Here is a 45,203-nt window from a genome sequence, read left to right as displayed (position 1 = left end):
CCCCGCCCGTTTCCAGACGAAGCCGCCAGCCTGCTACCGGGCCTCCTGGCAGCTACCCGGACCGGACTCCCACCGGCAAGCGACGACGAGCTTACAAACAGACGATCAGCCGCTACGTCACGGCTTCACCTCCGTTCTGCTGGGCGCACGAAAGATCGAGGCTAGATGCCACGGGTCTGGTACGTGCAGCCCGGGTCGGAGGAGGCGCTCGTGTCGAACCGGGCACCGAACCTCACGAACACCTTGTGCGGCTTCGGCCTGGTCACCCAGATGTTCCGCGAGCCCGTCTTGCCGCCCGTGTACTTGAAGGCTTTGAACACGATGTCCGGCTGGGCGTCCTGCATGAAGTAGAAGCGGACGGTGTTCTTGCTGCCGACATTGCCGGCGATCCGCCAGGACAGCTGATTGAACACGTGCTGTGTCCCGGACGTCCGGTAGCGGGTGGTGATCTCGATGCCGAAGTTGCCGTCCTTGCAGCGTGCGATGAGGTACTGGTCGGCGGATGCCATGGCGGGCGCCGCCGTGATCGATGTGGCCAGGCCCATGGCGGCGACGACAGCCACGTTACGCAGGATCTTCATGGTTCCCTCCCGTAGGTCGTGATCACCATTCTTGCCAGCGGCGGTATGTCGGAGGTATGTCGCACCCGCGTGCCATGCTGTGCCCGTTGAAGGTCGTCTTCGATGCCGAGCTATGGATCTGGGATGCTCGGCGGGCTGACAGCTGGACCTTCGTTATCTTGCCCGTCGAGGAATCCGCGGCGCTTCAGGACATGACCGGCGGGTCGCGGCGTGGGTTCGGTTCGCTGCGGGTGCGGGTCACGATCGGAGGGAGCGGCTGGAAGACCTCCGTCTTCCCGGGCAAGGGGCGCGGTTGCTACGCGCTGCCGATCAAGCGGACCGTACGCGAGGCCGAAGGGCTCGGCGCGGTTCTCCTCGGGGTGCGCCTCGGTGGAGCTCTCGCGTGCCGTCGACAGATCTTTCGACCCGCTCAAGACGGCCAGCCGGCTGCGCTGCTCGGCGGTCGCCGGGCGACCGCGATCGTGCAGCAGTTCAACCGTCCGCCGGTGGCGGCGGACCAGCAACCAACGCCGGCCTGGATGCGGGGAGGCGAAGGTGATCAGTGCCCAGCCGTAGAAGTGCCTTCCGTAGCGGCTCGACCGGCGACTCCAGACGTTGTCCCCATAATCACGAAATTTTGGGCTCTGGAAGGCCCACACCAGCGTCCCTCTCCCTCCCGGTATGTCGGCGGTATGTTTGCGGGTCGTCGCGCTCATGATCAGTTGTCCTGCCGCGTCACGTGCCGCCAATCTGATGGCCGACTCAACTCAGAGAAAGGGACGGCAGTGAAAAGGACGAGGATCATCGCGAGCGGGCTCGTGGGCACCGCGGCGGCGCTAACCCTGATCAGCGCTCCGGCAGTGGCGAACGCGGAGCCGAGTAAGGCGAAGAAGCTGGCCGTGGCAGTCCAGCTCACGTTGCCGACGGAGGACAGCTTCTGGGCGTGGGCAAAGTTCCGAGCGAACAGGAACAAGGACTCCGTCAAGCAGTACAACTTCAGCTGGAACAACGACGGTTGCACAGTGAAGGACGCGGGGAAAATACCGGGCGTCAAATCCTGGGCGAAGATCTTCGCGATCCCGTGCGTGCGACACGACTTCGGCTACCGCAACCTCAAGGATCTGGTCAGCACCAAGAGGTGGACCGATGTCTATCGCAAGGGCGTCGATCGGGCGCTCTTGCAGGACATGCTCAGGACGTGTAGCGGCATGAAGGCGCACCTGAAGCCAAGCTGCAATTCTGCGGCGGCGCAGTTTTACGCGGCTGTCCGGTGGAAGGGGAAGTAACGCCACCACCGCAGCTGGCTCGGCCGCACTGCCACCGACCCCGGCGCCTCGAGGAACGTCATCCTCGACACCCTCAACCTAGTGATCCAGTCGTGGATCGTGATCTTCATGCTTCGTGCACAGCTTCTCGTTTGTAGTGGCTGTCTCGGGCACGGGCTTGATGACGCCGTCGCCGGCGAGACCAGCCAACGACGAACGTGACACTGCGGATGGGCGCGGCGATCAGAAATGTGAACAGGCGCCGGATCTCGGCCATGGTCATCGCCACCAGGCCGGGTTCGGCATTGTGGTCGCTGCGTTCGCGGGCGGGACGGCTCAGCTTGACCGTCCCGCGACTGGAGCGAGAGCGCCCGGCGCCATTCCCGTGCTGTCAGTTCAACAGCAGGGCGCTGTCCCACGACGTCATCGGGATGTCCTCCATGGCGTACGTGTGGAGGGCGAGGGCGATGCCCGCGGCGCCTTCCAGGAAGCCGGGGCGGTCGAGGTCGCGTGCCGCGAGCGAGTGTCGGTACCGGAAACCGAACGGCGCCTGCGGGTCGTACCCGTCTATCACCCGTATCGCCAACTCGTCGGCGACGGCGTGGTAGCCCGGGTCGGCACTGTCGTGGGCCATGCGCAGCACGATCTGTAGCAGCCCCGCCCACCCGTGGCACAGAGCGGAGTCGTAAATCAGCTCGTCGCTCGCCGCGCTCAGCGCACCACGAAGGGCGGCATGCGCGTCGGCGCGCCAGTCCGCGCGGTCCAGCGCGGCGCCGGCCAGATACACGGCACGGGCCGTACCTGCGGCGCCGTAGCACCACGAGTCCCGCCCGCGTTCCGGCGGTTCCCCGCTCTCGATGTGTGCCAGCGAGATCAGGTGCGGCCAGCGAGGGCCGGCCTCGTCGGTCGTGCGCCAGCGGGACAGCAACGCCATGATCTGCTCGATGGCCTCGTCCTGACGCTCCACCCGCAATCCTGCCCGCCAGGCGACGGAGAGGAGCGCGAGCGGTCCGCAGACACCGTGTGCGAGACCGAAGTTGACGTGCTCGGCCAGACCGTGCTCGAGTCCTTCGGTGATCCACCACGCGGGCAGGCGGGTGCCGTGTCGCGCGATGTCGTCGGCGGTCGCCGCGGCCACCAGCGACTCGAGCACGTCGGTCAGGGCGAGCCCCGCTGCCTGCCGCGCTGCCGGCTCGGCGGCCGACTCGTACCGCGCCAGCAGGTAGCGGCCGATTCCGCCGGTGCCGCCGAGGACGTCGTAGCAGTTCCACGTGCCGACCGGCTCTCTGGCACGCAGCCGCTCCCGGTCGGCTCGAACGCGTTGCCGGACCTGGTCGGTGATGTGCCGGTCCAGTCCTTCCAGCATCGTGGCGTAGCCGCCGAATGCGGTGGCCGCGTTGTGCCCGGCCAGCGCGAGCGCCACCATGCCGTTGAACAGCGACTGCGGCAGCAACCGGATCCCGCGGCCGAGCGCCGCGGACAGGTGCGCGTGCGCTCGGTCGCGCAATTCCGGCACCTGCGCGGCCAGCTCCGCGAACAGCAGCGCGACTCCGGGGTGACCGTCGGAAAGCAGCAGTGGATCCCACACCGGTTGCGAGTTGCCCGGATAACGCATGAGGTTGTCGGGCGCGCCCGCGATCTCGGCCACCCGGTCCGGCTCTGCCAGCCGGTCCGCGATCTCGGCGACGATATCAGCGGCCGCCTGCTGGTGGGCCGGTACGTGGTCAGTCGGTGTCGACGCGGGTGACGGCACGGAAGCTCTCCAATTCCTGAAGCAGGTGGCGGACCTCACCGCGCTGCGGCACGGGCAGTTCACCGACGCGTACCACCTCGCCGCCGTTCAGCCGGTCCAGCACCGCGAGGGCTTTGGCGGTGGCCGCTCCGGACGAGACGTTGCCGTTCGCGGCGCATCCGCGGGCGCCGTCGCCGGGCGCGGCCAGCAGGGGAGCGCACCCGCGGACGGGGGTGTCGTCGTCGAGCGGGCGAAGCTCGGCGGGCCGCTGGGTCGGCCAGAACCCGCCCGCCGTTCTTACCCGCAGGGCCAGATCGGTGGCCCGAGTGGCGAACCAGTCCTGGCTCAGAAGCTCCATGAAGGCGTCCACGGAGTCGGCCAGGGCCGTGGGCAACTGACCGGCCAACTGCCCGCCCGGACCGGCATCCGGGGAGAACAACGGGGCCGACGCCGCCGGCACGGTGCCCCGGAACAGATCCTTGATCTCGTAGTACGGCCGGTGCTCGCGGCGGGGAATGCCCACGTTGACACTCGTCGCCGGTGCTTCGCCGGCGCTCTCCCCGACGTGGTAGTACCGCGACGGCCAGTACAGCAGATCTCCCGGCTCGACCTCTGCGACGAACGAGGAGGCCAGGTACGGCTGGTAGTCCAGCACCGTGTGCACCGGATCCGACCACGGGCGCTCGTCCCAGAACCGCATGCGCTTGGTGCCACGCACACAGAACATGAAGGTGGCGAAGCGATCCTGGTGCACGCCGACGGGGCTGTGCTCGTAGGAGCCGTGGAACATCGTGGAGCCCGCGGTGTGCGTCGGCTGGCCGACCCGCTCCCAGAGACCGGCGTAGAACCGCTGCGCGCGCGTCCACAGAGGGTGGGAGAAGGAGTGGAAGCGGTGCACCACGAGGGCGTAACGCTGCCCCCGCAACCGGTCGGACACGCGCCGCTCGTAGCCGCCGAGCGAGCGGTCCGACAGCTCCGGCAGGTATTCGCCCGGCCGTGTCTGCTGCCGCCGCTCCACGAGGATTTGCACATTTCCCGGCACGGCGAGCGGATGTGGCGGCCGACTGCCGAGCACAGCGGCCTCGAACACCTCCGCCTCGGCGAACGGCACGTCGCCGATCTGCTTGTACAGCACGGGTTTCCGGTCCCAGTACCCCTCTACGAAGACGTCCCAGTCGAACGACTTCTCGATCGTCAGCGTCATCGCGTGGGCACCTCGTTCATCTCGACCACCTCTATGCCGCGCAGCCGGTACAGTCTGTTCAGCAACGCGAGCACGTTCTCGTCGTCATCAGCGACGCCGATGGCGCGGCACACCTCGGCAACGCTCGTCTCCTCGCCGTCGCGAAGCGCGGCGAACACTCGGTCACTCGCGGCTCTCGGCAGGGTGAAAACGTTCCCGTTGATCGCCCACACCTCGTGTCCGGGCCCGTGAGGCATCCGGACGATCTCGCCCGAGCGGTAGATCCGGCTCCGCGGCGTCATCGGGACGCCGTCGCGCGGCACCGGAATCGGTTCGAGACCGGCCGCGGAACGCAGCGCCGCCCAGCGGACCCGCAGTATCCTGCGCAGTTGCTCGCCGTCCGCGACCGTGCGCAGCTCGTCGCCGAGCGCGGACAGATGAGGCAGCACCCCGCCCTGTCCGTCGACGCGGGAGCCGGGGCCGAACGGGAAGTACGGCACGGTCTCGTCGTTGCCCTGCTGGCCGTGCACCAGGTCGGCGAGCAAATCCCGCAACTCGGTGAACGGCAGCCGCCGGTCGGTCGGAATCCGCAGGCGCAGCGCCACGCACCGCTCGTGGTAGGTGTCCACGTGCCGCTGGTCGCCCGGCCAGTACAGCAACTCCCCGGCATCGGCGCTCACGGCTCGCACACCGTCCAGGTCCCGGTCCGGGTCGGCGATCGCAACCGGTGGGGAACCGCGGCGCTCGTCCCACAGCCGTACGCCCATCCGCCCGCGCAGCACCCAGGTCAGCGCAGCGTGAGTCGGCGCCTCGGTCGCGCCGACGTGCTGGGTGAACCGGTCGCCGATTAGCACCTCGGCGACGACCGGGAGGTTCGGCCAGCCGACCGCCTGCCACAGCCCGCGGATCGCGTCGCGTACCGCGGACCACAGCGTGTAGTCCAGGAGCAACGGCTGCCGGACGGTGAGCAAGTAACCCTGCCCGGACAGGTCGGCGTCCAGCCGGTCGAGGTAGTCGTCCAGGGTTCGGTCGGTGGTGTCCGGCAGCCGTTCGCCCGGCGCGCGCAGCCAGCCGTCGCCGGCCAGGAACCGGACGTCGGGCATCACTCCGAACCGGGTGCCGGCGCGGAACGGGGCGCACGACTGAACGGTCAGAGCGTGGATCTGGTCGAGGCCGACCGGCGGCCGTACACACAGCCGGGCGGGCTGCCTCGCCCAGTACCGCTGCCCGAACAGCGCCCAGTCGACGTTGCCAGACGCCTGTGACACCTCGTGGATCAGTGTGGTCATGATGCTTCCTTCCCCGTCAGGGGGAACCGCTGCCGGATCCGGTCCGTGTAGTCCGCCAGCGGCTCCATGCCCATCGCGGCGCGTCGGTGGTCCACGTCGTCCGGCTCCTCGATCGGGCACGGCACCAGCGTTCCGGCCACGGGCTCGAACTTCGTGCCGTACACCTGAGGGAGTCCGTCGGCGAGGCGCAACTCGTCGGTCAGGTACGCGACCTCCCGCCATGGGAGATCGCCGCCCGCTGCCGCCTGCCGCATCAGCTCGAGGCAGTGCCGGCGAAAGTCCAGGTGCCCTCTCGTGTGCTGCACGAGGCGACTCGCCGCGGCGGCCGCCGCGGCACCGACCATCGTGTGCCCCGGCCACCCATGGTCGGTCACGACCTTGGACAGCCAGGCGATGCTGGCGTCGGTCAGGGTCCGCAAGCGGCACTCGGCGGTGCCATCGACCATGCCGCCGTCCGCCCACGGCATCCGGATGGCACCGTCGAGCCGGTCCAGCCGCAGCAGCCGGCGCCGGACCTCACCGGCCGGCGCCGGCTCGACCGGGACCTCCGGCGCGTCCACCGCGTCGATGCGCAGGCGTACCTTCTCTCGGTTCCAGATGTAGGTGACCCGCCTGCCAACCTCCGGCCAGTCGAAGCCGACCTGGCCCTCGGCAGGACTCTGCAGGTGCAGCCGGACGCCCAGCGACTCGTCCGTGACGACGTGCTCTGTCACATCGTCGAACACGTGCTCCACCGCGTCCCGAAGTGCCACTCCGAGACCGGCCAGCTCCAGGTTCGCGCCGTTGAGCAGCTCCGGCAGCGGGGGCCAGCCGCCTTCGGGCTCCGGCCGGGCCGCGACCGCAGCCGTCGCGAACGAGGCCGTCTCGAACGGCCGCGGCGGCGGCTCGATCCGCAGCACCGGGCCACCGTCGAGCGAACGAACGAAGTAGGGCACGTCCATACGCCGGAGCTGGTCGAGTTCCGCCCGGTCGAAGTGGACGTCCGGCTCGGCGGGCACCGGTGCGGCGCCGCCGCCGGACAGCCATCGCGGCACCAGCGCGTCGAAGTACCGGTACGTGGGTTGCCGCAGCACCCGGACGTAGTGGCCGGAGGCGGCGGTCGACAGGAACTGCCGGATGGCCGGCCGCTGCCGGCACATCAGGGTCCAGGCGTCGAACATGCCACGCAGCATGGCCGGCAGGTAGTGGCCGTACCCGGCCCTTCCTTCGGTGTCCGCGACGACGGTCCTGGTCTCTTCCCTGGTGTAGGACCGCCGGCGGCGGTACAGGCGCAGCGCCCCCGTCGTCTCCGCACGCCAGCACACCACCGGGCCCTCGGCGCTGCACCATCGCGGGGTGCTCTCGAAGCCGACGTGGTGCTGGTCGACCTCGGCGGTCCGGTCGTGCAGCAGACCCGTGTCGTAGAGCCGGGAAACCCGGCAGAAGTAGATCTCCAGATCGATCGGATACAGCAGCGGTTCATGCTCGCCGGGCCTGGTCCCGGTCACCACGTTGCTGCCGATCATGTCGGTGATCCCGAATGCGAACGTCGCGGCGGCCAGCGAGCCGGTCCGGTGCCAGAACCGCGCCGCCTCCTGCGGGGACAACCGGGTGCCGGTCAGCCGCCACTCCCCGGACGTGCGGATCGGTCCCCACTGCGCCGGCGGCTCGATCCATTCCTGCCACAGGTAACCAGGGCCGGCACCGGACCAGCACGAAAGCACCGGCAGCCGGACCTCACCGGACGCCGCGGGCGCGTCGTTGAGCATTTCGAACACCGACGCCGGCGAGCCGGCTCCTCCTTGCGCGGTGAACAGCAGTTCACCGGACGCCGGACGCGGTTTGTACGCGACCCGGCCACCACCTGCGCAGTCCAGCCGTAACACCCGTTGCCGGCCGTTGTGGGTTTCCTCACCATGTGCCCACAAACCGAGGACGGGTCCCTGAAAGGCCGGTTCCTCGGGCCAGCAGACGCGCATGTCCCGCAGTAACCGGTCGAGGAAGAGCGTCAGAAATGCCTGGCAACGCTCCGCCCACTCCGCCACCCGGTCGCGGGCGTAATGCGCTCGTCCGGTCGCGCACGCCACGAACGCCTCGGACACCACCGGTCCGAAGAGGTCTGCGTTGGTAACATCCAGCACTCCACCGGCTATGACCGTCGAATATTGCCGCGTGGCGCGAACACACCAGTCGTCCAGCCGTTCCAGCATCGCCAGCAGCGGCGTGAACCGCTGGTCCGCGAGCGCGTGCGCGAGCATCCGTGCGTCCGCCGCGCCACCGAGCAACCGGTCGAGCTTGACCGTGCCTTCAGGGCCAGCGGTGACGACAGGGGGGAATAGCCCCCCCGCCGTGCCTTCGCGGACCGCGCCGATCAATCGCCGTGCCACCGGCGGAAGTACGGCGGAAACGTCCTCATCGGCGTCGCCGGTCGGGGTGCAGGTCTCCCAGAGCGGCTCGACGTCCGCTGACGCATCCAGCAAAACTTCCCTCCCAACTCGTTGCTGCGGAGCGCAAGGCACAGCCGGGTGGTGCCGCCGTCAGCGGCACCACCCGGCATGTGTCAACAGCAGTAGATGCCTGCGCAGGTGCCGCAAGCGGTGCCGCTGCCCGAGTTCGTCGGTGATGCGAGCGGCGGAATCTCCAGTTCCAGATCGCCGATCACCAGGTCGAACACTTCATCGGTGGTCTGCTCCGACCAGACCACGGTCTTCTCGTTGACAGCCTGCATGAGTACCCCTTCTCTCGCAGTGGGTGACAACTGCTCCTGCCGAATTACCAGCGGAACGAAAGTCACGCTAGAGACGGGCGGTATGTCGCCGGTATGTCCATAAACGAGTTCACCCGCGCCACCAATATCCCCGTCTACTTCTGTGATGAGCCGGCCAGTCCCTGGCAGTGCGGCTCCAACGAGAACGGTCCAGGGCTCAGCTGGTTCCAGCTATGCGGAGGAGGGTCTGTCCACCTAACTAACTGCTCTGTCTCTCTTTCGGCTCTGTCTCTCTTTCGGTGGTGACGGAGCGTCAGGCCAGGAGGATGCGGTGGCGGAGCGGGGCGAAGCTGGACCTGGCTGTGCCGCCCCGGTAGTCGGTGGCGACCACGTAGTACGTACCCGGCTCGCAGGGCAGTCGCAGGGCGATGCGGCTCTTCCTGGTGGCGCCGCTCTTGACGACCGGATCGGCGCCGGGGACGGCGCGCTTGACCTGGATGCGCAGCAGTGCCGGGCGCACACAGCCACGGCGGGCGGCCGACGTCCGGATCCTGAGCGCGGAGATGTCCGGCCTGAGCACGCTCACGCGGCACTCGTCCGATTCAGGGGTCGACCGGGGTCGGCTCCCCGGTCTGTGTCGGCGTCGAGGCCGGTGCGGTCACTTCGGGCACCGCTCCCGCCGCTCCACCTGGCGGCTGGTCGGCGGACGGGGTGCAGGCGGCGAGGCTGGCGACGGCGGCGAGTACCCCCAGGGGTCTGCGCATGGGTTCCTCCGGTGGCGGGAGAGGCTGGTGGTCCCGCATTCTGTCGCCCCGTTACGGACTTGTCGCGCAAAACGGGACATTTCACCCTGTGATTAATGTCAACCAAGCGCCCGAGAGGCCTCCAGGGCGACGCGGCGGCGTCCTGCGTACGAGGTGGTGCAAGACGGCGGTCGCGTTCCACGCCACTCCGCACACCTCATCGACAGGACGGCGAACTCGAAGCGGGCTGACCTGTGGGGCTCAAGAACTCGAATCACGGTAAGTGGCCGCGAGCCTTCAGAGATATCTGGCCGCTCCACCAGGGCTGGGGGGTTCGACCCACGACTTGCTGTGGACATACCACTGCTATACCGCCGGTGTTTAGCATTCTTCGCGGTGCTCTGATCACAGGCGGAGCACCGCGAAGTTCTCGTTAACTGACAGACAAGGATCGAATTTCATGCGGAAGCTCTCCCCCTCGAAGATGCTTGCCACTGTTGTCGGGGTCTCTGCGGCCTTCGCCGTACTGACGCCGGCCACGACCGCCACGGCCTCCACCACCACCGCCTCCTCGAGCGTCTCTTCGGCCGGCTGCAAGGACAAGTGGAGCAAGCTGAACACGAAGGACGGCTTCGTCAGCTACGTCCTGAACCTCTGCAGCAACGGCTACGGCGAGGCGCGCGGGAGCGTGACGGACACCAAGAGCGACGCCTGGACGACCGTGGTCGAGGTCTCCTTCAAGAAGAGCAACGGCAACGAAATTTACGGCGAGTACAAGGAGGCCGGCCGGAACAAGGGCCACAAGAACTTCACATGGTCCACGACCCGCACCAACCTCGACCGGATTACGATCAGGGCCAAGCGCTGCCTCCCGGGCACGATCGTGTGCAACAACACCAAGACCTACACGCTCTACCCCTGATCTGAGGCGTGGCAGTCGGGTCGCCAATGGTTGTCAGTTTCGGCGAGAGATGGCCGAGAGCTTTCGGAGTTATCGGGCCGCGCGTACCTTCGTGCAGCCGAGTCGCCGCCGCAACCGCCGCAGTAAATAGGTCCTGCGGGAGTCGCGCCGCCGCGCCGAGGCGGGCGCCCCCCGGTCGAAGCTGCGCACCAGCAAGCACGCCAGGGCCACCAGCAGCGCCGTGGCCACCGCCTGGTGGGAGAACTGGGCCTCGAGGAAGTAGAACTGCGGGCTCGCGGCGTATAGCAGCACGGCGAGCCCGCCCGCTGTGCCGGAGCCAGCGCCGCGTCGCACCAGCGTGAACAGCGCCATGACCAGCACCGATCGCGCCAGCAGAACCACCAGGATCTGCGCGCCGACCAGCGGCAGCCCGGTCAGCCAGTGCACGCCGGTGGTGGCCAGCTCTAGGCCGGGGTAGAACGACGACACCGCCAGCAGGTCGTTGCCGGCGAAGAACTCGTCCCTCTCGACGAGGTCGAGCAGCGTGCTGAGGTGGAACGACTCCTCGGTGCGGGTGGCCATCAGCGGGTTGCTGAACAACCATGAGAAGTAGAGCAGGTGGGCGAAGGCCAGCGACAGCAGCAGCCGAGCCCGGTCGGAGGCGTGTGACTGCACCATCGTCCACGCTAAGGTGCCGATGATCACGATCAGCCCGCTGGTCCACAACAGCAGCGACCTGGCGGGCGCCTGCTGCCAGCCCTGCACGTAGCCCAGCGCCTGCATCGCCAGCCCGACAGTCGCGGCGGCCAGGGCGATCAGCAGCGGCCGAACGCGGGTGGTGACCTGCCCGGCGGCGGGTGCCTCGTCGGGGGCGTCAGCGTCGCGGTGGCGGCGTGCAAGGCATCGGGGCCGGTCTCGGTGGTCTCGATGGACGGCGCGGAGTCATCGACCGCGCGCCAGCGGTCAAAAGGGGCCCACCGGCCTCGTCGGATGGTTGCTCGGGGTCGGGGTGGCTCTTGTCGGCGAGGGCCGCGGTGCCCGCCGCTCCCGCGGCGCCCCCGAGGCCGACCGCGCCGAGCACGCGGCTCCAATGTCGACCACCTCGCTGACTGCGGAGCGGGCGGCGGCCTCGTCGACGAGGTTCTTGCCGGAGGCGAACGCGGCGACCAGGGACCGCAGCGCGAGGTTGATCATCACGACCAGTCACGTCGGCATCAACAAAGCGCACATGTTCGCGCGAACCTGTGCAAGGTGGTGCCGAAGGGTCGCGGGTTCAGTGATGCGGGCGCCACTTCGTTTGGGATCGCGCACGGGCGTACGGCCGCTGGCGCCTCGTGGGTACGCCCGCGCGGGGTCCGCCCCTGGTCGGTCAGGACCGTACATAGCGTCGGAACATGGTTCCGGAGGCGAAGGAACGGTGTTCGACCAGGCGCAGCCGCAGTTCTTTTCCCACGGGCAGGTACGGCTTGCCGCCCCCGACGATCACGGGGAACGCGTATACCCAGAACTCGTCGATCAGGTCCAGCAGGGAGGTGGCCAGCTCGGGGCCGCCGAGCTGGAGGGTGCCGTCGATCTCCTGCTTGAGGCGCGTCACCACGGACACGGCGTCCTTGCGACGGACGATCGTCACTCCTGCGGGGACGGTCTGGAGGGTGTCGGAGAAGACGTACCGCGGCGTCTCCTTGTAGAACTGGGCGAACTCCCGCTCGACGGCCGGGGCGCCTTCCTTGCCGAGGTCCTGCGTCCAGGGCTTTTCCATCGCCTCATACAGCCGCCGCCCGAACAGGAACGCCGCGGTCCGGCGCACATGGTCGTTCGCCGCCTGGCGAAAGTCCTCGGCCGGGTCCATGAAGTCCATGCCACCGTCGGGATCCTCGATGTAGCCGTCGATCGAGGTGTTCATCCAGTAGATGACCTTGCCCATGAAACTCCTCCTTGGTCGTAGCGGTCGTCCAGAGTGGAGACCCGATGGAGCGCCGGAACTCATCGCAGGCAGGGCGCCAAACTGTGCTTTTCCGGATGGACCAGGGCCGTAGGGGTGCCGGACGGCCAGGCCGCTCAGTACCGATTCCAGGCCGAAGGCGAAGCGGCCTTCCAGGATGTCGGTGTCGTCGTGGCCGCTCGCCGTCGCCCAGGGTCCAGATGTGGTCGGCGGTCAGCTCCAGAACCCCCGGCCAGCCGGGGGGCGAGAGCACTCCCGCCGTCACCGACGGGCGGGAGCGGATGTAGCTCGAGCAGCCGTTCCTTGGCCAGGGTGTAGTCAGCGCTCTGGACCGCCGCCTGCACCGGCGCAAGCCCCTCCGTACGCCCGTATGCCAGCCGTGGCTGAACCGTCCACCTCCCATCGCTCCACACATCGAAGAAAGCCGCGTCCGAAGCGGCCCGCGCACCTGACACCAGGAGGGAAGCGACAAGGATGAGTACGGTACAGCGAAGAGTCACGACACGGCGACAGCGTGCCAACACGCGGTATGTTCCGGATGTATTCGTCATCTGCCGCTCAGGAGATCGCGGAAGAGGCCCTCCAGCGGGTAACGGTCATGACCGATTAAACTCTGGTCCTGCCTACGGAGGGCTGTGCGATGGGACTGGGGATCAAGATCTTGGGGCCGTGGGAGCTGACGGCAGGCGGCGACGTGCTGCCGCTGACCGGCAGCCGGCGGATCGGCCTGCTGGCCCGGCTGGCGTTGAGCGCCGGCTGGGTGGTCACCACTGACCAGCTCCTCACCGATGTGTGGGGGGAGAGCCGGGCGGCGACGGCGCCGAAGCAGCTCCACATCGTGGTGTCGAAGCTTCGCGAGTTCCTTGCGCCCTGGGCGCTCGACGAGGTCATCGTAACCGCGCCGGGTGGATATTGCCTGGACGTGCCACCTGAACACGTCGATGCTCACCTGTTCATGCGGCTGGTGCGCGAAGCGCGCGCCGGCCGGGCCAGGGGAGAGATCGTTACGGCGGACAGGTCGTTCCGGCAGGCTCTGGCCCTGTGGCGGGGAGAGGCCCTGGCGGGCATGTCGGCGGAGTGGGCCCAGATCGAGGCCACCCGCCTGACGGAGGAACGTCTCACCGCTCTGGAGGATCACGTCGATCTGCGGATGGAGGCGGGCGATCACCACGCGGTGATACCGGATCTGAGCGTCCGCATCGAGGCGCACCCGCTGCGGGAGAGGCCGCATGCGCAGCTGATGCTGGCGCTGTATCGCGCTGGACGGTCGTCGGAAGCGCTCGCGGTCTACCAGGAGACTCGCCGCGTCATGATCCAGGAGCTCGGCATCGAGCCGGGTACCGTGCTGCGCCGGCTCCAGCAGGCGGTGCTCGCTCGCGACCCCGTCCTCGATCTGACCGCTCCGGTGCAGGACGCCACGCTCGGCGACGCCGTCGCCCCGACCGAGCTGCCCGCCGACACCCGCGCCTTCACCGCCCGCGATGTCGAGCTCGCTTGGCTCGACAAAGCGCTCACCGACTCGGGGGCCGGCACGCCGGCGATCGTCGCCATCGGCGGTCCCGGCGGGATCGGCAAATCCGCGCTGGCCGTACACCTGGCGCACGCCGTCGCCGACCGCTACACCGACGGCGTTCTCTACATCGACCTGCACGGCGCCACCGAGGGCCTCCGGCCTCTATCGCCGATCGAGGCGCTCGGCCAGCTTTTGCGCTCGCTCGGCCTGGACGGCTCTGCCGTACCGACCACGGTCGACGAGGCCGCGGCCCGCTACCGATCCCTCACGTCGGCACGGAACGTGCTGATCATCCTCGACAACGCCCTCGACACCCGCCAGGTCCGCCCGCTCATTCCCGCCGGGTCGGGGTGTGCGGTCGTCATCACGAGCCGGCAGGTTCTCACCTCGGTCGACGGGGCGAGCCATCTGAACCTGCCCGGGCTCGACCCGTCCGACTCCACCGCGCTGCTGGCCCGGATCGCCGGTCCCGGCCGGGTGCACGCCGAGGCGGAGGCCGCAGGGCGGATCATCCGGCTCTGCGGGGGCCTGCCCCTCGCCCTCCGCATCGCGGCGGCACGTCTGGCCGCCCGCCCCGACTGGACGCTGTCCTACCTCGCCGACAGGCTCGCCGACGCCACCCGCCGCCTGGACACGCTGGAGTATGCCGACCTGGCCGTCCGCGCCGGCATCGCCGTCAGCCTCCATCACCTCAAGGAGGAGCCCGCCGGCCAGGACGCCGCCCACCTGTTCGCCCTGCTCGGCCTCCTCGACACGCCCACCCACACCCCAGCAGCCACCGCCGCTCTCGCTGATCGGCCCGAGCGCACGGTGGAGGCCGCGCTGGACCGCCTCCTGGATGCCCGGCTGCTCGAATCGGCGGGGCTGGGCCGCTACCGGATGCACGACCTCGTCCGCCTCTACGCCCGCGAACAAGCGGACGACATCGTCCAGGAGAGCGATCGGGTGGCCGTCACCCGCCGCGCGTTGCACCACTACCTCGCCACAGCCAGGACGGCCAGCCTTCTGCTCAACCCCACCCCCCACGTCAGAAACCTTCGCGCCGACCAGCCGGGCCTTCGCCTGGACACACCGCAGGAGGCGATCGACTGGATCGAGCTGGAGCGCGACAACCTCATCGCCGTCGCCCGGCAGGCCGCCACCCGCACCGACGATCCCGGCACGGTTGAAGGCCTCGCCACCAGTCTCAACGGACCCTTCAGCCACAGAGGCTGGGTCGCTGATCTGGCCGAGATCCATCACCGCGCCCTGCACGTGGCCGTCCAGACTGGTGACTGGGCGGGCCAAGCCCGCAGGCACAACCAGTTGGGCTGCATCCACAAGAACCAAGGTCGCTTCGAGCCTGCGGTCGAGCAGTTCGAGCGTGCCCTCGTGTGCTGGGATCGAGCAGGTCTGCCCCTGCGTAAGGCGGGCACCCTCCACAACCTCGGCACGACCTACGGCAAGCTGGGGCGGTTCGACGACGCGCTTGCCACCCAGGACGAGGCGACAGCGACAGCGACAGCGAGCGGCCTGCGCCACTCCCAAGCGTTCATACTCAACGGCCGGGCCGCGGTGCTGATCAGAATGGGCCGGCTGGACGACGCGATCGACGCGGGCCGAAAAAGCCTGGAGATCTGGGCGGAGTTCGACAATCCCCACGGCGAGGGAGCGACGACCGACACGCTGGCCAATGCCTACCGACGCGCCGGCAGACTCGTCGAGGCCGAGGCCGGATACAGGAGGGCGGCCTACCTCAACCACAAGGCCGGTCACCGCGCGGTGGAGGCCATTTCCCTGTGGGGACTCGGCGACACCCTGCACGATCTCGGACGGCAGGAAGAGGCACGGAAGTACTGGCACCAGTCAGCTCGGATTCTGTGTGACGTCCATCTCCTCACCGAGGAGGAGCTGGAGGTCCTGCTCGCCCAGGACCTCCCTCAGCCTCCCGACCCCGTCAAGCACTTCTAGCGTGGGAGCGCGTTGATCAGATCGGTGATCGCCCTGTAGACGACCTGCTCGGAGAGGAACCTGCTCTTCGACTTGTCCATGTAATCGCGTGTGGGCTGAACCGGAACCACGACATACGGTGGCCGGCCACGCTGTGGCGAGCGTGAGGGCTGCATCTGTGCGGCGTCTCCTGGACCAGCGCCTCCAATGCCAGGGGTTTGTGCTGCAGCGTGAACGCGGTTGCGTCGGCGGAGGCGAGGGTTTCCAGGTCGGCGATGAGCCGGCCGAGCCGCAAGGTCTCTTCGTGTAGTGAGGCGATGGTCTGGGTGGTCGGTTCGGCGATCTGGTCCTGGATGGCCTCGATCTGGCTGCGCAGGATTGCGAGCGGGGTGCGTAGTTCGTGGGCAACATCGGCGGCGAACAGGCGGCGCAGCTCGTCTCCCTTCTCCACCCTGTCGGCCATGGCGTTGAACGCCCTGGCCAGGCGGCCGATCTCGTCCCGGGAGGCGACGGTCGCGCGTCGGCCACGGTGACCCGCCGCTAGGGCTGGCCCGGACTCGTCAACTGCTAGCGCGCCCCCTCTTCGCGCCAGCTCTCGATCAGGGTCCGATACCCCCGGCTTCCGACAGGGGCATCGTCACGCTCATGCGAGGGCGCGCCGTCTTGGGATGGAAGAACGCAAAACCTGCGCCACACCGTGCTAGGCAGCAGATTGTCCTCCAGCACCCTCGCACCCAGACTAGAAGGAGGGGGCCCAGCCGGGGCCGATGGCGTTGGCGGCGCCGAAGGTGTTGCTGCCTTTGCCGTTCCAGACGTAGAGGGTGCCGTCATTGGTGGCGGCGATGTCGCTGTGGCCGTCGTTGTTGACGTCGCCGAGAGACATCAGGGTGTCGTCGTAGGGTCCCCATCCGGGCCCGACTTCGATGGCGCCGGTGAAGGTGTTGGATCCCTTGCCGTTCCAGATGTTCAGCGTTCCGGTGGCGGCCGAGAAGATGTCGCCGACGCCATCAGCGTCGAAATCCGCGCCGGACAGAGCTGAAGAGCAGCCGTTACGGCTTTCGACGTTGCGCCATTCGCCACCGGGGGCGGGGCCGTACGCCTTGCCGTCGAACCTGGCCGTGACCCACTCGGCGCCCTCGAAGCCCCAGGAGGCGGAGCCGTCGCCGTCGGCGTCGTAGCCCTGCTCGTAGTGCAGGTGCGGAGTTCCGTTGGACGTCGGACCGGTGTGACCGACCCTGCCGATGGTCTGTCCCCGCGTGACCCTGGTGCCGACGTCCACAGCACGGGACTGCAGGTGGATGTAGGTGGTGAAGTGCCCGCCACCGTGGTCGATCTGGATCATGTTGCCGGCCTTGCTGTGGTACTCGGACCGGTTCACCGTGCCGGCGGCCGGGGCGACCAGCAGCGAGCCCTCGGTTTCCGATTGCGGCTCGCGGACCATGTCCAGGGCAGGGGCGTGCGTGGAGTCGTAGGTGTTCAGCCGCCACTTCTGCCCGCAGGGAAGGGCAGCTGGAAGTCCGGTGCGGCTGCGGCAGGGGCGGAGGTGGCCATCAGGCCGCCTGCCGCGACCGTGACCACCACGGCCATGCTCGCGAGGCGACTGGTGAGACATAATCTCTTCTTCATGTGGTCCCTTTCTCAGGAGGGTCCTGACGTGGGGCGCCGATTCGTATTCGGGCATGCCTGTCACCGGAGGAGTCGGAGACGGTGACTCAGCGTCGGTGAAATGGACTCTTCCTGCGGTGGGTGTTCGCGCGGGAATGCTCGGGATCGGCACCGGGTGCGAGCGTAAGTTGTGACGGTATGTACGTGGTATGTCGCGGCCACTTGCAGTGGCAGCCGATGGGCATCGACGGGGCCGGAGCGACCCATGACCTGCTGGAAGATCTACAAGGGCTGAACACCACCCGGCGGACGGTTCGGTACTTGGTCGGCTGGAAGATGCCGAGGCCGACGAGATCGCGATCGCCCGGCTACCCGCCTTGGCCTGGAGCGCGTCGATCGGCCAGGACGGCACCGTCCAGGACGAGTGCGATGTCGCGGAGCTGACCGGTCTGTCCACCCGGGGCGGATGGCCCGAGCGGCAGCGGCTGCTCATGCGCCGCAGCCATGGGAGGTTTTTGGTTTTCGGTCAGACCAATGCGAATAAGGCTTTCGTCATGTAGGTCGCCACTGGCCCGACGATCGCTTTCGGCCGGCGACCGCACGCGCGATTCTCTATGTCTGGCCAGCCCTCACATATACCCGCTCCCCCCGCGGACGTCTTGAGGTTAAGCGGCGTGGTGGTATTCGCTGATCATGCCTGCGACGACGGATCTTCAGCAGATGGATCGCAGGTCGTTGAGGTAGCCGTCCATCCTGAGGAGTAGGTCAAGCTGGAGCGCCCAGAGGCGAAGCCGAGGACGAACGAGCCGTGGGAGGGCGGGTTCGATCCCCGTCACCCGCTCTCAACGCGAAAGACCAGGTCGAAGTGGAATCCGAGACCTGGGCTTTGATCTTGCTAAGGCCCTGTGTTCGCTGTCGTGCCAGAACAATTGTTCTTGCCTACCTAGCCAACCGGCTCCAGCACTCCCGCTTCGCCGTTGATCCCCCTGTCAGGACCAGCATGCCCGCCTCGCCCTCGTCACCGTCTGGCCGAAATCCTGAACCCGCGAGGTGCCCAGCCGTGGGTCCGGTATGCGGCGGGTATATCGGGCCTATGTTCACGGCATGAACGCCTTGACTGGCTGAGCCGGCGGCTGACGGAATGGGCGTCCTCGTCTTGGAAGGAAGCCCGTGCGTCTCGCTCGTCCTCTTGCCGCCACCATGCTCGTGGTCGCCGCCTTATCCGTCCCGCAGCCTGCACAGGCTGCCGTGTTCAAGCATCCTGGCGTCCTGGTCAGCCGCGCTCAGCTCGACTTCGTCAGAGCCAACCTCGGCAACGAGCCGTGGAAGTCTGCCTGGAACGCCCTGCAAGGCAGTTCCTATGCCTCGCTGTCCTATACGGCCAAGCCCCGCGCCGTCGTGGAGTGCGGCCCGTCGTCGAATCCCGACAACGGCTGCTCGGACGAACGCAAGGACGCCATGGCGGCCTACACGCATGCCCTGCGGTGGTACCTCACCAAGGACTCCCGCTACGCGAAGAAGGCGATCCAGATCATGGACGCCTGGTCAGCCGTGATCACTAAACACACCGGGAGCAACGCGCCGCTGCAGACCGGCTGGGCGGGCGCCAGCTTCTCCCGCGCCGCCGAGCTCATCAAGCACACCTACACCGGCTGGACTCAGGCCGGCCGGTTCGCCGGCAAGCTGCGCACCGTGTATCTCCCGACCGTGATCGCCGGAAGCCCCAACCACAACGGCAACTGGGAACTGATCATGACGGATGCCGCCATCGGTATCGCCGTGCACCTGGACGACCGTGCCTCCTTCGACCGAGCGGTCACAACCTGGCGCGGCAGGCTGCCCGCCTACATCTACCTCGCGACGGACGGCTCGCTGCCCAAGGCACCACCGGGCAGCACGTACAACACCAAAGCCGAGATCATCGACTACTGGCACGGGCAGACCAAGTTCGTAGACGGCCTGACCCAGGAGACCTGCCGCGACTTCTGGCACACCGGATGGGGCCTCGCCGCCATCTCCCACGTCGCGGAGACGGCCAGCCACCAGGGCGTGGACCTGTACGCCACGGCCAAGCACCGGCTGCGATACGCGATGGACTTCCACGCTCGACTGCAACTGGGCGGGACGGCGCCGTCCTGGCTGTGCGGCGGAAAGGTCACCAAGGACCTCGGGGACCACTTCGAGGTCGGCTACAACGCGCTGCACCAACGTCTCGGATACGACGACATTCCCTACGCCAAGCAGTGGGTCGAGCAGAACCGCCCCGCCGGGGTGTCCCACTTCCTGGGCTGGGAGACCCTCACCCACGCGCAGAACCCGCACTACGCCGAAATGGGTGCATCGGCCACGTCGGACTTCAATGCCGACGGCGTGGGCGACCTCTTCTCCGCCGCCACCGGAACGCTGACCATCTGGAACGGCGAAGGCGGCAACAAGTTCGGCCCGGCCACCGCGATCGGCTCCGGCTGGACACCGTACTTCTGAGGGCCTCCGGCCCGGATGAGGAGCACAGCGCGATCCCACACCGCCTTGCGGCGGCGCGCCGCCATACCCAACGAACACGCCGACCGCTGGCCCGTCGCCGCATCAGCAAGAGCCATGGGCGCACGAACGATCAAGGCTGAGAGCGGTCCTGTAGGGCCGTGTACATGGCCCTACGCTGAGGCGAGGAAACCATCTGTTAGGCGTTCGTGGCCTTGTGAGCCTCCCCAATGTGGGGCTTGATCGTAGACGAGAACAGCCACAGACCGGAGTGCCCTCAGGCCGGATGGTCTTCATCGCGTGTCCGGAGGGAACTGCGGAGACTCTGGGACGCTTTGGCGTTCTGACGCTGGCCGGCACGGAGGTCTCCTCCCATCTGAACCCCGGGAGCCTCAGGATGAGACGGCGACCGCGGTGCGGATGAAGGCGGTGAGGTCGGCTCGGGCGGTGGTGGCGCCCACCTTGTCGGTGGCGCCGATGGAGATGGGGGCGGCCGGTGGCGAGCTGGTCGGTCAGCCGGGTCGGGCGCACCGAAGTGCAGTGCAGGTCGCTGGTCGTGAGGAGTTCCTCCATGCGGGCCATGTCGGCGTATGTGCGCCACATGACGCGCTGCAGCAGGCGCGCGGCGAGAGGTGTGCCGGAACCGGCGTTGGCGGGTGATGGAACGCGCGGCGGGTGGCGGTGATGCGCACAGGTTCAGGCATGTGATGGGCGGCCTGCTCGCGGGCATAGAGGCGGATCAGGTCGTGCATCCGGTAGCGGCCGGGCCCGGCGGATTCGATAAGGCGGACGTCCAAGAGACGGTTGAGCGCGGCTTCCGCGCGGTATTCCGGCCAGTCGGTGAGAGCGGACGCGGCAGCCGCCGTGTGGGTGGAGGTTTCCAGGAGGCCGAGCAAGAAGAATGCGTGGGCGGCGTCGTGACCTGCAGGCTCATTTGGAAGGTGCTGGAGGCTGACCGCGATGCTGTCCCGCATCGACAGGTCGGCGTGTTGGAGGGCATCGAGGCGGCGGCCTGGGTTGGCGAGCTGATCGGCCAGATGGGACAGCTTGCGCTCGGGGCGAGCAGCCAGGCGTGCCGCCGAGATGCGGAGCGCGAGGGGAAGGCCGCTACATTGCCGTACGATCTGGCGTGCCGCTTCCGGCTCGGAACAGACTCGGCCGGGATCCGCGAGGCGGGCGAACAGCGCGGCCGCGTCGGCGTGGTCGAGCCCAGTCAGGTGCAGATGGCTCGGCATATCGAGTGAAGCCATGATCTGGCGGCTGGTAATGATGACCGCGCACGCGGGCCCGGTGGGAATGAGAGGCCGGACCTGGCTCGCGTCGAACGCGTCGTCGAGGATGACCAGCAGGTTGCGCGTCGAGGTAAGGGAGCGGTATCGGGCGACGGCCTCGTCCAGGGTGGGCGGTATAGCGGCGCCGTCGAGCCCGAGTGAGCGCAGCAGCCGGCTCAGAGCCTCGACCGGCGGCAGCGGCTGGAGCCCGGCGGTGGCGGCGCGCAGATCGACGTAGAGAACGCCGTCAGCGAAGTGATCGGCGATGGCGTGCGCGGCGTGGACGGCCAGCGCGGATTTGCCGATCCCGCCGGGGCCATGTATCGCAGCGACGGCTGGCGATCCGCGCCCGGTGTCGGTGAGCGTCTTGTGCAGCCAGGCGATTTCGGTGGCGCGCGCGGTGAACGTCCGGGTGCCGGCGGGGAGTTCGGCCGGGATGACGGGCTCGGTGAGCGTGGTTCGCTGCGCCGGGGAGGTGAGGTCGAGTGCGGGATCTCGCCGGAGCACCGCCTGCTGCAGCCGACGCAACACCGCTCCTGGTTCGATGCCCAGCTCATCGACCATGACGCGGCGAGTCTCCTGGTACACCGCGAGGGCTTCGGACGATCGGGAGGCCCGGTACAGCGCCAGCATCAGCTGGGCGCGAGGGCGTTCCCGCAGCGGGTGGGCCTCGGCGTGGGCCATGAGCGCCGGTACCACCGCGTGATGATCACCGGCCGCCAGACGGAGGTTGATATGGTCTTCCAGTGCGGTCAGGTGCTCCTCTTGCAGGCGGGCGGACTCGACCTGGGCCCATGAGGCGGTCATGTCGGGCAGCGCGTTACCCCGCCACAGAGCCAGAGCCCGCTGGAACAGTGCGTCCGCCCTCGCGATCTCGCCCTGGGCCCATGTGGCACGTGCCTGGTGGGCCAGGAGCGTGAACAGGTGGGCGTCGATGCGCTCGCACGCGAGATTCAGCTGGTAGCCGCCGGAGACGGTCGTGATGATGTCGTCGTCTTGGTGCGGTGAGAGTAAGCTGCGCAGCTTCGACACTACGATGTGCAGTTGTTTGTTTGCCGTCGTCGCTGTGCTCTGGCCCCATACTTGGGTAAGGAGTTCCTCCGCGGGGACCGGCTGCCCAGCGCTCAGTGCCAGCCTGGTCAAGACCCCAACCCGCCGTTCACCGGTTACCTTCACCGGCTCACCGTTCGCTGTGGCCTCCCATGGCCCCAGGAATTTGATCTCCAGTCCCATCAGGGCTCTCCCTGTCTTCTTGGATAGCCGACATGAAGGGAAGGACACATCTGCTGGTAGGCGCAGGACAGCCGGCTCGTGCCGACGGCTCTCCTGCCCGGTGACTCGACGCAGGGCGCGAAAGCCTCAAGCGCCACGCCTCGATCCCGACGATCGTGCTGTCCACCGCGGCTGGATGGACGGCTCCGGCTGGAACGGCGTCATCGCCCGGCGGTGGCGCTGTCTCTCATCAACGCCACCGCCGACCCCCCGTCGAGGTGCCGGTGTCCGTCTCCGCGTTCGACATCGACCAGAACTAGTCGATCACTTCGCACACGAATCCTCACCTGTGCGAGCAACCGTGAACGCGCCCGTCGCGAAGATCAACGGCAAGGCAGGAACCTTCCCCCATTACTTTCACATCCATCCCCGCTGCCCCGTCGCAGAGGGTATCCGCGCGGCTGCGCCGCGACTGATCATTACTCTACGAAGGCACAGGGCGGGCCGGTGTCCGGTGAACGCCCTACATCGGGGTCACCGTTTGGTTGAGCTCGGCGAGCGTGATGAGTCCGTCATCGAGGGCCCTGCCGACGAGTTCGCTCTTGGTACGGGCGGCCCGTCCCACGTTGGCGTACTTCACCCGCACCCGCGCGATATAGGTGTCAACGGTCTTGACAGTAATGTTGAGCTTCGCGGCGACGAGTTCCTTGGACGAGGACACGAACCACGCCCGCAGCACCTCGGTTTCGCGCTGGGACAGGCGCGGCCGGCCGGGGTCGTCATCGGCGATGAGCGCCCCGGACAGCGACGGAGGGGTGTAGGGCTCGCCCAGCGCGGCCGCCCGGATGGCGGGTACCAGGTGGTCAGGTCCCTCACGCTTGGTCAGGTAGGCGAGCGCGCCGAGGTCTACGCATTTGATCGCGGTCGCATCGTCGGTGTGCTGGGAATACACGATCACGCGCCTGTCGCTGTCGACCAGCCTGCGAAGCTCGCCGAAGTCCGGTCTGCGCGGCACCAACTCCAAATCGAAGATCACCACGTCGGCGACGGCACCGGGTCCGGTCCATATATCAGCGAGCCGGTCCCCGGCATCGATGAGATTGATCGGCGGCACGGCTTCGGAGCACCAAGAGCGCACGCCTGCGGCGATGGCCGCATGATCATCTATGATCACCGCAGTGATCAGCTCGTCCGCTGCCGAATCGGCTGCCATCGGGCCTCCATCCAGACCATATCGTCGGTGTTCAACGCTTCGACCCGTACGCCGGGTGTCACCGGGCTCGGCACGTTCACCTCACCGCAGTTCGCGACCACGCTGACCGATACCAGGTCCGCACTCCCCACGACGGTGACCCGTGCCCGGGAGGCGGCGGTGGCGAGCACGATGAGCACCGCCTCGGTCAGATCGCGCCGAACGGCCACGGGCGGCGTCGGCCACTGGCCGCGTGCGTCCAGTTCCACCACGACGCCCTTGCGGTCCGCCACGTCGATACAGTGGCGCAGCTCGTGCAACAGGGGATTCGCGACAGTGTCGCCCTCGGCGAACAGCCTCCGCATCCGGGCCGCCTCGATGGCGCACCGCCGCTGGACCACCGGGTCCTCGGGGCGGAGCGAGCCGTCCGCAAGCCCCTCCAGCAGCGGGACCGTGGTCGCCGACAGCTCGGCGAACCGCTGCTGCCTGCGGCGGTGGGACTCCGCGGCGACGGCCTCGGCGACACGCAGCTGCTCGATCTCCCTGCGGGAGGCCGCCGCCGCCGCGCTGAGACCGCGCAGGACGGCCGCCACCACGGCCAAACACAGAGGGAAGCCGATCACGGTCACCGAGCCGGTGGCGAGCCGAGCCAGTGCCTGCCGGCTGGGGTCATCGAGCAGGACCAGGTTGAGCAGGGCAGCGAGCTCATGGGCCAGCAGGAACGACGCTGCGGTCCGCAGCGGACGGTCGAGCAGCACGACGATGCCCACCCAGTTGGCAGCACCGAAAATCCAATCCACGGTGGTCGATGTGCGCCCTTCCGGCAGGGTCGCATACGACAGAGCAGACGCACCGAGCACAATGGCGATGGCGGGCCCGCGCAGCCGGCTCCACGAACGCCCTCGAACGAGCAGCGTGGCCTCACCGGCGAGCACTGCTCCCAGTGCCGCGAAGGCGGCCAGCTGCGTGAGTGGTGACTCATGGGTGTCCAAGTGGTGCAGCAAGTTGGCCAGTCCGAGCCCGAACACGATCGCCGTGGCAACGAGCAGCGCCGCGATCCGCAGGCCGTGCCTCAGCTGCGCGCGCGTCACCTCTTCGAGGGTGTCACTCATGGCCGCCATGCCATTCCAGCCGTACGAGGGTGCCTTCGCCTTCGGCGGAGGTGATCGTGGCCGTGCCGCCGAGGCGGCTCATCCTGCCGCGCACGGACTCGCGTATGCCGCGGCGGGTGGCCAGCACGTCCGTCGGCGAAAATCCCTTCCCCTGGTCGGCGATGTCGAGTCGCAGCGTCCGCGCGTCCCCGCGCAGCCGGACGGTCGCGCGCGTCGTGCCCGCGTGGCGGCGTACGTTGGTGAGGGTTTCCCGCGCCGCGTCGGCGATAGCCCTGGCGACGTCGAACGGAAGCCGCAGCTGCGCAGGGGCGTCGAACTCCACGGTCAGATGCGTGGCATCGAGGTCGGCGCGCAGCAGATCGACGAGGTCGGCGTGCTGCGGTGCCCGCTCGTTGTCGGAGCGCAGCCTGTCCAGATCGCGGCGTGCCTGCGGTGCCAGCCAGTCCGCGTCCGAACGCACCTGCCCGATGCCGACCATCAGCAGGGTCGTCGCCGCCGTGTCGTGTAATGCGTTGGCGAGCTCGCGTTCCTCGGCACGAACTGCCGCGGCCACCAGCGACTCGCCGCGCGCCCGCACGGCCTCGGCCGCCATTCGGTCGGCCCGTTTCGCGGCGCGCTGGACGAGCGCCCAAGCCGCTCTGGACAGCGCGGCCGCCGGCACCATCCACACTGTCCCTCCGATCAGGCTCGCGTCCACGTCCGCCGCTCCCGCCGCGGTGAGGAGGACCGCCGCCCCGCCCCCGGCCGCCAGCGCCGCCGCGCCGCCCGCCAAGGGCGCAGTGTGCCACTGGCACGTCACACAGGCGAAGGTGACGAGGAGCCGCAGCCACCCGGTGTTCGTGTCCTCAACGGCGCCGGTCCAGAAGACGCTCGCGAACAGCCCCAGCAGGACGACCACGTCCAGAGCCACCGGCAGGCTTCTCCGGCCCGCGCGCAGCCACCACGCGTATCCGCAGGTCCAGGCGGCCGCGACGCCGACCACGTACGCGGTACTCGTCAAGTGCTCGGGAGGGGCGCGGAACAGGGCGATCCCGCAGATCGGAACCAGCGTCGCCAGACGCACTGCGGCCGCATACCGGCGGCCGAAGCGCACCAGCAGCCGCGCCGCTTCCCCAGCCACCCGTCACCTCCCAACTCACCCGCTCGCGACCTCGTTGTGACGCAGCCTAACGAGTCGCCCTGTCCATCCAAGAATGTCGGTGATTGCCGCGACCGACGCTGAGCCGAAGGGAGAAGTCCTCGGAGCTTCAGCCGTGATCATGTGACTGGCTCTTCGAGCCGGATCAGATCGATGCGACGTCGAGGGTGCCCTGGTAGGTCCGCTCACGTCTGTTGAAGCGGGTGGCCACGGCAGGTGCTGGCGAAGCTTGTTGACGCAGCGCTCGACGGTGTTGTGCTCCTTGTATCGATTCCACCTCGTGGTGATGGCTCAAGCCGAAGGTCGGATCGTCGATCAGGAACCGCCAGGTGCCGTCGGGCTCTTGGCTTCGCGCCGGTACACCAGCTCGAAGGACTCCCGGTACTTCTTGGTGCCGTCCACGCCGAGGGTGACCAACGCAGGGTCGAGGTCGGCGACGATGCCGTGCACGGTCCAGAAGCCCGGCACCGGCCAGCCGCGTGCCTTGGCGACGCTCTCGGCCTGCCGGTGGATCGTTGCCGCGCTGGGGCGAGGCTTTGCGCAGGGCAAGCCCCTCGACGAACGCCACCAGCTCGTCCGGGAAGCGGCGTAGGCCCTTGTCGCTGCGGCTGGCACGAGCCAAGCCGTCCAGGCCGGCGCGCCGGTAGCCGGCCAGCCACCGCTGCAAGGTCCGGTAGGAGGGGCCACCCTCGCCCTGGTCGGCCGCCAACCGTGCCAGCGGCACCTCCTCGTGCAGGTGCGGCGCGAGTATCTCGTACCGGCTCATGGCCAGGGCGCGCCCCGCCAATGTCGCGGTCCGGCCGCCGGGGCTCGCGTTGTTCGGCCTGGCTTGTGCGTGTCCTTCACTCGCAGTGCTCACCCCGTTATCGTCCGTCCCCACGATGACCGCCCACCACACCCGCGGGCGCCACGGTTGCGGCAACCTCGCGCAAAGCGGGGGAAGTCGCAGGCTGGCCTAGATGATCGCCAGCCAGCAAGCCATGGGTTCGGACGGATCGACCGGCAGCCGCACCTATGCCTCCTTACCTTCATCGTCGTCCTCGACCATGGTGTCGAGCGGCGGCGGATCGGCGTGGTCGGCGGGCTGGTTCGTCGCGGGTGCTCATGCGGTCGCGAGCAGGGTACGCACCAACGTGGGACACGCACCGGGATGAAGGGTCAGAGCATGTTCTTGATCGGCTGGGGTGTTTCCGGCACGGGCTGGGCGAGGATCTCGGTCGCCTCCCCTGGCGTGAGCAGGCGGGCGTCGCGCAGGAGGCGGACGGAGCCCTCCCACTGTTTCCGTGCTTCGCCGTGCCGTTCGAGGTCGTGCAGCGCGATGCCGAACCACCAGCGTGACCTGGCTTCCTTCAGGTGGTATCCCGACTCGCGGAACCGCCGCGCGGCCGTCGTGTAGCTGTCCACCGCCTCGGTCAGCCGACCGGCATGGAGGTAGATGTCGCCCAGCGAGTCGTGTGCCGAGCCCGCACCGGCGAGCGGGTCCGTCTTCGGCCACAGCTCCACCAACTGGCGTGCTTCGGCGATCGCCTCGTCAAAGCGCCCCTGCCGGTAGTAGACATGCACCCGGTTGTTGCGGAGCACGGCCGGGGCCCCAGGGCGTTCGGCGTCGTCGTTGAGCGTCAGAGCCGACTCCAGGTAAGCGAGCGCGTCGTCGAGACGGCCCACGATCGTGTGGATGACACCGAGGTTGCTGAGGGCTCCCACCTTCCTTCGGGGCAGTTCCGCGCGATCCCAGTCGGTGAGAGCCGTCTTCAGTTGCGCGATCGCGGCGTCGTAGCGGCCCTGGTCCCGGTAGACCCAACCCAGGAAGCTGCGGAGCTGGGCCTTGTCCTCCCATGCCGCGATGCGATCGGCCACCTCGATGGCGTGCGCGTAGATGTCAGCCAGTTGCGTGTGCCAGCCCTGGTAGCAGAAAGGCCAGTGGAGTCCGATGGCCAGGCCGATGGCGGTCGCCGGGTCGGGGCCGGCCAAAGCCTGCTGCGCGGCGGCGAGCAGGTTGTCCCGCTCATCCTGGACCCATCGTCTCGCCTCGGCCGGTTCCTTGAAGGTGATGTCGGGCAACTCGACGGGGCATCGCACTACGGGATCCTTGTTGAGGAGGGTGCTCGCCATCCAGAGGGTGGTCAGGTAGTGGTGGAGCGCGCGCCGGACGGCGGCGGTGCGTTCCTCCTCCGGCAGGTCCTGGTGTGCCCGTTCGCGGGCATATAGACCGACCAGGTCGTGGAACTGGTAGCGGTCGGGCCCGGCGGCCTCGAGGAGGCGGGCGTCCTGCAGGCGTTCCAGAGCGGCTTCGGCGCGGTGGTGGGGCCAGCTGGTCAGGGTGGCGGTGACGGCGGGGGTGTGCGTGGGCAGGCCGAGCAGGCCGAGCAGGGGCAGCAGGTGGGCGGCGTCACGGCCGGCGGGTTCTTCTCGGAGGTGGTGGTGGCTGACCGCGATGCTGGCGCGGACGGCCAGGTCGGCGTACTCCAGCACGTCCAGACGGCGGGTGGCGTCGGCCAGCCGTCCTTCCAGGTCGGACAGGGTCCAGTCGGGGCGGGCCGCCAGGCGGGCGCCGACGATCCGCAGGGCGAGGGGGAAGCCGCCGCACAGCTGGACAACCCGCTCGGCCGCGTGCGGTTCGGCGCGGACTCGGTCGGGTCCGGCCAGGCGGGACAATAGCGCGGCGGCGTCGGCGGCGTTCAGGGTGCCCAGGTGGAGGTGGCGGGCGTTGTCCAGGGTGGCCAGGGGGTCCCGGCAGGTGATCAGGACCCGGCAGCCGGGGCCGGCGGGGATGAGCGGGCGGATCTGGTGGACATCGCGGGCGTTGTCCAGGATGACCAGCAGGTTGCAGGTCGCGGTCAGGGAGCGGTAGCGGGCGGCGGCCTCGCCCAGGTCGGCGGGGACGGCGGCGCCGTCCAGGCCGAGGGAGCGCAGCAGGTGGCGCAGGGCTTGGGCCGGCGTCAGTGGGTCGAGTCCGGCGGTGGATCCGTGCAAGTTGAGGTAGATGACGCCGTCGGTGAACCGGGCGGCCATGGCGTGGGCGACGTGAACGGCCAGGGCGGATTTACCGATGCCGCCGGGTCCGTCGATCACGGTGATGGCAGGCCCGTGGGTGGGGCTGTCGGCTGGGCCGAGTGCGGTGCGCAGGCGGTGGATCTCGGTGGCGCGGGCGGTGAAGGCGTGGGTGTCGGCGGGCAGTTCGGCCGGGATGTACGGCTCGCTGAGAGTGACCTGTTGGGCCGGGGTGGTCAGGTCGAGGACGGGGTCCTTGACCAGGACGGCCTGGTGCAGGCGGCGTAGTTCGGCGCCGGGTTCGAGGCCGAGTTCGGAGACCATGATCCGGCGGGTGTCCTGGTAAACGGCGAGCGCTTCGGATGGGCGGCCGGCACGGTGCAGGGCGAGCATGAGTTGGGCGGCGGGGCGTTCGCGTAGTGGGTGGGCCCGCACGTGTACGGCCAGGTCGGCGGCCAGCGCGTGGTGGTCGCCAGCGGCGAGGCGGAGATCGGCGTGGTCTTCCAGGACGGTGCGGTGTTCTTCTTCCAGGCGGGTGGCTTCGATTCGTGCCCAGGGGTCGGTCAGTCCGGCCAGTGGTTCGCCTCGCCACAACTGCAGGACTGTGCGGAACAGGGCGTCCGCGGCGGCCCTGCCCCCTTGCGCCTGGGCGGTGCGGGCGCGTTTGGCCAGGCGGGTGAACAGGTGGGCGTCGATGTGGTCGGGTTCGAGCGCGAGCCGATAGCCGCCGGGCATGGTCTGGATGATCTCTTCGGTGGTGTGGGGTCCGAGGGTTTCGCGGAGTTTGGAGATCACGATGTGGAGTTGTTTGGCCACGGTCGCCGCGGAGCTCTGTCCCCAAATGTCGGTGAGGATCCGCTCGGCGTGTACGACCTGCCCGGCGTCCAGGGCGAGTCTGGCCAGCACGCCGATTCGTCGTTGCCCGGCGAGCCGGACCGGCTCGTCAGCGGCCAGGACCTGCCACGGGCCGAGGAATCTGATCTCCAGCGCCATGCGGAGCGCTCCCATCCTTCAGCGGAGTCGGCATTGTAACGAGATGATCGGGCTCGTTCACGGCGATGACGGATGGAACGCCGTCTTCACGCGAATTTCGGCGTCTTAGTTCACATATGTATGTCTAGACGTGCAGGCTTACATGTGACTTGCAGGCTACCGATCACCAGGAGAGACCAGAGGCCGGACTGCCCCATGGCATCCGTACCGGCTGGTCAGGAGAATCATCGACCCGATGTCGCCAACGAGTAGCAGGGCAGTTACTACAGTTTCGCCGTACGCGGCCCGCTCCACCGGGGCGGCCGGATGAGACCACTTGAACGCGCCGTGCGAGCTAGTCCCGCACCCGGCGCGTTCACCCGCAGCCAAGCAGTCCGGCACCTGCGCGCCACTGAAGACTGCCAGCCGCCGGCAGGCAACCCCTCGGACCCGCTCTCATAAACGGTCTATTGTCAGAGAAGATCGCCAGACGGCCCGAGGATGCCGGTTTTGATCGCCGGAGGGGGCTGATCTCTTCTCAGAACTCGTTCTCATGCAAGGCGGCAGATCTTCGCATTTTGGGAAATGTTTGTGAGAGCCTCTGGGGCATGGCTCAGGCCCCGGAACCCCGCGAACCCGCCCATCTGTCCGCTATCGCCGATGAACACACCCGTGACGCTGATGAGGTCGAGCGTCACCCGTGTCCGCGATGCGCGGTAGCGCCGAATTCGCCGTGCCGGTCGCGTTCGGGCGCGGTGGCCGGCACCTACCACACCGGCCGGTTCACCAAGGTGGTCCGACTGGCGAAGCTGTTGCGGGTGCCGACCCCGGCCGACCGGAACCCGGGCCAGCCCTGGCGGCCTGGCACACCACCGCCCGCGCCGCTCAGTGGGCCGTCAGCGGACATCCGGATCGGCTACGCCCGCTGCTCCGCGCTCACCCAGGAACTGCAGTCGCAGCTGGACGCGCTGGCTGCGCATGGGATCGGTCGCGAGAAGATCTTCTCCGAGAAGATCTCGACCCGGGTGAAGGTGCGTCCGCAGTTCGAGGCGGCGCTCGCGCTGGCCCGGCAGATCAAGGCGCACACCCCGTACTGCCGGGTCATCCTGACGGTGTATGAGATGAAGCGGCTGGGCCGCGACGCCGCCGAGCTGACCGCGCTGGCCGACCACCTGACCGCGCATGGCCTGGTGCTGGAGATGCTTGCCGGGCCGCTGGCCGGGATCTACGACCCGTCCGGGCCGGGCTGGATGCTGTTCGGCTTCTTCGCCGCGATGGCCGAGACCGAACGCGAAGCCATCCGCGAGTCCACCCTGGAAGGACTCGATGCCGCCGCCCGCAACGGCAACCACGGCGGCCGGCCCCCGGTCATCACCGACGACATGCTGCACACCGTGCTCCGCCGCCGCGCCACCGGCGAGACGGTGGAATCCATCCGAGGTGACCTGATCATCCCCACCGGTAAGCGCAAGGGCCGCAACCCCAGCGCGGCCAGCATCTACCGCGCACTCGCCGAACACGCCAAGCAGCAGGCCTACCCCGAAGCCGTCGAGGCGGCCCACGCCGACTTCGCCCTCCTGCAAGGCGAAGACATCCCCCGACCCCGCCCGGCCCGCATCCGACGCCCGGGCCAGGCGCTGACGGCGCAGGAGGCCGAACTTCGCCATCGCCTGCAGAGCCAACCTCACCCGAACGCGGAGCGATAGCTCACACGATCAGTTCCGGCGCTGTCAGCTGATCAAAGCCCGCAAGAGTCGCGCTGCTGGTCGTTCAGCGCGCCAACACGCTGTTTCTCCTGCACCCCGGAGGTGGCCAACAACGCCGCGACCCGGGCCGGCCCATACCTGGGAACGGCCCGCAGGACCGGAGCCACCCGTGTCCTGCCCACCAGATCTTGCCCGCTTCGCTCGAACACCTCCGCCACACTCACCACGCCGGACGCCACCTCCGCCAACAGCGCACGACGCGCCGTACGCGCCTGGGCCGCCTTCGCCAACGCCTTCGCACGCTGCTCCGCCGTCATCGCCGACAGGGCCATCAGGCACCTCTCCTGTAGAGATATCGGCTGGCCAGTGGCTCCCGCCAGAGATCACGACGGGACCGCCGCCGATCATCATCCCGCACAGCGTCAACAAATGTGACACTAAACCCGGTTCGCCGTTCCACTCCTACTGGCAGGCCAGCCCATCGTGGTGTTGCCCGCGTACTGATGGCTCCAAGAGAGGAATCGAGACAGCCACTCACCGGTCTTGAAATCAGCTCACGGTGGCGGCAGGCGATCCAGGACCCGGGCGACGTCGGCTCTCGTGCCGTTACCGACCTTCAGCACGAGGTTGCTCACCCGGACCCACATGATGTCCTTCTTGAGGAACGCCTCATCCCCGAGGCTCTTCACAGGCTTGAACGGCTTGCTTCTGTAATGGGCCATCATCTCCTTGGCCACGGCGATCCCGCTTTTGCCCTGCCACGGCGGCGCGAGCCGTACCTGGACGATCACACCGCCGTCGTTGCACACGGTCGCCGACACGGGGACGCCGTCCTCGAGCAGTGCGCACGCGTACGGCGCCGCGGCGAACCGCCCGTCCGACGGGTTGACGGCGGGCGCGGGCCGATCCATGGCCTGCGCCACCCACAGCGCCGCCTTCCTCGCGTTGTCACGTTGCCGCGGGTCGGCCTGCAGGGCCTCATCCTGTACGGCCCTGCCGTACTGAATGGTGATCACCGCGTTGCTGAGCCGGTAGACCAGGAGCGTGGATCTTGACGTCTCAAGGGTGACCGCCTCATCACCCACCCCCGAAACAGCGGATGCCTTCCCCTTGACATAAAACCTCCCGAACGCGGGGCGGGATTCGGTCTGCTCCTTCAGATACGTGCCCGCCGCCGCGACGTCGGTGGCCAGGTGGACGACGAGCGTGAGCGTGTAGTGCGAGTTCGCCGGCGCAAGATGACGTGGGGTCGACCAGGTGCACTCCGTTTTGTCGTACCTCTGCTCGGCCAGCGGGACCAACCGCTCCACCCCCTCAGCGGTGAGCAGAGAGCACGGATCCGGCGTCCGGGTATACCTGCCGGGTCCCGCCTGCGGCGTGCTGGACGCCTGCATGGGCCTGGCGGGCGCCGGATCCGCCGAGCAGGCGGCGGTGAGCAGCACGAGAACGGCCGCGAGGATCCTGATCATGGCAGAGCCGCCACGATCCACCGGGCGGCCTGCTCGGCGCGGGCCCGGGGCGTCGCCGTGACGAGACCGATCAGGTTGGTCTTCCTGAAGACCACCGCAGACTTGGAGGCGAACGCCTCGTCCCCGATGTCGCCGATGTCCGCGGCGGTCGACTCCTGTGTCCTCCATCCGGCGAACATCTCCTTCGCCTGAGCGATGCCATCGCCCGCCGGACCCCTCTGGGGTGCCGAGAACTGCACTGTCAACAGCGGATCCGCGAACATCAGCCCCCACTCGCAGCGGTCGGGTTGGTAGCCGGTCGCTTTCATGTCTCCGGCTTTCAGTTGCTTGATCTGTGCCGGAGTGAGCATGGCGCACGCAATCGGCGTCTCCGCGTAGGTGCCGGGTGTTGTCGCGGGCGTCTGCTCCGGCGGGCTCATCCGGCCGAGCGTGGCGGCCATGCGACTGCTCACCGACACCGCTCCCTGACGCAGACGCTCGGCGCTCACGCGGCCGTCGATCCCGGTGTAGGCGACCTCCAGCAGGAGGTTGCCGGCGCGGAAGACGACGTAGACGCGCTCCGGCCGCTTCGTGCGGGGGGTGAGGTAATCGACCTCGTGGGCCTCATCGCCCACGCCCTGCACCGCACGCGCCGCCGTCGTGGTCACGCCGCGCCGCCTGTCGCCGGTCACCCCGATGTCGGGCTCCTGCCAGATGGTCAGCCGGGACGGGCGGAGGTCGTCGGCCAGGCGCTTCCGATAGGCCTCGTGCGCCTGCGCGGAGGTGCGGTCCCACGGCTCCACGTCCTTACCAATTGTGTGGAGCTCGTGCAGTGCCTCGGAGGTGTAGTCCAGCGTCTTCCCGTTCGCACTGACCGATTTGACCGTCAGGCCCACACTTCGGCTCGTCCAGGCGCAGTCGAGCCCGTCATGCCTCGCCTTTGCATCTGGCACGAGCCGCTTGACCAAGGCTTCGTCGACCGCCGCACACAAGTCCATCGGCACGGGGAATCTCGGCTGGACCGCCGCGGATAGCGGGTTGAGCCAGAGGAACACAGCGATGATCGCGCGCATGGCGCGAAATGTAGCGCCAGCCGGTATGTTCCGGGTATATCCGTTCCGATAAGAGCCGGTCCGGCTGCGCGCCGCCCGCGTCTTCTAGGGTGGCCGTAAAATCGTGGCATGAGCCCCAAAACCGCGTTGATCTTGGTTGAGAACGTGCCTCGCGAGCCTACGCGGTTCTCATAAACGGGCCCCGGCCACCGTCGCGCCGGACACTCCGAGCGCCGACATCCGCATCGGGCAACGCTCGCTGCTCCACCCTCACCCAGGAACTGCAGTCCCAGCTGGACGCGCTGGCCGCGCACGGCATCGGCCGGGACAAGATCTTCGCCGAGAAGATCAGCAGCCGGATGCGGGTCCGCCCCCAGTTCGAGGCCGCCTGACCCTGGCCCGCCAGATCAAGGCGCACGCCCCGTACTGCCGCGTCATCCTCACCGTCTATGAGATGAAACGCCTGGGCCGCGACGCCGCCGAGCTCACCGCCCTGGCCGACCACCTCACCGCACACAGCCTGGTGCTGGAGATGCTCGCCGGGCCGCTGCCCGGCATCTACGACCCCACCGGCCTGGGCCGCATCCTGTTCGGCTTCTTCGCCGCGATGGCCGAGACCGAACGCGAGAACGTCCGCGAAGCCACCCTCGAAGGCCTCGACGCGGCCGCCCGCAAAGGCAAACACGGCAGCCGCCCACCCGTCATCACCGACGACATGCTGCACACCGTGCTCCGCCGCCGCGCCGCCGGCGAGTCCGTGGAGTCGATCCAGCCCGATCTGATCATCCCCACCGGCAAGCGCAAGGGCCGCAACCCCAGCCTGGCCAGCATCTACCGCGCCCTGGCCGAACACGACAAACGCCAGGCATACCCCGAGGCCGTCGAGGCCGCCCGCGCCGAGTTCGGTGCCCTGGACACGTCCCGGTGATCAGCCGCGTTCACGGCGCCCGGCGGCGTGCCGCAGCGATAGTTGTCACCGCAGGCGGCTGCTGGCCTGGGCCTCCGGACGCATCGAGGCACGGTAGTTGTCACCAAATCGGCGCGCTACTTGTCACCAGCGCCAACAGCCAACCGCATGAGCCGAAGCTCGATGGCTGTCACCGCCGGTGCGGGGCGTGTCAGTCTCCGACGAACCACAGATAGCGGTGTGGTGCCTCTTGGGCCATGCTGCACAGCTCGCGGAGCGCTTCGGCGAAGGCGTCGGTGATCAGCCCTGCGGGGAGTCGTAGTAGTTCGTCCAGCAGGGTATCGATCTGCCGATGATTGAAGATCGTGTCGCCATATGGGATCAGATGGCCGAACATCGGAAACTGGGCCCGGTCGAGGTTGGCCAACGCATCGCTCCAAGACAGGCCGTGTCTGGTCCTCGCCATGACCTCGGGCCCGTCGCCACGGATCTGAAGGTTGATCACCGGGCAAGGATAGAGCTGCGGTGACAGGAATCCTGCCTTTGTGACAACTACCGCGCCTCGGCTCAGGCGGCCAGCCCGCCCGGTTCGACCACGACAAATGTGGTCTTGGACCCGCATCGCTGGTTGGAACTGAGGCGATTTCGCAGCCTGAATGAGTCCGGCGCGATGAGCTTGCGGGAGATCGCGGCCGCGACCGGGCTGAACCGGCGGACGGTCGCCAAGTACCTGTCGGGCGAGGTTCCGATGGTGCCGCCGAAGAGGGCACCCAGCACTCGGCCACGGCAGCGGGTGGTGGACGAGGTCGCGCCGCTGATCGACGCCATGTTGCGGGCGGAGATCCTGCTCAAGGGGGCGGTGATCCACGAGCGTCTGGTGGCAGACTACGGATTCACCGGCAACTACCAGCGCGTCAAGATCTACTTGCAGGAGGCGCGGCCGCGGATCGCGGCCGAACTCGGTATCAGCCCGGGCGAACTGGCGGGACTGCATCGCCGATTCGAGGTGGTGCCGGGGGCTCAGGCCCAGGTGGACTGGGGCGACGAGGGCAAGATCTTGGCCCATGTCGGCATCGGGAAGGTCTACTCGTTCCACATGACCTTGTCCTATTCGCGCGACCCGTTTTGCTGCTTCACCACCAGCCAGGATCTGGCGAGCTTCTTCGACTGCCACCGCCGGGCGTTCGAGCATTTCGGCGGGGTGCCGATGTCGATCGTCTACGACCGCACCAAGACGGTGGTCCGCCGCCACGTAGCCCCGGGTGAGGCTGTTCCGTTGCATCCGGAGGCGGTCGCCTTCGCTGGACACTACGACTTCGACCCCGATGTGCTGGCCGCCTGCCGGCCCACCGGCAAAGGCCGGGTCGAGCGGCAGGTCGCCATCGTCCGTGACCATGTCCTGGCCGGGCGGGCATTCTCCTCGATCGAGGAGCTCGACGCCGCCTTTGTCACCTGGGTTCCGCTGCGGCGCTCCAAGGTCCACGGGACCCACGGCGAGGTCATCGGAGTGAGGGCGGTCCGCGACCACATGGCGTTGCGGCCGCTGCCGCCTGCCCCGTATGTCGTGGCCCAGCGGCATCTTCGCTACGTCGGCAAGGACTGCTTGGTCGCCTTCGAGGCGAATCTGTATTCGGTCCCGGCCCGCCGGGTCCAGCCGCGCCAGCTGGTTGAGGTCAGGGCGACCAAGGCTCAGATCATGCTGCACGCCACCACACCCGACCACACCGGCCAGACGCTACTGGCCGCCCATCAGCGGGCGGTCGGACGCGGCTGCCGCGTTGTGGACGAGCGGCACTGGGACGGCCTGCCCACCGGGGCCGGCCGGCGCGTCACCGCAGGCCACGATCTTTCCGTTTCCCGAGGCCAAGGCAAAGGCCGCAACGGCCCGGAGTCGCCCCCCGGATCGTTGGCGGGCCTGCTCAACCGGACCGCGGCCGCTCATGTCGAGGTCGGCCGGCGCCCCCTGTCGGGATGGCATGCTCATCGAGCCCGCGCTTCGTTCCCTAAGACTGGCTCCACCCTGTTCCACGCTGCCCGCGCCCGGCGCACAACCTGGCTGCCGCCTTCTTGTCAGGCCATTATCTCGAACACAATTTCAACAAGTTCAGCAGCACGAACGAGGCGGCCATTAGCAAGGGGTATGATATCGAACAAACTAACGAATTTTTCGAGGCCGAACCCCTTGCGATTTAACCTTCCAACGGTTGTGAAGCCGCTTCGTGGGCTGCGAGCTCCCATCGGCCGCACGCCGACCAGCGGGCACCACCACCGTCCACCCGGCGTCCCGCAGCGCGTTCAGCGGGAGCGGGCAGCCTGGTTCGGATTCCAGCCGGGCGACAGGTCGGCGGACATCGGGATCAGCACTCCTCAAGCCGGTGGCGGAGCGGGCCGGTTGATCGAACTCGACCGCTCCGGCGCGGTCTCGAGATAGCCCGCGAGGGCGCGGATCGCGTGCGCCCCGGACGCCGCCGCCAGCCGGGGCGGGACACCCGCATCTGCGACGCCCGCCCCAACCTGACCGTCACGTACAGGGTGCCGCGCCACCGACCACGCTGCACCGCGAGCGACGCGGCATACCGACGACATACCGCTGATCCCTAGCATGACTCCTCGTTCCGCTACCAGGAGAGGGAGCAGCATGTCCAAGATCCGAACAGCGCTCAGCGTCTCAGTACTGGCCGTCACCATGTCGGCCCTGACTGCCACGCCCGCGTCGGCAGACGACCCCGCCTCGAAGCCGAAGTCGGTCACCACGTGCAAGACGAAAGCGAACGTCAAGGTCTGCCTCACGGTCCACAAGGCGACAAACGTCATCAAGGCTACTGTCTCCTATTCGAAGAGCACCAAGTACTGTGTGAACGGCGAACTGGTGATCTTCCGCCCCAAGCACAAGAGTTTCGCCAGTAGCGGCAATTTCAACCTCGGCAACACCAAGTGCTCGACAAACGGGTCAAGCGCGACGAAATTCAAGCCCATATCCGGCAAGGGGATCGGCAAGGGGCAGTACATCGCCTCATTCAGAGTCGGTGGAGACATGTTCGCGGAACTCTCCGCCGTCTCCTACACGTGGTCCTGACGCGCCGTTCCCTGCCGGGTCAACGCCGCGTTGACACCGCCCAGCGCAAACGGCCCGCGAGCTGCTGGGCGGCCTGCTTGGACACCCCGAGCACCCGGCCGACCACTGCCCACGACGCCCCGCCGGCGCAGGTCCGGGGCAGGGCCTTGGTGTGGAGGTTGCGAAACCCTCGGCGGACGCGGGCGGGGGTGAGTCGCTCGGGGACGGCGGGCTTCTCCCACGGGCGGCGTAGATCGCTCACCAGGCCGCGGGCCAGGCGCAGCTGGGTATGCGCGGTGAGGATGAGCCAGGTCCAGGTGTCGGCGGCGTGCGGGTCACGCAGGCGGGGCTTGGTCCAGCCGAGGGTCTGCTTGAGCAGGCGGACTTTCGTCACAGGTCGCTCGTCCTGGCTGATCACGATCTGGTGGCGGAGCGGCACGCCGTCGTGACATGAGAGCGGCCATCGCCGATCTTCTGTTCTGCGAAGAAATGAAGATCAAACCGATGGCCGTGGAGTCCAGTATGACGGTAACGCCGCTGCGAGCGGGAGTGGCCGCGACGAAGAGTTCATCGCCGGTGGCGGAGTCCACGGCGAGGCTGCGGGAGTTCCGCGCGGGCTGGTATGACTGCCTGACCATGCGCGCGGACGCGTTATTCGAGCTCACCGACGCGGTGTTGTCCGCGCCGACGGTCACCTCGCTGCCGTATCTGAGCCTGGAGCCGGTCTTTCGCCGCAGCTGGGGCAGCCTGTATGACGCCCTGGCCAGAGGCCGGATCGATCCGGAACGGGTGGGCGAGTTACTGGTGGCCTGTCGCCCGCCCGAGTGGCCGCTGACCTTCGCCGTGGACGCCAGCACCCACCCGCGCCCGTACGCCGAGACCAGCCCCGGACGGGAGTGGCACCACCTGTCCGGGCCGGGTGGGGTGGATGGCGGGGTGCCCGGCTGGGCCTGGCAGCATGTGACACAGCTCAACCTCGAGCACGACTCGTGGGTCGCGCCGATGGACGTGGTCCGGGTGCCCACCGGCGGGCCGGCGCAGACGCTGGCCGCCGCCGAGCAGATCCGCGCCATGGCTGCACGGCTGCGCACGGCAGGAGGCACCGGGCGCAAGCTGTTCGTCCACGACGCCGGATACGACCTGGCGGTGCTGGTCTACGAACTGCACGGCGAGCACGATGTGACCGGCGAGCACGCCCAGCGCTGCGCCGACCTACCGGAGGGGACCCACCACCAGCTGTGCGGGGTGCACACCGTGCACGGCAACGACGACATCGAAGTGCTGGTGCGCATCCGCAATGACCGGCTGCTCTACCGTGACCCCGCCCGCCCGGCAACGGCGGCCGTGCGGGACGACCCCGCCGCCACGGCGAACAGGTCTCCTGCGCCCGGCCCGAGTCCTGGGGCGAGCCCGACCAGCAGCTCACCCTCACCGACGAGCACTACGGCCAGGTCACCGTCACCGCCTGGGACGGCCTGCACCCCAAGCTGGACAAGAAGGACCACTTCGCCCACCGAGCAGAAGCGCCGATCCTGTCCGGAACCCTCATCCGCGTCCAGGTCGAACGGCTACCCGGCGGACGTAAGCCCACTCCGAAGCCGATGTGGCTGTTCTGGTCCGGCCAGGGCATCCCCGACCTGGACCGATGCTGGAGATCATATCTTCGCCGGTTCGATATCGAGCACTACCTGAAGTTCCTGAAAAGCGTGCTGAGCTGGACCGATGTCGCCCTCCGCCACCCGGAACAGGCCGAACGCTGGACCTGGGTGCTGCTCGCCGCCTATGCTCAGCTCCTGCTCGCCCGCGGCCTCGCCCAAGATCAACGCTACCCTTGGGAACGCCGCCACCACCGCAGGCTCTCACCCAGACGAGTCCGCCGGGATTTCGCCCGCGTACTACCGATCATCGGCACCCCCGCTACCCCTCCGAAACCCTCCAAGGCGGGCCCGGGACGGCCGCGAGGGCGCACCAGCACCCCAGCTCGCCGCCACCCAGCGCTCAAGAAGTCAGCATGATCGCCTTAAAACGCAAGAACCCGGCGGGCACAGCCACGTTCTTGTGCGTGGTGATCGCCTGGAGGATCTGCCGCTGCTTGGACCACAGCGCCTCACCGAGCACCTGCTCGACGAAGCCGACCGGGTCGCCGAGCCACACGCCGTACGGGGTGCCGAGCTCGCGCCCCGCGACCACCAGGACCTGCACGAGATCGGGCGGTGCGAGCATGCAAGGGCGCGGCGCCGCACTGCCGGCGCAAGCGCCATCAGCTCCGACAGCATCCCTGAAGCGATGCGGGAGTCACAGCGGGGAAGGTCGTGGGGAGCGGGGACGGCCAGCGCCGTCATCCGTCGCACCCGCAGCGGAAGTGCAGAGCCAGAGCTGCAGCCGCCTCCTGGTCGTCACGCGTGCTCAGCAGGATGACGCGCGTGCAGAGCGGGCACGTCTCTGCCCGCTGGAACATCGCCGCGTACTCCACGGCGGGCCATCGTGCCGGAGTAGATCGGATTGCGTCTTGCTCCAACTGGAGGCACCGAGCGCGATGCCTTGGAAAGAACCAACTCACGGGCCTGGTCATGAACCTGAGCGAGATGGTTGACAGCGGCGCTAAAAGGCGCCGTCGAGTAGGCGTTATTGCCCCCGACGTGCGAGCGCACGTCTAAGCTCTTGCCTGTCCGCTGCGCAAGCGGGTCCCGGCAGCAGTCAATCGGGGGGTCGGCTGCTTACGATGGCGCCGATCCTTCCGATCGCCATCACCCGGAAAGGGGCACGATGCGCAAACGGTGCAAGAAGAACGACCAGTCGAGGTGGACGGAGTGGGCGCAGCTCGCAGTGCGGGCCGGGCTCATCCTCGTAGACCTGTTGGTCAACAGGATCAGGTAGCCGAAACAGCTACCTGATCCCGCAGTAGGGTGACCCCCGTCAGGCCTGTCAGCTACGGCGGGGGCACTCACACCAGGTGAGATGGATTGAACCAGATCTCATCTAGCCCGATGGTAGCGAACAGACAGTAGATGCGTAACGCAATGGGCGCGCTACAAGACGAGTTACTGGATGCGCTACTGCTCGCACTAGTCGTCGCGAACGTAACCACAACCGTAAGCGGTACTTGTTGAACGCCGACTTACAGCCCGAGGGACTCCAGCCAGGCCAGGCCCGCCTTCTTGTTGAACCTGCCGCTCGCCGGCCGCACCCCTTCGGGCAGGATGCCCGCCTCCTCGGCCTTGCGCACCTGGTAGCGCACCTGGTCCACCTTCAGCCCGGCCGTCTCGGCGAGGTCCTTCATGGTGGTTCCCGCGCTCGCCACCGCCTCCGGGGAGGTCTTCTCCTGCCACCACGCCAGCAGAGCGTCCTCGTCGTAACGGCGGTCGCTGACCTTCGCCACCTCCGGGAGTTCGCCCGCCGCCTCGGCCTCGTGCACCGCCGTCCGGAACGTCTTCTCGTTCACGCCGACCCTCTCGGCGGCGTCGGCGAGGGTGGTGCCGGCGGACAGGCTCTCCTTCCGCTTCCGCCACCACTCGACGAACAGGATCTCGTTGACGGCGCCGCTGCCGTAGACGATGTCGGGCGGAAGGGTGCCGGCGTCATGCCGTGCGGCCGGCACCGCGGAGGCGCATCCTGCGCAAACTCCGATGCTGCCCCCTTCTCGCAGGTCAGCTCGTCAAAGCGATCTTTATCCTTCAACTCCGAGAAGCGGGATGAAAAACCCTCAATGCCTGGCGTACCTCGTCTACCTGCGGTGCGGTGTTCGAGTAAGCGGTAAGCACCTCCACTGTTCCACCAGACCGTCTCTGGTCTGCCGAAATATCGGCAGGCTGGGGCGGTTTCGTGTGCGTGGACGCATCGCGCGAAGCCTCAGAGGTTGCTTCCAGTCGCGCTTCAGCGTCGAAGATGACCTCGGTCGATCGCGACAGTTGCCCTTTTCGTACCCGTTGCGTGGGGCCGTAGGGAGCTGGCGGATCATCTCGATGTAGCGCGGGACCTGGTAGTACGCGAGTCGCTCCCTGCACCAGTCGTACACGTGCGAGGCGGTGAGCGCGTGAGGTTCGGCCGTGCGGACAATGATCTTGATGTCATCCTCGCCCAGCTGTGACGGGACGGCGACTACGGCACTGTCCGCGACGCCGGGGCATCCGTTGACGAGGCGTTCGATCTCCCAGGCCGAGACGTTCGCCCCGGCGGCGGAGGTTGCCGCCGGACGAGTGGCCATGAAGACGGAACATCCCCCCGTCCTGCCGGACAGGGGGATAATGTACCGCCGCGCCTTACCGCGCCATGGACCCTTGCGGTGATGGTTGTTGCGGCTTGCGGATCACGGTATCCGCATGCACAGGAGTGATGCCCAGCGCCAGCACGGCGGCCAGGCTGGCGGCCAAAGCGGCGGCACGGCGAGTCCAGGTACGGGTCTTCATACGGCTCTCCCAGTCGGCCGATGATCATGACAGTACTGTCCAACATCATCAGCGCTGCATCCCCACCCGTCCACCCCAGAATGGCCGAGTGGCCACAAGCGGACAGGCCCTCGCACCCGCGGACGTTCACAACGGCTACGGGCTCGCTTCGCTCTCGGTCCAAGAGATCAAGACCGGTATCCGATGTGGCGCAACGGTGCTCCGGCGTGGTTGTGACTTGCGTCGCTCGATGTCGCATTTTCTGCATCGCTTCGTGTCGTCCCGCAGAGGGGATTCCGGCTGTGGACAGTGGTCCGCGGCATGGGGCCATATTGGGAGGCATCCGGGACCTCGGCCGACGAGGGCGGGGTGGTTGGGATGGGCGCGGTGACGTGCTTTGGGCGGTGTGAAGGGGAGCAGCGCCGCGATGCCTTCGACCGGCATCGCGGCGCCCTTTTGATCGTCAGTACGCCCAGGTCAGGGGGTTGTCCCGTCGTCGTAGGAGAAGCCGTACCTGTTCGGCAGACCCTCCAGCAGCCACTGCTGTGTGGTGGCGGCGAAGGCGCAGTTCTGTGTGACCAGCCGGGTACCGCTCGCCGTGCTGCCGCCGGACGGACCTACGCACAAGCCGAAGAAGTGCTGGCGGAGGACCCAGAGGCCGTCGGGCGCACCGGGGCGCACCGCGACGAACGTCCATTGCTGATCGCCTGTGGGGCCGTTGGCGCATTGCCGCAGCACCAGCGAGGTGCCGACAGGGGTCGGGTTCTGGGTGTTGGCCAGGCTCAGGCACTTCCCGCTGGAGTGGCGTATGGAGTTGTCCGTCGAACTGACGGGCGCGAAGCCGTGCCAGAGCTGACTGCAGTCCATCAACACGATAGGAGTGCCGTCGGCCGAACCACCGTTGAACGGGCCGATGCACCTGGAGGGAACTGCGATGGCGTTGTTGCGAACCGTTGTGAAAGGGAAGACGGCGGCATCGGCCGCCGGCGTCATCGCCAGGACCATCAGCACGGCCAGCCCGGTGAGGACGGTGAAGAGAAGTCGGCGCATGTTCGCTCCTTGCAGTCGTTGACCTTTGACACGCTGATCGCGTGTCTGCCTTGGAGGCGTGCCGTCTGGTTCCAAGCGCTGGAACCACGCGCACCGAACGACGTTCCCTCTCGTGCCTGCTGGTGGAACTCGTCGGGTGAGTCCAGACATCGATGTACCGACCCGCGAAGCCGAGCTTGACGCGATCAAACAGGTGATCGCCACAAATAGAACACGCCCAGAACAACGAGCTTCCCGACGAGTTCCTCAGCCTGTTCCGGGCCGATGCGATCTCGGCATTTACCCATCAGGTGCTTCCTGGCGGGATGCAGGGCTTTACTGTCACATTCGGGCTGGAACGGTCGGAGGTAGTTGTGGGACCGCCACCTCGTTGGCCACCCTCGTTGATCGTCTCGTTGCGGGTTTCCACCTGCACCGCCGTGTTCGAGTGAGCCACCATCAGGTCCGCAGGTGTACGCACACCTGCCCCCAACAGGCGACGATCGTGATCTTCCAGCGGATGCCAGGGTGATCGATGCATGAGATCTTTCGCTGGTTCGAGCGGTAACGGGGACGCGTGGACGCAGCTCACGCCCAAAATAGGGCGCCCGGAGCGAGCGGAGGTCCTCCAGAGGTGTCGGCTCCGGCGCGCCTGAGCCCCTCTAGCGCGAAGCGCCCCATGGAAGCCTTTGTCGTAGGCCGGTCCTGCCCCCGACGATGACCACTGTGCTGATCACAAGATGTCCTCCTTCTGGGTTCCGCCGGCGAGCAGGCCTGTGCCGTCGCGCTCGACGACCGGCACCGGGCCGGGGATCACCGCCAGGCTGGCGAGGTATCCGCTGGGCGGGTTGAGGGACAGCAGCGTCGCCTCCCCCTGTTCGGTCGGGACGCGCACCGGCTCTTCCGTGCCGAGAACGTCCACCTGGTCGGGGGCGTGGTCGAGGCCTACTCCCAGGGCTTTCAGCACCGCCTCCTTCCTGGTCCAGAGCCGCAGGAACGCCGACGGCCGGCTGGGCGGGTCGAGCGCGTCCAAAGCCCGGGTCTCCAACTCGGTGAGGGCGACGCCGACGAGTTCACCGATGTCGAGGGTGTGGTCGATCGTCTCAACGTCCACGCCGACCGCATCGACCCCGATGCCGACGGCCACGACCAGGCAGTCCCCGGCGTGGGAAACCGACAGGACGGGGGTCGAGGCCGAGGGGGGTGCCGACGACGCGGCGCCGGTCCCGGCGGGCAGACGTGGCCGGCCGTGCGGGCGCCCGCACCGGTCACACGACCGGTCCAGAGGCACCAGTTCGGGGGCCACGTCGAGCATCCGGCCGACGACCAGGCGCAGCAATGCGGCGGCGGTGAGAAACCTGGCACGGTCGGCGGGGCGGCGGTACTCCTCGTACCTGGCCCGTTCGGCGGGGTCGAGCAGCGCGGCGAGGCTGTCCCTGGTGTCCTCGATGCGCGCCCACCACACACTCACGACGGGCGCACCGGCGCGCACGACCCGCGTGCCCACGGGCACGACCTGCGCTCCTGCGGACACGATCCGCGTGCCTGCGGACACGACCTGCGCTCCTGCGGGCACGGACAGGGCAGCCCGCGCCGAGAAGGGCAGGTCCCCCGGGGTTTCTTCCACCGGTGCGGCGCTCATGCGCGCTCCCGGAGGAAGAACGCGGCGGGCAGGTCGCGGGTCACCTCGACGCCGCGGTCCGCCAGCCACGCGGGCGCGTACAGCGTCTGTGTGTAGTTGCCGCCGGAGTCGGGACAGACGCAGACCGGGGAGGTGATCTCCTGGTGTTCTGCCAGATACCGGGTGCAGGCGGCGAGTACGGCCCCGCTGGAGCCGCCGAGCCTGATCCCGGTCGTCGCGGCCAGGGCGTGGCAGTGGGAGACGGCATCGGCGTCGTCCACGA

41 protein-coding genes and 2 pseudogenes (1 of these 43 running past the window's edge) are annotated in these 45,203 nt (G+C 68.2%); 12 read left to right on the top strand and 31 right to left on the bottom strand.

What is annotated here, in order from left to right:
* Positions 1–161: 161 nt before the first annotated feature.
* Complete coding sequence (locus AB0B91_RS48220) at positions 162–581, bottom strand: hypothetical protein (protein WP_358336074.1); 420 nt, start codon at positions 579–581, stop codon at positions 162–164.
* An 86-nt stretch (positions 582–667) separates the two neighbouring features.
* Here AB0B91_RS48220 and AB0B91_RS48215 point away from each other — a divergent pair, with 86 nt between their 5' ends.
* Positions 668–1,846, top strand: coding sequence for a phospholipase A2 (locus AB0B91_RS48215; protein ID WP_358336072.1), 1,179 nt, complete (start codon positions 668–670; stop codon positions 1,844–1,846).
* Between the two features lie 370 nt (positions 1,847–2,216).
* Here AB0B91_RS48215 and AB0B91_RS48210 read toward each other — a convergent pair whose 3' ends face one another.
* From AB0B91_RS48210 to AB0B91_RS48180, 7 genes are all read right to left on the bottom strand, one after another.
* On the bottom strand, positions 2,217–3,578 hold the full coding sequence (locus tag AB0B91_RS48210) for a lanthionine synthetase C family protein (protein ID WP_358336069.1): 1,362 nt from the start codon (positions 3,576–3,578) through the stop codon (positions 2,217–2,219).
* On the bottom strand, positions 3,550–4,761 hold the full coding sequence (locus AB0B91_RS48205) for a cupin domain-containing protein (protein WP_358336066.1): 1,212 nt from the start codon (positions 4,759–4,761) through the stop codon (positions 3,550–3,552). The genes AB0B91_RS48210 and AB0B91_RS48205 overlap by 29 nt, the downstream gene beginning before the upstream one ends.
* Positions 4,758–6,029 carry a hypothetical protein gene (locus AB0B91_RS48200; protein WP_358336063.1) on the bottom strand — a complete coding sequence of 424 codons (1,272 nt, stop codon included), beginning with the start codon at positions 6,027–6,029 and terminating at the stop codon, positions 4,758–4,760. Before AB0B91_RS48200 ends, AB0B91_RS48205 begins: the two co-directional genes overlap by 4 nt.
* Entirely contained in the window at positions 6,026–8,488 is a 2,463-nt protein-coding gene (locus tag AB0B91_RS48195; RefSeq protein WP_358336060.1) for a DUF4135 domain-containing protein, read from the bottom strand. Before AB0B91_RS48195 ends, AB0B91_RS48200 begins: the two co-directional genes overlap by 4 nt.
* Before the next feature lie 80 nt (positions 8,489–8,568).
* Positions 8,569–8,736: a hypothetical protein gene (locus AB0B91_RS48190; RefSeq protein WP_358336057.1), complete on the bottom strand. Its 168-nt coding sequence runs from the start codon at positions 8,734–8,736 to the stop codon at positions 8,569–8,571.
* Positions 8,737–9,028: 292 nt separating this feature from the next.
* On the bottom strand, positions 9,029–9,301 hold the full coding sequence (locus AB0B91_RS48185) for a hypothetical protein (protein WP_358336054.1): 273 nt from the start codon (positions 9,299–9,301) through the stop codon (positions 9,029–9,031).
* A 16-nt stretch (positions 9,302–9,317) separates the two neighbouring features.
* On the bottom strand, positions 9,318–9,479 hold the full coding sequence (locus AB0B91_RS48180; RefSeq protein ID WP_358336051.1) for a hypothetical protein: 162 nt from the start codon (positions 9,477–9,479) through the stop codon (positions 9,318–9,320).
* A 439-nt stretch (positions 9,480–9,918) separates the two neighbouring features.
* Between AB0B91_RS48180 and AB0B91_RS48175 the strand changes: the two genes are divergently transcribed.
* Positions 9,919–10,380, top strand: a complete 462-nt coding sequence (locus tag AB0B91_RS48175; RefSeq protein WP_358336048.1) for a hypothetical protein — start codon at positions 9,919–9,921, stop codon at positions 10,378–10,380.
* 69 nt (positions 10,381–10,449) lie between these two features.
* Here AB0B91_RS48175 and AB0B91_RS48170 read toward each other — a convergent pair whose 3' ends face one another.
* From AB0B91_RS48170 to AB0B91_RS48160, 3 genes are all read right to left on the bottom strand, one after another.
* Positions 10,450–11,142: a hypothetical protein gene (locus AB0B91_RS48170; RefSeq protein WP_358336046.1), complete on the bottom strand. Its 693-nt coding sequence runs from the start codon at positions 11,140–11,142 to the stop codon at positions 10,450–10,452.
* A 180-nt stretch (positions 11,143–11,322) separates the two neighbouring features.
* Entirely contained in the window at positions 11,323–11,556 is a 234-nt protein-coding gene (locus tag AB0B91_RS48165; protein WP_358336043.1) for a hypothetical protein, read from the bottom strand.
* Between the two features lie 172 nt (positions 11,557–11,728).
* Positions 11,729–12,283, bottom strand: coding sequence for a dihydrofolate reductase family protein (locus AB0B91_RS48160; protein WP_358336040.1), 555 nt, complete (start codon positions 12,281–12,283; stop codon positions 11,729–11,731).
* 515 nt (positions 12,284–12,798) lie between these two features.
* On the opposite strand from AB0B91_RS48160, the pseudogene AB0B91_RS48155 reads away from it, so the two are divergent.
* Both AB0B91_RS48155 and AB0B91_RS48150 read left to right on the top strand, forming a co-directional pair.
* A pseudogene (locus tag AB0B91_RS48155) lies at positions 12,799–12,894 on the top strand (hypothetical protein); the annotation flags it as partial.
* 47 nt (positions 12,895–12,941) lie between these two features.
* Complete coding sequence (locus tag AB0B91_RS48150; protein WP_358336037.1) at positions 12,942–15,764, top strand: BTAD domain-containing putative transcriptional regulator; 2,823 nt, start codon at positions 12,942–12,944, stop codon at positions 15,762–15,764.
* A 16-nt stretch (positions 15,765–15,780) separates the two neighbouring features.
* Here the strand turns inward: AB0B91_RS48150 and AB0B91_RS48145 are convergent, their stop codons facing one another.
* Both AB0B91_RS48145 and AB0B91_RS48140 read right to left on the bottom strand, forming a co-directional pair.
* Positions 15,781–16,335, bottom strand: coding sequence for a histidine kinase dimerization/phospho-acceptor domain-containing protein (locus AB0B91_RS48145; RefSeq protein ID WP_358336097.1), 555 nt, complete (start codon positions 16,333–16,335; stop codon positions 15,781–15,783).
* A gap of 147 nt (positions 16,336–16,482) precedes the next feature.
* Positions 16,483–17,355, bottom strand: coding sequence for a peptidoglycan DD-metalloendopeptidase family protein (locus AB0B91_RS48140; protein WP_358336034.1), 873 nt, complete (start codon positions 17,353–17,355; stop codon positions 16,483–16,485).
* 1,163 nt (positions 17,356–18,518) lie between these two features.
* On the opposite strand from AB0B91_RS48140, the gene AB0B91_RS48135 reads away from it, so the two are divergent.
* Positions 18,519–19,832 carry an alginate lyase family protein gene (locus AB0B91_RS48135; protein ID WP_358336031.1) on the top strand — a complete coding sequence of 438 codons (1,314 nt, stop codon included), beginning with the start codon at positions 18,519–18,521 and terminating at the stop codon, positions 19,830–19,832.
* 509 nt (positions 19,833–20,341) lie between these two features.
* On the opposite strand, the gene AB0B91_RS48130 is transcribed toward AB0B91_RS48135, so the two are convergent.
* From AB0B91_RS48130 to AB0B91_RS48110, 5 genes are all read right to left on the bottom strand, one after another.
* The gene (locus AB0B91_RS48130; RefSeq protein ID WP_358336028.1) at positions 20,342–22,333 is read right to left on the bottom strand and encodes a BTAD domain-containing putative transcriptional regulator; all 1,992 of its coding nucleotides are present in this window, start codon (positions 22,331–22,333) and stop codon (positions 20,342–20,344) included.
* Between the two features lie 502 nt (positions 22,334–22,835).
* Positions 22,836–23,525, bottom strand: coding sequence for a response regulator transcription factor (locus AB0B91_RS48125; RefSeq protein ID WP_358336025.1), 690 nt, complete (start codon positions 23,523–23,525; stop codon positions 22,836–22,838).
* Positions 23,495–24,616, bottom strand: coding sequence for a hypothetical protein (locus AB0B91_RS48120; protein WP_358336022.1), 1,122 nt, complete (start codon positions 24,614–24,616; stop codon positions 23,495–23,497). Before AB0B91_RS48120 ends, AB0B91_RS48125 begins: the two co-directional genes overlap by 31 nt.
* Positions 24,609–25,736 carry an ATP-binding protein gene (locus AB0B91_RS48115; RefSeq protein WP_358336019.1) on the bottom strand — a complete coding sequence of 376 codons (1,128 nt, stop codon included), beginning with the start codon at positions 25,734–25,736 and terminating at the stop codon, positions 24,609–24,611. Before AB0B91_RS48115 ends, AB0B91_RS48120 begins: the two co-directional genes overlap by 8 nt.
* Before the next feature lie 333 nt (positions 25,737–26,069).
* The gene (locus tag AB0B91_RS48110) at positions 26,070–26,303 is read right to left on the bottom strand and encodes a hypothetical protein (protein ID WP_358336016.1); all 234 of its coding nucleotides are present in this window, start codon (positions 26,301–26,303) and stop codon (positions 26,070–26,072) included.
* A gap of 410 nt (positions 26,304–26,713) precedes the next feature.
* On the opposite strand from AB0B91_RS48110, the gene AB0B91_RS48105 reads away from it, so the two are divergent.
* A complete protein-coding gene (locus tag AB0B91_RS48105; RefSeq protein WP_358336013.1) occupies positions 26,714–26,908 on the top strand; it encodes a hypothetical protein in 195 nt (64 codons plus the stop codon).
* Positions 26,909–26,912: 4 nt separating this feature from the next.
* Here AB0B91_RS48105 and AB0B91_RS48100 read toward each other — a convergent pair whose 3' ends face one another.
* Positions 26,913–29,738: a BTAD domain-containing putative transcriptional regulator gene (locus AB0B91_RS48100; protein ID WP_358336010.1), complete on the bottom strand. Its 2,826-nt coding sequence runs from the start codon at positions 29,736–29,738 to the stop codon at positions 26,913–26,915.
* 734 nt (positions 29,739–30,472) lie between these two features.
* On the opposite strand from AB0B91_RS48100, the gene AB0B91_RS48095 reads away from it, so the two are divergent.
* Positions 30,473–31,423 (top strand): recombinase family protein, encoded by a 951-nt coding sequence (locus tag AB0B91_RS48095; protein ID WP_358336008.1) that lies wholly within the window; start codon positions 30,473–30,475, stop codon positions 31,421–31,423.
* 32 nt (positions 31,424–31,455) lie between these two features.
* Here AB0B91_RS48095 and mihF read toward each other — a convergent pair whose 3' ends face one another.
* The 3 genes from mihF to AB0B91_RS48080 form a co-directional block, all read right to left on the bottom strand.
* The gene (gene mihF / locus AB0B91_RS48090) at positions 31,456–31,755 is read right to left on the bottom strand and encodes an integration host factor, actinobacterial type (protein WP_358336005.1); all 300 of its coding nucleotides are present in this window, start codon (positions 31,753–31,755) and stop codon (positions 31,456–31,458) included.
* Between the two features lie 222 nt (positions 31,756–31,977).
* Positions 31,978–32,892, bottom strand: a complete 915-nt coding sequence (locus AB0B91_RS48085) for a hypothetical protein (protein ID WP_358336002.1) — start codon at positions 32,890–32,892, stop codon at positions 31,978–31,980.
* Positions 32,889–33,944: a hypothetical protein gene (locus tag AB0B91_RS48080; protein ID WP_358335999.1), complete on the bottom strand. Its 1,056-nt coding sequence runs from the start codon at positions 33,942–33,944 to the stop codon at positions 32,889–32,891. The genes AB0B91_RS48085 and AB0B91_RS48080 overlap by 4 nt, the downstream gene beginning before the upstream one ends.
* 136 nt (positions 33,945–34,080) lie before the next feature.
* Between AB0B91_RS48080 and AB0B91_RS48075 the strand changes: the two genes are divergently transcribed.
* Positions 34,081–34,851, top strand: a complete 771-nt coding sequence (locus AB0B91_RS48075) for a recombinase family protein (RefSeq protein ID WP_358335996.1) — start codon at positions 34,081–34,083, stop codon at positions 34,849–34,851.
* A gap of 190 nt (positions 34,852–35,041) precedes the next feature.
* On the opposite strand, the gene AB0B91_RS48070 is transcribed toward AB0B91_RS48075, so the two are convergent.
* Positions 35,042–35,335, bottom strand: coding sequence for a hypothetical protein (locus AB0B91_RS48070; RefSeq protein ID WP_358335993.1), 294 nt, complete (start codon positions 35,333–35,335; stop codon positions 35,042–35,044).
* A 105-nt stretch (positions 35,336–35,440) separates the two neighbouring features.
* On the opposite strand from AB0B91_RS48070, the gene istA reads away from it, so the two are divergent.
* Both istA and AB0B91_RS48060 read left to right on the top strand, forming a co-directional pair.
* The gene (gene istA, locus AB0B91_RS48065) at positions 35,441–37,261 is read left to right on the top strand and encodes an IS21 family transposase (RefSeq protein ID WP_358335990.1); all 1,821 of its coding nucleotides are present in this window, start codon (positions 35,441–35,443) and stop codon (positions 37,259–37,261) included.
* Positions 37,262–37,468: 207 nt separating this feature from the next.
* On the top strand, positions 37,469–37,906 hold the full coding sequence (locus AB0B91_RS48060) for a hypothetical protein (RefSeq protein ID WP_358335987.1): 438 nt from the start codon (positions 37,469–37,471) through the stop codon (positions 37,904–37,906).
* 19 nt (positions 37,907–37,925) lie between these two features.
* On the opposite strand, the gene AB0B91_RS48055 is transcribed toward AB0B91_RS48060, so the two are convergent.
* Positions 37,926–38,279 carry a hypothetical protein gene (locus tag AB0B91_RS48055; protein WP_358335984.1) on the bottom strand — a complete coding sequence of 118 codons (354 nt, stop codon included), beginning with the start codon at positions 38,277–38,279 and terminating at the stop codon, positions 37,926–37,928.
* Between the two features lie 128 nt (positions 38,280–38,407).
* Here AB0B91_RS48055 and AB0B91_RS48050 point away from each other — a divergent pair, with 128 nt between their 5' ends.
* Positions 38,408–39,577, top strand: coding sequence for a transposase (locus AB0B91_RS48050; RefSeq protein ID WP_358335981.1), 1,170 nt, complete (start codon positions 38,408–38,410; stop codon positions 39,575–39,577).
* A 306-nt stretch (positions 39,578–39,883) separates the two neighbouring features.
* On the opposite strand, the gene AB0B91_RS48045 is transcribed toward AB0B91_RS48050, so the two are convergent.
* Entirely contained in the window at positions 39,884–40,108 is a 225-nt protein-coding gene (locus tag AB0B91_RS48045) for a hypothetical protein (RefSeq protein WP_358335978.1), read from the bottom strand.
* Positions 40,109–41,003: 895 nt separating this feature from the next.
* The gene (locus AB0B91_RS48040) at positions 41,004–41,483 is read right to left on the bottom strand and encodes a helix-turn-helix domain-containing protein (protein WP_358335975.1); all 480 of its coding nucleotides are present in this window, start codon (positions 41,481–41,483) and stop codon (positions 41,004–41,006) included.
* Positions 41,484–41,491: 8 nt separating this feature from the next.
* On the opposite strand from AB0B91_RS48040, the pseudogene AB0B91_RS48035 reads away from it, so the two are divergent.
* Positions 41,492–41,581 (top strand): annotated as a pseudogene (locus AB0B91_RS48035) (IS5/IS1182 family transposase); the annotation flags it as partial.
* A gap of 28 nt (positions 41,582–41,609) precedes the next feature.
* Here AB0B91_RS48035 and AB0B91_RS48030 read toward each other — a convergent pair.
* From AB0B91_RS48030 to AB0B91_RS48010, 5 genes are all read right to left on the bottom strand, one after another.
* Positions 41,610–42,089 carry a hypothetical protein gene (locus tag AB0B91_RS48030; RefSeq protein WP_358335972.1) on the bottom strand — a complete coding sequence of 160 codons (480 nt, stop codon included), beginning with the start codon at positions 42,087–42,089 and terminating at the stop codon, positions 41,610–41,612.
* A gap of 55 nt (positions 42,090–42,144) precedes the next feature.
* Positions 42,145–42,291 carry a hypothetical protein gene (locus tag AB0B91_RS48025; RefSeq protein WP_358335969.1) on the bottom strand — a complete coding sequence of 49 codons (147 nt, stop codon included), beginning with the start codon at positions 42,289–42,291 and terminating at the stop codon, positions 42,145–42,147.
* A gap of 456 nt (positions 42,292–42,747) precedes the next feature.
* Complete coding sequence (locus AB0B91_RS48020; RefSeq protein WP_358335966.1) at positions 42,748–43,320, bottom strand: RICIN domain-containing protein; 573 nt, start codon at positions 43,318–43,320, stop codon at positions 42,748–42,750.
* Between the two features lie 712 nt (positions 43,321–44,032).
* Positions 44,033–44,941: a 4'-phosphopantetheinyl transferase superfamily protein gene (locus AB0B91_RS48015; protein WP_358335963.1), complete on the bottom strand. Its 909-nt coding sequence runs from the start codon at positions 44,939–44,941 to the stop codon at positions 44,033–44,035.
* Positions 44,938–45,203, bottom strand: partial view of a pyridoxal-phosphate dependent enzyme gene (locus tag AB0B91_RS48010; RefSeq protein WP_358335960.1) — the 3' portion only. The gene runs 799 nt beyond the window's last position; 266 of the gene's 1,065 nt are visible here — the last part of the coding sequence; its start codon lies beyond the right edge, outside the window — the gene reads right to left on this strand; the stop codon is at positions 44,938–44,940. The genes AB0B91_RS48015 and AB0B91_RS48010 overlap by 4 nt, the downstream gene beginning before the upstream one ends.

Source organism: Nonomuraea sp. NPDC049141 (assembly GCF_040648415.1).
In the GTDB taxonomy this organism is placed as follows: domain Bacteria; phylum Actinomycetota; class Actinomycetes; order Streptosporangiales; family Streptosporangiaceae; genus Nonomuraea.
This window is presented reverse-complemented; position numbering and strand designations above follow the sequence as displayed.

What these genes read in the sequence shown, in the direction of transcription:
- AB0B91_RS48220 (WP_358336074.1), bottom strand. Translation starts at nt 581, where the DNA reads ATGAAGATCCTGCGTAACGTGGCTGTCGTCGCCGCCATGGGCCTGGCC.
- AB0B91_RS48205 (WP_358336066.1), bottom strand. Translation starts at nt 4,761, where the DNA reads ATGACGCTGACGATCGAGAAGTCGTTCGACTGGGACGTCTTCGTAGAG.
- AB0B91_RS48200 (WP_358336063.1), bottom strand. Translation starts at nt 6,029, where the DNA reads ATGACCACACTGATCCACGAGGTGTCACAGGCGTCTGGCAACGTCGAC.
- AB0B91_RS48190 (WP_358336057.1), bottom strand. Translation starts at nt 8,736, where the DNA reads ATGCAGGCTGTCAACGAGAAGACCGTGGTCTGGTCGGAGCAGACCACC.
- AB0B91_RS48180 (WP_358336051.1), bottom strand. Translation starts at nt 9,479, where the DNA reads ATGCGCAGACCCCTGGGGGTACTCGCCGCCGTCGCCAGCCTCGCCGCC.
- AB0B91_RS48175 (WP_358336048.1), top strand. Translation starts at nt 9,919, where the DNA reads ATGCGGAAGCTCTCCCCCTCGAAGATGCTTGCCACTGTTGTCGGGGTC.
- AB0B91_RS48170 (WP_358336046.1), bottom strand. Translation starts at nt 11,142, where the DNA reads ATGCAGGCGCTGGGCTACGTGCAGGGCTGGCAGCAGGCGCCCGCCAGG.
- AB0B91_RS48160 (WP_358336040.1), bottom strand. Translation starts at nt 12,283, where the DNA reads ATGGGCAAGGTCATCTACTGGATGAACACCTCGATCGACGGCTACATC.
- AB0B91_RS48150 (WP_358336037.1), top strand. Translation starts at nt 12,942, where the DNA reads ATGGGACTGGGGATCAAGATCTTGGGGCCGTGGGAGCTGACGGCAGGC.
- AB0B91_RS48140 (WP_358336034.1), bottom strand. Translation starts at nt 17,355, where the DNA reads ATGTCTCACCAGTCGCCTCGCGAGCATGGCCGTGGTGGTCACGGTCGC.
- AB0B91_RS48130 (WP_358336028.1), bottom strand. Translation starts at nt 22,333, where the DNA reads ATGGGACTGGAGATCAAATTCCTGGGGCCATGGGAGGCCACAGCGAAC.
- AB0B91_RS48125 (WP_358336025.1), bottom strand. Translation starts at nt 23,525, where the DNA reads ATGGCAGCCGATTCGGCAGCGGACGAGCTGATCACTGCGGTGATCATA.
- AB0B91_RS48120 (WP_358336022.1), bottom strand. Translation starts at nt 24,616, where the DNA reads ATGAGTGACACCCTCGAAGAGGTGACGCGCGCGCAGCTGAGGCACGGC.
- AB0B91_RS48105 (WP_358336013.1), top strand. Translation starts at nt 26,714, where the DNA reads ATGATCGCCAGCCAGCAAGCCATGGGTTCGGACGGATCGACCGGCAGC.
- AB0B91_RS48100 (WP_358336010.1), bottom strand. Translation starts at nt 29,738, where the DNA reads ATGGCGCTGGAGATCAGATTCCTCGGCCCGTGGCAGGTCCTGGCCGCT.
- mihF (WP_358336005.1), bottom strand. Translation starts at nt 31,755, where the DNA reads ATGGCCCTGTCGGCGATGACGGCGGAGCAGCGTGCGAAGGCGTTGGCG.
- AB0B91_RS48085 (WP_358336002.1), bottom strand. Translation starts at nt 32,892, where the DNA reads ATGATCAGGATCCTCGCGGCCGTTCTCGTGCTGCTCACCGCCGCCTGC.
- AB0B91_RS48080 (WP_358335999.1), bottom strand. Translation starts at nt 33,944, where the DNA reads ATGCGCGCGATCATCGCTGTGTTCCTCTGGCTCAACCCGCTATCCGCG.
- AB0B91_RS48060 (WP_358335987.1), top strand. Translation starts at nt 37,469, where the DNA reads ATGTCCAAGATCCGAACAGCGCTCAGCGTCTCAGTACTGGCCGTCACC.
- AB0B91_RS48050 (WP_358335981.1), top strand. Translation starts at nt 38,408, where the DNA reads ATGACGGTAACGCCGCTGCGAGCGGGAGTGGCCGCGACGAAGAGTTCA.
- AB0B91_RS48045 (WP_358335978.1), bottom strand. Translation starts at nt 40,108, where the DNA reads ATGCTCGCACCGCCCGATCTCGTGCAGGTCCTGGTGGTCGCGGGGCGC.
- AB0B91_RS48030 (WP_358335972.1), bottom strand. Translation starts at nt 42,089, where the DNA reads ATGGCCACTCGTCCGGCGGCAACCTCCGCCGCCGGGGCGAACGTCTCG.
- AB0B91_RS48025 (WP_358335969.1), bottom strand. Translation starts at nt 42,291, where the DNA reads ATGAAGACCCGTACCTGGACTCGCCGTGCCGCCGCTTTGGCCGCCAGC.
- AB0B91_RS48020 (WP_358335966.1), bottom strand. Translation starts at nt 43,320, where the DNA reads ATGCGCCGACTTCTCTTCACCGTCCTCACCGGGCTGGCCGTGCTGATG.
- AB0B91_RS48015 (WP_358335963.1), bottom strand. Translation starts at nt 44,941, where the DNA reads ATGAGCGCCGCACCGGTGGAAGAAACCCCGGGGGACCTGCCCTTCTCG.